The following is a 40,768-nucleotide window of genomic DNA, read 5'->3' as shown; positions in this document are numbered from 1 at the left end:
GTGTCGCCCCGCACCCAACCTCCGTGGTCAGTACAACTAGTGCGCGCTCGCTTTCTCGGAGTCGATTCCGGTCAGGGCCCGGACCTCCATCTGGGCGAACTTGGCGTCGTCGCGCTCGCCCGACAGCACCGTGCCCAGCCAGCCGAGGAAGAACGACACGGGGATCGACACCAGGCCGGGGTTGGCCAGCGGGAAGTAGTCGAAGTCGGCGTTCGGGAACATCGAGGTCGCCTTGCCCGAGACCGCGGGCGAGAACACGATCAGCGTCACGCAGACACCAAGCCCGCCATAGATGCTCCACAGCGCGCCCGAGGTGTTGAACTGTTTCCAGAACAGCGAGTACAGGATGGTCGGCAGGTTCGCCGACGCGGCCACGGCGAAGGCGAGCGCGACGAGGAACGCGATGTTCTGCCCGTTGGCCACGATGCCGCCGACGATGGCGACCGCGCCGATCACCACGGCGGTGATCCGGGCGACCCGCACCTCCTGGTCCTTGTCGTCGGCCGCGCCGCGTTTGATGACGTTGGCGTAGATGTCGTGCGCGAACGACGCGGACGCGGTGATCGTCAGCCCGGCGACGACGGCCAGGATCGTGGCGAACGCGACCGCGGCGATGAACCCGAGCAGAATCGGCCCGCCGAGGGCCTCGGCCAGCAGCGGCGCGGCGGAGTTGACCTTCCCTGGCGCGTTCTTGATCGCCTCCGGCCCGACGAGCGCGGCGGCACCGTAGCCGAGGACCAGGGTGAACAGGTAGAAGACGCCGATCAGGACGATCGCCCAGACCACCGAGCGGCGGGCTTCCTTCGCCGAGGGCACGGTGTAGAAGCGCATCAGGATGTGCGGTAGGCCCGCGGTGCCGAGGACGAGCGCGATCGCCAGCGACAGGAAGTCGAGCCTGCTGATCTCGGTCGCGCCGTACTGAAGGCCGGGGCTGAGCACCTTCTCCCCCGCGGCGGGGCTGTTGTCCACAGCGGCGCCGAGCAGGGTTGACAGGTTCATCCCGTACTTGGCGAGCACCCACACCGTCATCACGGCCGCGCCCGAGATCAGCAGCACGGCTTTGATGATCTGCACCCAGGTGGTGCCTTTCATGCCGCCGATGAGCACGTAGAGGATCATCAGCGCGCCCACGATAGCGATGACGACGGCCTGGCCGACCTTGCTCTCGATGCCGAGCAGCAGGGCTACCAGACCGCCCGCGCCTGCCATCTGCGCGAGCAGGTAGAAGAACGAGACCGCCAGCGTCGAGGTCGCCGCCGCCGCGCGCACCGGGCGCTGGCGCATCCGGTAGCTCAGGACGTCGCCCATCGTGTACTTGCCGGTGTTGCGCAGCAGTTCCGCGACCAGCAGCAGCGCCACCAGCCAGGCGACGAGGAACCCGATCGAGTAGAGGAAGCCGTCGTAGCCGTAGAGCGCGATCGCGCCCGCGATGCCGAGGAAGGACGCGGCGGAGAGGTAGTCGCCGGAGATGGCGATGCCGTTCTGCGGGCCGGTGAAGGCGCGGCCCGCGGCGTAGTAGTCCGACGCGGTGCGGGTGTTCTTGCTCGCGCGGAACACCACCACGAGCGTGACGGCGACGAACGCGGCGAAGATCCCGCCGTTGAGCAGCGCGTTGGAGTTCATCGGCGGTCACCTTCCAGCCGCTCGCGGAGTTCGTCGGCGAGCGGGTCGAGCTTTCGGTCGGCGTGGCGCACGTAGAGGAACGTGATCAGGAACGTCGAGGCGAACTGGAGCAGGCCGAAGACCAGGCCGATGTTGATGTTGCCGACGACCTTCGTCGCCATGAAGCCGTGCGCGTAGTCCGCGAGGACCACGTAGAGCAGGTACCAGCCGAGGAACGCGAGGGTCATCGGGAAGACGAATCGGCGGAGCCTGCGCTTGAGTTCGACGAACTCCGGGCTGTCCTGAATGTGTATCCAGTCGGTGTCTTCTGAACTGGTCACCGGTGACCCTCCGCACGTGATCGACTCCGTAGCGGGCACACAGTCCCACGGCAGCACGCGCGCGACTACCCGCATGACCAGGGTATGACTCGAAAGGGTGAACTTCCCACCACCCAAACGGGTTTACAGTGATTTAGGAGCGAGTCAGCGCCGGTGCCTGCCGTTGGCCAGCCGGGCGCGGTCCTCGGCTGCCCCGAAGCGCGCGATGTCGCGGTCGCGGATGAATCCGAGACGGTCCGGGGCGTGCATGCGCATCCGGATGCGGTTGGCGTCGAGCGGCAGCTGGCTCTGCGTCGCCTTGCTCATGATCAGCACCGCGAGGAACGCCGCGGGCACCGTCACCAATGCGGGTTGCTGGAAGAACGCGGGCGCCCAGCCGCCGGTGTACCCGCTGACGATGTTGGCGACGAGCGCGGCGAGCACCAATCCGCCCCCGAGGAGCATCCCGGCCGCCGCGCCTACCCACGTGATCTTGCGCCACCAGATGCCCAGCAACAGCAGCGGACAGAATGTCGACGCGGCGAGCGCGAACGACAAGCCGACTGACAGTGTGATATCGGTCGGGCGAAGCGACCACGCGATCACGAACGGCACGGCCACAGCGATGAAAGTCGCGAACCGGAAGTCACGGACCTTGCCCTTGAACACGTCGGTCGACAGCACTCCGGCGACGCTCACCACGAGGCCGGACGACGTCGACAGGAACGCCGCGAACGCGCCCGCGGCCGTGACCGCGCCCAGGATCTCGCCGAGCAGGCCCGGCGCGATCTTCATCGGCAGGGCGAGCACCGCCGCGTCCGTCTTGCCCGTGACCAGCAGCTCCGGCACATACAGCCGCGACAGCGCGCCCAGCATGATCGGGAACAGGTAGAACAGCCCGAGCAGCATGAGCACGTGCAGCGTCGTGCGACGCGCGGCGCGACCGTCGGGGTTCGTGTAGAAGCGCACCAGGACGTGCGGCAGCCCCATCGTTCCGAGGAACAGGGCCACGATCAGCGAGTACGTGGTGAACAGGTCGCCCGCCCCGGACACCGGCCGCAGCCAGGACAGGTTGTCCGGCGGCGCGCCCTGCACCACCGGAACCGGTGACCCGGCGGTGAAACGCAGCTCGGTGCCCTCGCCGACGGTGTGCTGCCCGGCGCCCCAGTAGACCCGCCCGCCGAGGGCGCCGTCGACCCGGCCGCCGGTCGCGGTGAGCGTGACCGGCTCGGTGACCGTGAGGACCACGGGCGTCTCGACGGTGATCACCACGTCGGCCGGGAACCGCGGCGGCATCGGGTCGGTCAGCCCGGTCACCCCGGCGCCGCGCACGCCGCCGTCGCCGAAGAACAGCGCCACCATCACGAAGGTGGGGGCGGCGATCGCGAAGAGCTTGAGCCAGTACTGGAACGCCTGCACGACGGTGATCGCGCGCATGCCGCCGCCGAAGACGTTCACGAAGACGACGCCCGACACCACCGCCGCGCCGACCCACACCGGGGCGCCGGGCAGGACCTGGTGGATCGTCAGACCCGCGCCCTGCAGCTGCGGGACCAGGTACAGGATGCCGATGAAGATCACGAAGACGGCGGCCAGCTTGCGCATCCCGGCCGACCCGAGCCGGGCCTCGCAGAAGTCCGGCAGCGTGTACGCCCCCGACCGGCGCAGCGGCGCGGCGACGAACAGCATCAGCAGCAGGTAGCCCGCGGTGAAGCCGATCGGATACCAGAGCGCGTCGGCGCCGTCCTTGAGCACCAGACCCGCGATGCCGAGGAACGACGCCGCCGACAGGTACTCACCGGAGATCGCCGCCGCGTTGCGCCGGGAGCGCACGGTGCGGCGGGCGACGAGGAAGTCCTGGGTGGTGTTGGCCAGGCGGGAACTGCGGAAGCCGATGGAGAACGTGGCGAGACCGACGAGCAGGATCCCGGCCATCGCCCAGGCGTTCAGTTCCAAGTCGACCGGTCTCTGTCGTGTCCGGGAGCGCTACTTCTCGACCATGTCGACGAAGTCGCGCTCATGCCGTTCGGCTAGCACGTTGTACCAATACCCGATGCCGAACAGCAGTGGGAAGGGCGCGATTCCGAGCAGCACCCACGGCAGGGCGACGCCCGCGACGCTCACCTGCGACATCGTGGGGATGAGGAAGAAGAGCAGCGGCAGGCTTCCGAACAGCAGCATCACGAGCAGCGCGAGCGCGACGGCGGTGCGGAACTGGGTGCGGATGAAGCCGCGGACGACTTCCTCGGCCCAGCTCGTCTGCTCTTCGAGTTCGGTGACCGTGCGCAGAACCGTAACCGGGGCGCGCGAGTCCGCGAGGACGACCCGCTTGCGGCGGGGCCGGGGAGTCGGGAGGTCGCCGTCGGAGGGACCGGTGGCCGCGTGCTTGCTCACGGCCCGGCGCCCCGCACGAGGCGGTCTTTGAGTTCACGGGTGTGGCGGCGGCTGACCGGGAGGATCTTCTCCTCGTGGCCGATCACGACGGAGTAGCCGGAGCCGCCCATGCGCAGCTCGGTGATCAGCGCCAGCGGCACCAAATAGGAGCGGTGGATGCGGACGAAGCCCGCCTTCTCCCAGCGTTCCTCCAGCTGCGCCAGCGGGATGCGCACCAGGTGGGAGCCGTCGGAGGTGTAGAGCCGCGCGTAGTCGCCCTGCGCCTCGACCCAGCGCACGGTGGCCCGGGAGACGAGCTTCGTGGTGCCCGCGAGTTCCACGGGGATCACCTCGTCGTCGCGGGTCTCGGGGACCGCGGCCGAGGAGCCGTTCGCGCTGTTCTGGTGGATCTTGGCCAGCACCCGCTCCATGGCCTTGTTCATCCGTGGCTGCTCGGCGGGCTTGAGCAGGTAGTCGACCGCGCCGAGTTCGAACGCGGCGACGGCCTCGTGGCTGTGCGCGGTGACGAAGACGAGGACGGGCGCGGGTTTGAAGCCTGCGAGCAGCTTCGCCAGCTCCATGCCGGTGAGGCCGGGCATGTCGAGGTCGGCGAACACGGCGTCGACCACCGGCATCCCGGCTTCCTTGCGCGCGGCCAACTCCGTGTCGTCGCCCGCGAGCACCTGCAGCGCCTCGGTGGCGTCGAACGCCTTGAGGATGCGCCGCACATGCCGGTTGCCCTCGAGGCGCTCCTCGAGCATGGCCATGCCGTCCTGCTCGTCGTCGACGGCCAGGACGACGAGCCCTGAGGTGTTGTTTGTAGTACTCACTGTGAGCAGCATCTTGCCCACCGCGTCGGGCACCTGTCCATGGTCAATCCACAGGCCAGTCCACCGGGTGAATTTCGGTGACCGAGCGTCGATTCAGTGGGCATTTACAACCCGAAGCGTGACCAAATCGCCCGCGTTTCCATCGCTTCCATCGCGGCGAGTACCCGATCGGACGTTGACATCGTCGAGCCGGCCATACCCAGCCGAGCGAGCAGCGGACGCTTCGGCTCGGCGACGGAGATCTCCGCGTCCGGGTACCGCTCGGTGATGACCGCCCGCAGCGAGCCCACACCGTCGACCAGCCCGAGCTCCAGCGCCTTGCCGCCGGTCCACACCTCACCGGAGAACAGGTCTTCCTCAGCGCCGGTCAGCTTGTCGCCGCGCCGCTCTTTGACCCAGCCGACGAACTGGTCGTGCAGCTGCGACTGCAGGCTCTTGAGCCACACCACGTCTTCGGGGTTCTCCGGCTGGAACGGGTCGAGCCGCACCTTGCGCGTCCCCGCCGTGTGCACCCGCCGCTCCACCCCGAACCGCTCCAGCAGCCCGGCCAGGCCGAAACCCGCCGACACGACGCCGATCGACCCGACCAGCGACGACCGGTGGGCGAAGATCTCGTCGCCCGCGCAGGCCAGCCAGTAGCCGCCGGACGCGGCCACGTCCTCGCAGAAGGCGAGCACGGGAACGCTCTTCTTGTCCGCGAGCTCCCGGATCCGCTCGGCCACCAGGGCGGACTGGGTGGGCGCGCCACCCGGCGAGTTGATCGCCAGTGCCACAGCGGAGAGCCGGTCGTGGTCGAAGGCCCTGGTCAGCGCCGACTCGACGGTGTTGATGTTGATGGTGCCGCGGGCCAGCGGAGACGGCGTGGGGGTGATGACCCCGTGGAGCTTGATCACGGAGACGACCGGCGAACGGTCACCTCGGTCGCCGATGCGCGGAAGTTTCGCTGCCAGCCTGTCGGTCACACTCATAGGCCCAAGATACGTTCGGAAAGCTGAGGCCGTCCTAACGGCGTCGACGCCGCCTCGACCGACGCGGCTGACCGCGCTCGTCCAGGGCCGCCATCCGCAGGGTGAGCCGTCCGCGGTCTGGGGGCTCAGGCAGCCTGTGAGCGATTTTCAGGCCCACGAAAACGCCTGCCACGCCCGCGCCCAGGACGAACAGCAGGAGGACGAAGATCAGGCCGTCGTTGTTGTTGACCGGGTGGTCCAGGGGCACGACGGTCCAGTCGGCGGACCTTCCGGTCCGCTCGATCCGCTCGATGACCGGCACCTGGCCCTCAAGATCACGTGTGGAGGTCACCCGCGTCCGGACGGCTTCGGCAGTTTCGTCCGCCGGCACCTTGCGTTCCCAGCGGATTTCGGCCTCGCAGTGGTGGATGAGCCACAGGCGAAGCGGAGTCCGTTCACAGGAGATGATCTGTGCCACGCCGACATCGCGGGTCCTGTCACTCGGCGAGAAGCCGAGCACGTGCGACACCGACACCATCAACCAGGCGCTGAGAAGGAGAAAGACCACCGGGACCACGCCGATCGGCCAGGCGACGACCCGCCGCTCACCCATCGCGCCGCACGCACCGTCGGTCAGGCACCGGGATGAAGGGTCGGGACAGGCGGGACCGCGGCCACCGGAAGCGGCTGGGGCGGACCGCCCGGGCCGTCCATCTCCTCGGAGTCCTCGCTGAAGTCCGGCAGATCCGGCCGCACCCCCGGGAAGTACTTCGGCACCCGCAGGGTGATCTTCATCCCCGCGTTCGGCGCCGTCTCCACCATCAGCGCGTACTCGTCGCCGAATACCTGGCGCATCCGCTGGTTGATGTTGCCGACGCCGACGTGTGAGCCGGTCTTGTGCGCGTCCCTGAGGTCCTCGAAGAGCCGGTCGGCGTCCATGCCCACGCCGTCGTCCTCGATGACGATCAGCGCCTCCGAGCCGTTGTCGTGGGCGAACACGCTGACCGTTCCACCGCCGGGCTTCTTCGCGATGCCGTGCCGCACCGCGTTCTCCACGAGCGGTTGCAGCACCAGGAACGGCACCACCACCGACTGCACCTCCGGCGCGATCCGCAGGCGGACGTTGAGCCGTTCCTTGTAGCGGGCGCACTCGATGGTCAGGTACCGGTCGATGTTGCTCAGCTCGTCGGCCAGGGTCGCGAACAGGCCGGACGAGCGGAACGAGTACCGGGTGAAGTCCGCGAAGTCCTGCAGCAGCTCACGCGCGTGCTCCGGGTCGGTGCGGATCAGCGACGAGATGGTGTTGAGCGTGTTGTAGATGAAGTGCGGCGAGATCTGCGCGCGCAGCGCCCGGATCTCGGCTCGGGCCAGCTGCTGCTTCGACTCGTCGAGCTTGGCCAGTTCCAGCTGGATGCAGAGGAACGTGGCGACCTCGTCGGCGGCGCGGATCAACCGCTTGCTGTCGACGCCCCCGACGACGATCAGGGCGCCCTCGACCTGGCCGTCGATGATCAGCGGCACGATCACCGCGGTGCGCATCGGGCAGCTGCCGCGGTGGCGGCACTGCAGGTTCTCGTGCTGGATGTGGGCGCGCTGGCTGCGCCGGACGGCCTCGACCGTCGGCTCGGCCAGGTCCACGTAGTGCTCGTTGGCGGCGCCGTCCCAGGACAGCAGCCTGCCCTCGGCGTCGGAGATGCCGATGGCGACGCACTTGAGCATCTCGAGCAGGTGTTTGGTCGCCTCGTCGGCGGCCTGTTCGGTGAGGCCGTTGCGCAGCTCGGGCGCCGCCTTCGACAGCCGCTGGACCGCGTCCAGGACGGCGTCGTGCACGGAGCCGGACTTGCGGGGTCGGCACAAGACCACGAACAGGCCGAGCACGAGAAGCGTCGCGAGCACACCGACGAACGCGCGCTCGGTCAGCAGCTGGGCCACCGGTCAATGCTCCCTGTTCCACCGAAGGTGTGGCAAGGCTACTTGAGCAGTCGAGACATCCTGCGATCAGCGAGCGGCTTGCCGCCGGTCTGGCAGGTCGCGCAGTACTGGAACGACTTGTCGGCGAACGACACTTCTCGGACCGTATCCCCACAGACCGGGCACGGCAGGCCGGTCCTGGCGTGAACCCGCAGGCCAGAGCGCTTCTCACCCTTGAGCCGGGCGGCGTCCTGGCCGACCGAGCGGTCGACGGCGTCGGTCAGCACCGAGCGCATCGCCGCGTACAGCGTGTCGACCGCGTCGTCGTCGAGCCGGGCGGGCGTGGCGAACGGCGACAGCTTGGCCACGTGCATGATCTCGTCGGAGTAGGCGTTGCCGATGCCCGCGATCACCCGCTGGCTGGTCAGGACCGTCTTCAGCCGCTCACCGCGGTCCGACAGCAACTCGGCGAACTCGTCGCGGGTCAGCGCCATGGCGTCCGGGCCGAGCGTCGAGATCTGCTCGATCGACGCCGGGTCCTCGACAATCCACACCGCGAGGCCCTTCTTCGTGCCCGCCTCGGTGAGGTCGAACCCGGGCCCCTGCCCTGGCGGTCCGAGGTGCACGCGCAGCGCCAGCGGGCCCTTGCCGGGACGCGGCGGCGCGGCCGACATGGTGTCCGCCCAGCGCATCCACCCCGCGCGGGCGAGGTGGGTGACCAGGTGCAGCCCGTCGCAGTCGAGATCGAGGTACTTGCCATGGCGCCCCGCCGCGGTGACCTCTCGGCCGTGCAGCGCGGTCCATGGCGGGCTCACGGTCTTGAGCACGCTCAGGGACGCCACGTCGACGCGGGCGACCGTGCGGCCGACCGCGTGCTCGCGCAGATGGTGGGCTAGGGCCTCGACCTCGGGCAGTTCCGGCACGGCACCAGTCTTGCCGGTAACCGCGGTCCTGTCATGCCTGAGGCTTGAGGACGCCCTCGTAGCTGGGCTGGGTGTCCTGGGTGATGCTCTTGGCCACCTTGGCGATCTCGCCGCGGGCGGTGAAGTAGCCGCGGACCGTCCCGATCCACTTCTCCACTGGCTCACCGTCGCCGTCGTCGCCGGTCTCGGCGACGAGCTTCCACGGCCTGCGCAGCGCCCAGCGGACCGGGAAGAACAGCGCGATCATGAGCAGCAGCAGGATCACCCAGCCGGGCACGACGACATCGCCCGGCATCCAGGAGACCAGCACGATCCCGAGCACGGCGATTAAGATGATCATCACGATCCCCGGCACGTACCCCGCGGCGACATCGTGCTCGAAGTCGTCCTCAGTTGCCGGGGTACGCCATTCCAGCGTGCCGTGCACCGTCCACAGCCTGCCGTTCACGTCGCGAACCTGGCGCGTCATGTCCTGCCTCTCGGCGTTGGTAACCGGGCCACCACATTCAGTCACTACACCGAGAGACACGTTACCGCGTCATCAGTGGACTCAACGGGTGAATCGATCCCGCGAGGAATCACCTGACCGAATTGTCCCACCGGGCCAGGCGATGATCAACTGGCGGTGATCATCGACGGCTTGGGATCGGCCGTCGTCGACGTCGGCTCGGGCTTGGTCGAGACCGGCTCCTGCGGAGGCTTGGTCTCCGCGGGCTGGGTCTCCGCGGGCTGGGTCTCCTCCGGCGTGGTCTGCTCCGGCGCGGTCCCGTCGCCCGGGGGCGGCGAGGTCATGATCGCCGCGCGCGGGTCGCCCGTGGCCGTCGGTGTCCGGTAGACGGTGTACTCCGTCGTCTTGGTCACCACGGTCGTCTGCTCGGCGGCGTTGACCCTCGTCGTGGTTGTGCGCTCGTTGACGATGTCGTACTGGTCGTAGACCGCCCACTTGCGCTCGAAGGTCGACCGCTCGTAGACGACCGGCTGGCTCTCGTCATAGGGCTCCGAGGCCATCTTCGGCTCGATGCCTTCTTCCGCGGCCGGTTGCGGCTCGTCGGTCCGCAGCACGGCGGGCGCGTCCGGGTTCTGCGTGGCGGCCGCCCCCGCGTTGACGGGCTGCCGCTCCTGGATCGCGGCCTGCCTGGGCGTGCCCGGCTCGTGCGTCGCGGCCTTGGTCGAGTCCTTGGCGGGCTGCTGCGGGGGCTTCGGCGCCGCCGTGGCGTCGCGCGTATCGGTGATGACGACGTCGGGCAGTGGGCGCCCGTCGAGGTCGTCGAAGGCGGAGTTTGTGGTGCTCGAACCGCCCATGGCGACCATGACGAAGCCGAAGGCCCCGACCGCGGCTGCCGACGACGCGGCCAGTGCGACCTGCACCTTGGCGTTGGCCAGCAGGCCCTTGACCGTCCAGCCCGCGGCGGAGGAGGCCGCGGTGCCCATCTGCTGCCAGAGCGCCACCCCGGCGACCGGGGCGGCGAGGACGGCGGCGTGCGCGCGCAGGCCGGAGCAGACGTCCTGCAACTCGGCGAACATCGCCGTGCAGGACGGGCAGGTGGCCAGGTGGGCGCGGACCTTGCGGCGCTCGACGCCCTTGATCGTGCCCGCGGTGTACGCGCCGAGCTTCTCCAGGACCGACCGGCACCCGGTCGAGCCGCGGTCGATCGCGAGGTGGGCCTGCAGGTAGGCGGCGCGCAGACCCTGGCGGGCCCGGCGGGCGAGGGCGGCGGTGGCGTTGGGGCTCAGGCCGAAGTTGACGGCGACGACCGCCGGGCGGGCGCCCTCGACCTCGACCTCCCACAGCACGCTGCGCCAGCGCTCCGGAAGGCTGGTGAACGCGCGGGTGATCAGGTTGCGCTCGGTGGACTGGTTGGTCCGGTCCGGGTCGGCGCCGACGCGGTGGTTGAGCTCCTCGTCGGAGATCGGCACGTCGCGCCTGCGGCCGTTCCACTCCCAGGCGACTCGGCGGGCGACGATCAGCAGGTAGCCGCGCACGTTCTCGGTGGGGCCGGACCCGCGGCGGATCGCCTGCAGCACCCGGAAGAAGGCCTCGGCGGTGAGGTCCTCGGCTTCGGCGCGGTCGGCGGCGAGGCCGAGCGCGAGCCTGCGGACGGCGTCGCAGTGGCGGGAGAACAGCTCCCCGAACGCGGCGTCCTCACCGGCACGCAGGCGCTGCAAGAGGGCTTGGTCCTCGGCATGGGCGTGGTCTTGGGACAAGTCCAGGTCCTCGACTTGGTCGCGACGCCCGCCGATCGCAGGCCGGTGAATCCCGGTCATCCGGCCCGGTACCTCCTCCTGGCCGCCGTGACAATGTGTCCAAAGATGCCACATGACGCTGTCTTACGGTCGATAAACGTGAATAACGTTAATGGGAACCCTTCAGTCGGCGTCGGCCAAATGGGTCAATCGTGACCACCGAATGCGGGGACGCGTCTGCGGCTCATCCCGGGGTTCATCCGGGTCCCATCCGGGACTCGGATGGGACCGACCCACCCGTCCACAGCCACCCAGCGATCCGATATAGTGGTCCAGCACCACGCGGACGTGGCGCAGCTGGTAGCGCATCACCTTGCCAAGGTGAGGGTCGCGAGTTCGAATCTCGTCGTCCGCTCGTAGCCGAAGAGGCCCGTATCCCCAGGATGCGGGCCTCTTCGCTGTCTCCGCGACTACAGGGCGTTGGGTGCGAACGGGTCGTGCTCGGACAGCAGCTTCTCCACCCGCGCGCGCTCGACCCTACGGGCGACGGTGGTGTCCTCCTGGCGGTCGCGGACGACCTTGGCCAGGGTGAAAGCCGAGGTCACGGTGTAGAGGGCGCCCACGGCGAGGAACGCGCGCACCCACGGGTCCACCGGGAGCACGGCGATCCCGATGGTCAGGGCGACCAGGGCGATGGCGAACGAGACGGCGGCCTGGGCGAAGAACGCGGCTGTCGTCGGGGAGCTCGGGGTCTTGGCGTCGGCGGTCATGTCCACAAGATCGCGTGTGAGTGACCCCCGGCACATCGGTAGTACTACTCGACTTCGCCAAAGGCGGCCCGCACCGCGGCTTCGAGCCGGGGCAGCAGCGCGCGGTCCAGGTCCGCCGTCAGCAGCCGGGCGAGGGCGATGACCTCGCGGGCGGCGGGCGTCGCCGGGTCCGGAAGCGGCAGCCGCGCGACGTACTGGGTGATCCAGCGACGCCTGCCCGCGTAGAGCCGATTGCCGCAGACCTCGTCGTAGAACCGGGTGCCGAACCCGGAGTTGGCGACGCCGACCACCAGGTGCGCCACGTCCTCACCGAGTTCCGGCACGGCGATCCAGTAGCAGTCACCGTTGACCACCGAGCCGGAACGGTCGATGGCGAACCGGGGCTCGGGGCTGATGTCCGGGAACACGATCTTGGGCTCGCGCCAGAGCGCGGGCCGCTGCGGCACCCAGATCTCGAACCACTCCCGGCCCGCGTCGATCAGGTACCGGCGGGCCTGCAGCCGCTCGCGGTGGCCGCGCAGGTACGCGGCGGCGCGCGGATAGTCCTCCAGCCGGATGACCTGGCGCCTGGGCTGGTCGAGGTAGGGATAGAGGACGCGCCGCCGGGCCGCGCGCGGCGGTGTCCACGCGCTGAGGTCCTCGTGGGTCAGCAGCGGGCGCAGCAGGTCGGGCTCGACGTCGGCCCAGTCCTCACGGATGAAGACCGGGTCGGCCGTGGTCTTGATGCCCACCCGGACCCGGGCGAGGTCGCCGAGGGTGTGCCAGGTGCGGTCGGCGACGCGGGTCAGCCGCCGCTCACGCTCCGGCGTGCTCAGCCGCCAGGGATGGCCGCCACCGTGCGCGAGGGTGCCGACGTCCACTTGGAACGAACGGGCGCCGACGCTGAGCCGGGACGCGGTGTCCTTGGTCAGCGCGGTGAACAGGTCGCCGTCGGGGGACGCCACGTCGGACTCGTAGACGCTGGCGAACCAGGCCGCCCCGGCGGGCGGGCCCTTGACCGCCACGACGACGGCGGGCAGCACGGCCGCCTCGAACAGCCGGGTGTCGCCCAGGTCGAACACCTCCCGGACGTCGAGTTCGCCGGTCAGCAACTCGCGGACGTTGGCGCCCGCCTTGGTGGTGAGGAAGCGGTTCGAGCAGAGCAGGCCGAGCACGCCGCCATCGGCGAGCAGCCGGGGAACCGACGCGACGAACGGGTGCGTGAGGTCGATGCGGCCGCGCAGCCCGAACCGCGCCGACAGCTCGGCCGCCGCCGCGCCGAGGACCTGGGTGCGGACGTAGGGCGGGTTGGTGATCACCACGTCGAACGACCCGGCGGGCAGCGCGGCGCCCTCGACGGTGAAGTCCCCCGGCTCGATCACCGCGTCGGGCAGCCGGGCCCGGGCGGCGTCGACCGCGTCCGGGTCGAGGTCGAAGCCGACGAGTTCGGCGTCGGGGACGAGCTTGGCGAACGCGGCCAACAGCTCACCGTCGCCGCAGGCCGGGTCGAGCACCCGGAGCGCCCGCTCACCGGTCTGCCGGGCGACCCGTTCGGCGAGGAAGGAGGCGAGCGCGACCGGCGTGTAGTGGACGCCGTGCCGTTTGCGCAGGTCAGCCATCCTCGGCCGCCGCCGTGAGAACGCCGGCGCGCACGGCCTTCACCAGGTCGGCGTGGTCGGCCTCGGTCTGGTCGGCGTAGTCCACGGCGTAGGCGGCGAACGCCTTGTCCAGGTCGCCGCCGAGGTAGCCGGCGAGCAGCCGGGGATCGATCGAGCGGGTGTGCGCCCGGGCGAGCAGGGCGCCTGCGAAGCGGCCGTAGTCGTCGAGGTGGTCGCCGTCGAGGGTGGTGGCGTCGATCTCGCCCTTGCGGTTGCGGAACTGGCGGACGATGTAGTCGCGGCCGTGCACGGACGTCCAGCCCAGCAGCATGTCCGACTCGGCCTGCACCATCCGCGCGCCGTGCACGATCCGCTCGCCCTCGTGCTTGGCCGGGCCGATGCCCAGGTGCGCGCCCAAGGCTGAGGGGCGGGCCTCTTTCACTTGCAGGACAAGGGCTTCGTCACCGTTGCCGTGCAGCAGGACGAGATAGTTGCGCAGCCCGACACTGCCGGTCCCGACCACCCGGAAGGCCACATCGGACACCGCGTAGCGCGAGATCAAGTTCCGCCGCGACTCCCGCAGCGTGTCCACATAGGACTCCAACGCGTCGGTCACGGCCGCCGCGGTCTCGTCATCCACGTTGGTCATCACCGGCGGCTCGGTGACGAACCGCCACCGCTCGTCGGCGCCCCGCTGAGTCCACCGCGCGGCCACCTTGGCACTGGTGTTCTTCCGCGCCTTCTTGGCGGCCTTGGCGAAGTCGTCGAGCAGTTCCTCGGCCTTGACGTGGTTCAGCACGGACTCGTCACCCAGCGCCGTCCAGGATTCGAGGAACGGCTGCTTGGCCAGGTGATCGATGGTCAGCCGGTAGGACCTCACCACGTCCTCGGCAGCGTCCAGACATCCCTTCTCGGACACCCCGCCCTCCCGCCCGGCGAGGACCAGACTGGTGGCCAGGCGCTTGAGGTCCCACTCCCACGGCCCGGGCAGGGTCTCGTCGAAGTCGTTGATGTCCATGACGATCTGCCCGTCGGACGTCCCATAGAGCCCAAAGTTCGCCGCATGAGCGTCCCCACACAGCTGCGCCACCAACCCACTGCGCGCGCCGGCGGCGAGGTCGCCCGCCATCAGCCCGGCACTGCCCCGAAAGAAGGCGAAGGGCGACGCCATCATCCGCCCGACCCGCAGCGGCACGAGGTCGGCCAACCGCCCGTCGTTGCTCGCCTCGACAAACCCGGCGACGCTCGGTCGCGTGTCCGCGAGCACGACCTCACGGTGCGCCCGAGGTGGACAGCCGTCCCGCAGCGCCCGCCCTTGGGCGAACACCACCTCAGGCTCCACCCAACGGCCGAACGATCTCTCATCCATGCCGCCATCATGCGCCCTGAGAGGGGCTCTGGGGCGGGTCCGCGATGGAGTCCCGGTGTCACGTGCCGAACTCGGCCTCAGATCGCCCTTGATTCCAGCGGGAATGAACCCATCGGTGCCCACCCGCAGCCGACCGCGCCCGAGCCGCGTCACCCGGTCGGGCGAAGGCGTGCCGGGCGAACCGAGCGTAGGCAGGGGCTGCCGCGAGCGGCCGGGGATCTAGCTCTCGGTGGTTTCCACGCCGGTGCCGATCGGGCAGCTCACGCCCGTGCCGCCGATGCCGCAGTAGCCGTTCGGGACCTTGTGGAGGTACTGCTGGTGGTAGTCCTCCGCGTAGTAGAAGTCGGTGAGTTCGGCGATCTCCGTGGTGACCGGGCCGTAACCGCTCGCGCGGAGGGCCTGGTCGTACTCGTGGGCCGTCGCCTCCGCCGTGGATTTCTGCTGGTCGTCGGTGTAGTAGATCGCCGAGCGGTACTGCGTCCCCACGTCGTTGCCCTGGCGCATGCCCTGGGTGGGGTCGTGGCCTTCCCAGAAGGTGCGCAGCAGGGTCGCGTAGGTGATCTGGGTGGGGTCGAAGACGACGAGGACCACCTCGGCGTGGCCGGTCCGGCCGGAGCACACCTCCTCGTACGTCGGGTTGGGCGTGCTGCCGCCCGCGTATCCGACCGCCGTGGAGTAGACCTGTGGGAGCTGCCAGAACAGTCGTTCCGCCCCCCAGAAGCAGCCCATGCCGAAGACCGCGCGCTGCGCTCCGGCCGGGAACGGCGGCACGATCCGCCGGTCGGGCAGGGCCGCGTGGGCCGGGCTGACCACGATGGGCGCGTCTCGGCCGGGAAGCGCGGTTTCCGAGTGTTCCCGTCTGAAGAGTGGCATTCCTCCACTGTACGTAGCCCCGTCCTCCAGCACAGCCTCGTCACACGTTGGGCGAAAACCAGGCGAACCCGCCACACGATCCCGCAGGATGTGCGAGTGGCCGCGTCGACTGGCAGGGAGCGTCCCGATGGACTGGCACGAAGAAATCCGAAGACTCGACACGGCGCTGAGCCGTGGCGAGATCTCCGCCGCGGAACACCGCAAACGACGTGACGAGGTCCTCGCCGAGGCTTCCGGCGGCATGAACGGCCCGAGGTTGCTCCACCAGCCCGGGCAGGCGCCCGCGCCCCCGGTTCCCCAGCCCACCGCGCCCGAGCGCACCTCCACCGAGCACACCGTGGTCATCGACGCCGCGCGGGCCGCGGGCAACCCCCAGCCCCCGCCGCGTTCGGACCGTTCGTGGTCGGGCCCCATCGATGGCGCCGACGTCTTCTCCGTGCAGCCGAAGTCCGGCGCCGGACGCGGGGTGCGGACCTCGGCGCTGGTCCTGGTCGTCCTCGCGGTCGTGGGCGCGGGACTCTGGTGGTTCCTCCTCGGTAACGACCGCGCCTCCTCCGCTCCTCCCGCCGCCCCGCCCGCGCCGACCGCCGCGGCGCCGTGGAGCACCGACCGACTGCCCAACCCGACCGACGTCCTTTTCTCCACGACCGCGGTTCTCACCGCTCAGCAGGCCCTGGATAACGGGTTCGTCCGCGCGGACGACGTCGAGGCGATGAAGGCCGCGGGTGTCGAGAAGGTGTATTTCCGGGCCGTCACCGAGAACGGTCTCGTTTACCACTTGTTCGCTTTCCAGACCGCGGGCAAGGCAAGCGGCGGTGACCTCGCGGCGAAACTTCTCCAGGGCGCCGAGACCGATGTCGACGGACTCCCGGACCGGGTGAACGCGGCCAGGGCCGAGGCCCCGGGGGCGTTGGTTCTGGAGGCGACGTACGGCACCGAGGGGGGTGCCGTGCGGATCGTCGTGGCGCGGCAGGGCGAGATCGACGAGCCGCTGATGACCACGGAACTGCGCGACGCGGTCCGGGTCACCGTGGGTTCCATAGGAGTGCGGTGACAAAGACAGGCTTATTCGCGGGGAAAGGGCACGCGCCAACGGGCGCGACACCCTCGCGGTGCACAATGTGGCCATTCGTGGCTGACCGCCGACCAGCACTCCGGCGCGGGGTTTGGTTTGTCGAGGAAGGGGACAAGATTGTCCTGGCAGGATGAACTCCGCACGCTCGACGAGGAGCTCGCCGCAGGGCGGATCTCAGCGGACGACTATCGAGTTCGGCGGGATCAAGCGCTCGCCGCGGCCGTGTCTCCCGGGACCCCGGGTCAAGATCAGCGACCGGCCGAAGCCACCCAGTTCGTGACCCCGGTGAGCCCGCCCGCTGAGCACGCCGACCGCACCCAGGCGGTGAGCCACCAGCAGCCCGCCCAGGACCGCACGCAGGTCGTGGGCAACCAGGCGCCCAACCCGGAGGACACGCAGATCGTGTCGTCGCAGGACCGGACGCAGGCCGTGCAGTGGCACGCAACCCGCCCCGGCGACGCCGAGCGCACACAGGTCGTGCCAGGAGTGCCGCCGCAGCAGCACGGCGGCGGCTACGCCCCTCCGATGGGTCACCAGCAGCAGCACCAGCACGGTGGCTTCGGGCAGTACGACGACTCGATCTCCCCGCCGTGGGCAGGTTCCGACTTCCCGCCGCTGGCGGCGACCGGCAACCCGGACTGGATCCGGCAGGGCCCGGAGGTCTTCGAGACCGAGGGCAAGTCCACCGGCGGCAAGATCGCGCTCATCGCGCTCGCCGTCGTGCTGGTCCTCGGGCTGGGTGTGGGCGCGTACTTCCTGTTCTTCAACAAGAAGAATGAAGCCCCGGGGCCGGGCCCCTCGACGTCGACGGCGGCGCCGACGACCACGCAGCGGCCCAAGGACGACCTGGAGATCGCCGATCTCCCCGGTTCGCCCGAGGTCGCGCCGGAGATCACCTCGTTCAGCGACGTCGAGACGGCGAAGCTGCTGACCGAGGGCGAGCTGAAGGCGTACCAGACCGCGACGGGCACGAAGGCGCGGCTCGCGGTGTCGAAGCTGTCGGAGGGCTCGCAGGCGCTCGTCCTCACGGTCCTGACCGGTTCGCCGGATCTGGGTGCGACCGCGGTGGAAGCCTTGGTGCAGTTGCAGACCACGTACGGCATGCAGCCCTACACCGGCACCGCGCCGACTGGGGTCAAGGTGACCCAGATCGACGCCTCCGGCACCTCCCCGGCGACCATCCGCGGGCACTACATGCACAAGAAGACGCTGGTTCGGGTGCAGGTGTACGCGCCGACCATGGCCGAGGCGGCGAAGAAGTTCGACGACATCATGACGACCCAGCTCGAGGAGCTGCCCGCTGATGGGTGATCCTCGCCCGCGGCGGGTCGTCGGCTGCACGGTGGTCGCGAAGTTCGCGCTGCCCGCGGCCGAGGTACTGGCTCAGTCCTACCTTGAGCACCACCGCGACCACGGGTTCGTCATCGTCGTCACCGACGATGACGAACCCGTGCTCCGGGTGGGTCCGGCGGGCTGCCGGGCCCTCGGTGCTCGTGGCCTCCTCGCCGACGAGGCCGAGTATTTCCGGATGGCGACGGCGTACCCGGCGGACGAACTCGTCGACGCGGTCAAGCCGTTCGCGTTGCGCGCGCTGCTCGCCGACCACGACGCCGTGGTCTGTCTGGACGCGATGACCAAGGTGTTCGCGCCGTTCGCGGAAGCCGCGGATCTCGCGCTCGACCACGGAATCGTGCTCACACCGCACTTCCTGGCGCCGTTCCCCGCCGACGGCCGCGAGCCGGGCCACGAGGTGGCCGAGCCGCTCGGGGCGTTCGACACGCGGTTCGTCGCGGTCGGCAGGGAAGCGCGGCCATTCCTGGACTTCTGGGCGGATCGGGCCCGATTGGGCTCGGCCCCGGCCAAGCCGGGCCGGGTCAGCCGCAATCAGGCGTCCCTCGATCTCGTGCCCGCGCTGTTCCGCCACGCGGTCATCCGCGATCCCGGTTTCGCCGTGGCGTACTGGAATCTGCACGACCGCAAGGTGGCCGCCGACGGAAACGTCCTCACCGCCGACGGCAAACCGGTGCGGTTCCTGCATTTCGACGGCTACCGCACCCAGTCGCCATGGCTGCTCACCACCCGCTGCCCAAATCGGCCGCGCACCCTGCTCTCGGAACACCCGGTCCTGCGCGGGGTGTGCGACGACTACCGCGACGCCCTGATCGCCGCGGGCCACGCCGAGGGCCTCCAGGACGAATACCGCTTCGACACGTTCGGTTTCGGCACCGAGATCACCCCGGCCATGCGGAGCCTCTTCCGCCATGAGTGGACCCGGTTCGCCCGACGCGAACTGGCGCCCACTCCGTTCGCCACGACGAAACCCGAGCTGCCGCCGCACCCGTTCGGCGACGACGCGGGCGACGGGTACCGCCGCTGGCTGAGTTCGCCCGCCACCCCGGCGGAGCGCGCTGCGGGCTTCAACCGGCTGACGACCTGGGTCTGGGGCAAGCGCAAAGACCTCCAGGTGGCCTTCCCGCAGCCCTTCTCCGCGAGTGCCGAAGGGTTCCGCGGCTGGTGCCGCGACCACGGCACGCGGGAGGCGCGGCTGCCGGAGTGGGCGCTGCCCGGTGAGCCCGCGCCGCGGGTCGCGCCGGTGGACGAATTCGGCGTGAACATCGCGGGCTACCTCACCGCCGAACTCGGCTTGGGCGAGATGGGGCGCATCGTGCTCAAGGCCGTGGAGGCGGCGGAGATCCCGGTGGTATCGGTCGTCGAGGAGGAATCGCTCAACGGCAACGTCCGGACCGGTCTCGACCACCCGGAGACGGCGGGCGAGCCGCGGTTCCCGGTGAGCATCCTGGCCGTGAACGCCGACTACACCCAGCTGATCCTGGACAACCATCCCGACGCGGGCCGCGACCGGTACGTGATCGGCCTGTGGGCCTGGGAACTCGAAGACTTCCCGGCGACCCTGCACGGGGCCTTCGGTCTGGTCGACGAGATCTGGACGGTCAGCGACTTCTGCCGGACCTCGATCTCGCGGCACACCTCGGTGCCGGTGCGGACGATTCCGGTTCCGGTCATCGCCCCGGCCACGACCCACCGGCCGCGGCGCGATCCCGGCGACCCGGTCCAGTTCCTGTTCGTGTTCGACTTCAACAGCACCGGGCAGCGCAAGAACCCGTGGGGCGCTGTGACCGCGTTCCGGCGGGCGTTCCCGTCGCGCTCCGATGTGCGCCTGGTCATCAAGGCGACCAACGGGCATCTGCACGCGGGCGCCGTGGAGCGGCTGCGCGACGTGATCGGGGCCGACGACCGCGTCGAGCTGATGGAGCGCTACCTCAGCGTCGCCGAACTCGACGCGCTCTACGCCGAGAGCGACGCCTATGTGTCCCTGCACCGCAGCGAAGGGTTCGGGCTCACCGTCGCCGAAGCCATGGCGCGCGGCATGGCGGTGATCGCCACGGATTACTCCAGCACCACCGAGTTCCTCGACGAGAACGTCGCCTGGCCCGTCCCGTACCGGATGACCGACGTCGGACCCGGTTGGCTGCCCTATCACGCGGACGGCCGCTGGGCCGATCCCGATCTGGACGCCGCGGCGGCGGCGATGCGGCACATCGCCGAAGACCCCGCTGAGGCCCGGCGTCGCGGGGAGGCCGCGCGCGAGCACATCCTGCGCACCCGGTCCATGGACACCGCGGCCCAGTGGATGCGTGAGCGGATCACCGCGGCGCACGAGGCGTGGCGGCGCGGCGAGCGCGAAACCGTCGCCCCCACCAGGTCCGACGCGGGCGGTCCGCTGGCGCGTGCCCACCGAATCCTGCACTCGTCCCCGGACGCGGGCGCGCCGTCGCGGCTGCCGCTCGCCCCCGCGATGCGCAAAGTCGTCCTGCGGGCGATGACGCACTACGACGCCCACCAGCGCAAGGTCGTCGGCGCGGTCCTGGACGCCGTGGGTGAGGCGGTCAGAGATCTGAACGCCCGATTCACCCGGACGACGACCGCGCACGCCAAACGGATGGAGACCATCGAGTCCGAGTCCGCGAAACGGATCGACGCGCTCGCCGCCCGGCTCGACCGGATCGAGCGCTCGGTCAGGCGAAGCGAGGACTCGTGACCGGCGAGCCACGCGACTGGAGCCTGCCCGCGCTGCACGAGGCCTGGCTGCCCCGCGAGCATCCGCTGCACCGGCCGCGCCACGGCGGAAAACAGGTGGGCGCGCTGATCTGCGCCGCCATCTTCTTCGCGACGCCGCTGCTCTCGCTCGGCGTCGGGGCCCGCCCGGCGGAGATCGAGAACCGCCCGCTGGCGCAGTTCCCGAGCCCGCTCGCCGGGTGGAGCTTCTTCACCAGCATGCCCGCGTGGGCCACCGACCACCTGGTGTTCCGCGACGACGCCATCGCCATCTCCGACGGCGTCAGCCGGGGTGTGTTCGGCGAACCGCCGGTCCTGGGCAAGCGCGGCGGCTCGGACAACCCGCTCGACACCGGGCAGGTGCCGCGCAACGACTTCGACACCAGCACCATCCCGCGGGTGGTCGAGGGCAAAGAGGGCTGGCTCTACCTCGGCGAAGAGGTCGTCGCACGGTGCAAGCAAAGCCTTCCCATGCACGAGACCCTCGCGCAGGTGCGCAAACTGAAGGACGGGATCGAGGCGAGCGGACGCGAGTTCGTGCTGGCCATCGCCCCCGACAAACTCACCATTTCGCCCGAGTACCTGCCCGAGCGCTACCCGGGCAAGGACTGCGTCCAGCGGACCACCGACGAGTTCTGGAACCTCTACCGCAACGAGGACTACGTCCTGGACCTGCGGGAACCGTTGCGGAGAAAGGAAACCGAACTCGGCTCGCCCGTGTACCCGTCGATCGACGCGCACTGGGGTGACGAAGGCGGCCTGCTGATGACGCAGGCGATCGCCGAACACCTGCGGCCGGGCATCAGCAAGAACTGGCTGGTCACACCCGGTCAGCCCTGGCGCGCACCCGCCGACCTTCCGCCGCTCATCGGCCGGTCCGGCGATATCGATGGCCGCTACTACCTGGTGAAGCCCGACGGAATCCGCGACCGGGCGCGTGACATCCCGCAGGACTTCAACACCCCGCTGCATCTGGCGACGACTTCCGGTCCCGGAACTTTCGGACGCAAGGTCGGCATGCTCGGCGACTCGTTCACAATTCGGTCGAAGCGCTATCTGGGTGCCGTTTTCGGCGATATCACCCTTTTGCACTACGGCACGCTGCACAATAAGGGCAGGCAGCAGGCGGTGGAGATGTTGGCCGATTCCGACGTCGTCGTGTTCGAGATCGCCGAACGCGTCCTGACAACCGGCAACGTCGTGGTGTTCACCCCCGAGGTGGCCGACCAGATCGTGAGCGAACTCTCGGCCCGGCCGAAGCGCTGACCGGCTGCGGGCGGCGCGCCGACAACCTTCTAGACTCCTGACGACTGGCGGGAAGACACCGCCCGGACCCTCTGGACGACACGATGTCGGAAGCACGCTTCGCCGAGGCACTGTCCCGGCTTGACGAGAACAAGCAGCTGCGGCTGCCGCTTAAGCGTGGCGACATTCTCGGCAGGCTCGCGTTGCGTTTCCTGTGGCGGCGCGGCATCAAATGGCAGGTCGAATCCAACCTCGCCATTCGCGACGCGTTGGGAACTGTCCGGGAAATCGCGCACGAGCAGCGGTCGGCACTCGCCGGGGTATCCGCGGCGGTCACGGAGATCGGCGACGCGGGCGCGGCGAGCCGGGACGGGCTGCGGGCCGAGATCGAGGACCTGCGCCGCAACGACCAGAACATGATGGCCGGCCTGAACCAGCGGCTCTACGCCGCGATCGGCAGCGTCCGTTCGGAGATCGGTGATCTTCGGCTCCAGGTGGCCGACAAGCAGGAGCACGCGGGCCAGGTCGAGGCCCGGCTCGGCGCCATCGAGAGCGACCTCGCCGCGCTGGTCGCGACCGCGCGCGAGTCGGCGCTGCGGCACGCGCGGCTCGACTCGTTCCTGGACGCGGCCCGCACGGACCCGGCGAAGGCCGAGTCGCTGCCCGGCAGGCCCGATTTCCTCGAACTCTCGGTGGCGGCGCTGCTCGACGGCCCGGCCGACCTGGCGAGGGCGCGGCGTGCGGAGTACCTCCCGGTGGTCCGTGACGCCCGCGGCCAGGACGCCGGGGCGGCGGTGTTCGACGTGGCTCCGGGTCGCGGCGAGTGGCTCGAAGTGCTGCGGGGCGAGGGAATTCCCTTCGTCGCGGCGTCGACTAACCCGGTCGTGGTCGACCACTGCGCCGAACTGGGCCTCACGGTCCGCCCGGAACCCGCGCTCGACGCGCTCGCCGCGAGCCCGCGGCGCTCCCTCGCCGCGGTCACCGCTTTCCGCTACGCGGAACGGCAGGCACCGGAGGACCTCGCCAGGTTCGTCGAGGCGGCGGCCCTGGCGCTGCGGCCCGGTGGTGTCCTCCTGGTCGAGACACCGTTGGTGGGAGCCGACTTCCACGTCGACCCCTTCGCGATCCGGCCGGTGCATCCCACTTTCGCCCGCTATCTGGCCGAGTCCGCGGGATTCGCGAAGGTCGAGATCCGCGAGGTCCCGGCCACCGCGCGCGCCGGGGCCGAGCACTTCTGCCTCATCGCATGGACGTGACGTCGACCGGGCGGCACGTCATGTGGTCGCCCCTGCCGCCGGCGCGCAGCGGCATCGCGGACTACACCTACGAGTTGCTCACCGCTCTCGCGAACGAGATCGATGTCGACGCGGTCGCGGACAGCGCGGCGGCGCGGGTCCCATCTGGTGTCCGGCTGCTCAGCCCGCACGACGCCCGGTCAGTTGACGCGCTTCCCTTGTACCACATGGGAAATCATGCGCCCGCCCACGAATGGATCTACGAAGAGGCCCTGGCGCGGCCGGGTGTCGTGATCCTGCACGACACCTCCCTGATGGACTTCCACGCGCAGTTGTTCGGCGGGGTCCACACCGAGCGGTTCCGCGACGAGGTCCGCCACGCCCATGGTCCGATCTGGGGCACACCGGACGATCCCGCGCTGATCGACGGGTGGCCCGCGATCGACGTCGACGGGGTCCGCACCCTCGACCGCGCGACGCTGACCATGGAGCGCCGACTGATCGAGCGCAGCCGCGGCGTCATCGTGCACGACGACTTCGCGGCGCGGTGGCTCGGCGAGCGCTGCCCGGACGTCCCGGTGGCCGTGGTGCCGTCCGGCGCTCCGGTACTGACCGACGACACCCGGCGGTCGGCGACCCGCGCGAAGCTCGGCTGGCGCGACGACGACGTGGTCTTCGGCGTGTTCGGCGGCTTCAACCGGATCAAGCGCGCGCTCGTCGCGGTCCTGGCGTTCGCCCAGATCCGTCGGCGCTGGCCGCAGGCGCGGCTGCTCATCTGCGGGCACGCCGACGACCGGGCCGTGCTCGCCGACGTCGAGGCCACGATCGCCCAACTCGGTGTCCACAACTCCGTCCACATCGCGAAGAGCCCGGCTATGGACGAGTTCGAGGACTTCCTCGTCTGCACGGACACGGTCATCAACCTCAGGTGGCCGACCGCGGGTGAGACGAGCGCGGTGATGATGCGGGCGTTCGGCGCGGGCAGGCCCGTGATCACCAGCGACCTGCCGCAGCACCGGCACCTCGACGAGACGTTCTGCACCCGTGTGCCCACCGAGCCCGCCGCCGAAGCCGCGGCGCTGCTGACGGTCATGGAACGCGCGATGCTCGACCCCGAGGGCACCCGGGCCGCGGGCGTCGCCGCCCAGCGGTACGTCGAGTCGTCGGCGTCCTGGCCCGTCGTGGCCAGCCGCTACCGCGAAGCTCTCGACACGATGCGCGCCCACCGTCGCGACACCGCGCCCGCCCGCGTCGGCGTGAACGTGTTCGCCGACGCCCGCGCGACCACCGGCCTTGCCGAGTCGGCGCGCAGGCATTCGCTGGCGCTGGTCGAGGCGGGCGTCCCGATGACCTTCACCGAGTTCAACACCCGGGCGCCCAACAGGTCACTGCAGATCTCGCGGACACTCGCAGACCTGCGCAGCGGCAAGGACTACCCAATCGATCTGTGGTTTGTGAACCTCAACGAGTTCGCGCTGATCCCGCCCAGCGCGCTCGACCGGTACACGATCGGCCTGTGGGCCTGGGAACTGCCGGAGGTGGTGCCCCAGACGCTCACCCAGCTCCCCCGGCTCGACGAGCTCTGGGTGCTGTCGTCCTTTGTCGGCGAGGCTTTCCGCACGGTGACCGATATCCCGATCACCGTCGTCCCGTGCGTCGTCCCCGAGATCACGGGCGTCACCGCCGACCGGGCGAGGTTCGGCCTTCCCGACGACGGCATCACCGTCCTGTTCACCTTCAGCGCGTCGTCGAGTGACGCGCGGAAGAACCCGTGGGCGGTCGTCGAGGCCTACCGGCAGGCTTTCGCGCCGGAGGAACGCGGCACGAAGGCGCACCTGGTCGTCAAAGTCGTGGACCTGGAGGTGTTCCCCGAACTCGGCGCCGCGTTGACCGAGGCGGTGCACAGTGTCGGTGGCACGATCATCAGCGAGCACCTGACCCGCCACGAGATGGACACCCTCCTGGCCACCTGCGACGTATACGTCTCGCTGCACCGCTCAGAAGGCTTCGGCCTCGGCATGGCGGAGGCGATGTCGCTGGGCAAGGCGGTCGTGGCGACCGGATTCGGCGGCAACACCGACTTCATGCCGCCCGGCTCCGCCGCGGTCGTCGGGTACCGGCCGAGGATCATCAGCGAGCGTGACCACCGGTTCGGCGCGGCGTTCGGCGACTGGTACCAGGCCGGGCAGCTGTGGGCGGACCCCGATGTCGGCCAGGCCGCGCGCTGGCTGCGCAGGCTGGCCACGAACGAGCCGCTGCGCCAGGAGATGGGTGCCCGGGCGGCGCGTGCCATCCAGGAGATCTGCGGCATGGAGGCCGTGGGCGCGCTGATGGCCCGCCGGCTGGCGGAGATCAGCCCTCAGACGTAGGCCGACATCACCACATGCGGCACCGAGTAGTCGACCCGGTCGTCCTCGGTCTTCAGGGTGAAGTGGTCGATGTCCTCGACCCGGGAGAATCCGGCGGCGAACAGCATCTGCCGCAGCGCGACCGCGCTGACGGTCCAGTAGGCCCAGTAGTCGCCGTCGTCGGCGTGCGTCCCGACGAAGTGGCAGACCGGCTCCGCGGCTTCGGCGCTGTCCGGGGTGGCCGCGGTCGAGATGACCAGCCGGGTGCCCGTGACCGCGCGCAGCGCGCGGAGCGCTCCGACCGGGTCCGGCAGGTGCAGCAGCAGCGACCCGCAGATGACCAGGTCGAAGGTGCCGAACGTCGGGTCCAGGTCGTAGATGTTCTTGGAGACGTACGTCAGATCCAGGGCCATCGTCTGGCTGATCTCCGCGAGCAGACAGTCATCGGCCCAGATGTCGATCGCCGTCACCTCGGCCCCGCGCCGGTGGGCCTCCAGGGCGAAGTACCCGCTGGAGGTGCCCACGTCGAGCACCGTCATGCCGTCGAGCCGGTCGGCGATCCGGTAGTGCGACACGTACTTGCGCATGTCGTAGTCACCGTTGATCACCAGCTCCGGCGTCAACTCCAGTCGGTGGTAGGAACCGCCCGCGGCGTTGACCCGGTCGACCGTCTGCTTGGCACGCTGGAGGTTTTGTGCGTCGGTAGTCGTCGTCACGCACCGGATCGTAACGGTTTCAGCGCGTGGTCGTCGGGTGAGCGGGGGTGGTCCCGGCCAGCAGGTTCTCCAGCTCGGAGATCCGGCTTTCCAACGCGGCCGAGTAGCGGTGGGACTTCACCAGGTCGGCCCGCAGCGCGCTGATCGCCGCCTCCAGCGACTCGCGGTGCTCCGCGTCGCGCGCCGCCGTCTCGTCGCTTTCGCGCAGCGACTCCTCAAGCCTGCGGATGTACCCCGACTCCGCCGCCCGCACGGCACCGATGCTTTCGAGGGCTGTCGCCTGCCGGTGGGCCGCGTAGGTCTGGTACTTGTCGAAGACGTTCGCGGGCACCGACAGCTTGTCGAGAGCTTCAGCGTCGTCGGCCTGCGCGTAGAACCGGTTGAGGCCGTCGAACAGCGTGCAGCGGTAGCCTGCGGCGAGCAGCGTCGGTTCCCAGGCCTGGTGCGCGGGGGTGGGCGACCCGGGCGCCGTGGCCTCCACGACCAGCACCCGCGGGCGGTGCCGAGTCCAGTCACCGCCGTCGATCACGTCCTGCTCCGCGCCTTCGACGTCGACTTTGAGGAAGTCGACCGGCCCCGGGTACTCATCGAGGATGTCGGCCAGCGTGCGCACGTCGACCTGGATCTCGTCGACCCGCCACGAGCGGTCGTCGCGGTAGTGCCCGGCGAGGTCCTGGTCGAGGGTGGACCAGCCCCACTCCTCGTCCACGACGTGGAGAGTGGCCGTCCCCTTGCACGCGCCGACCGCGACGCCCAGTGTCACGTCCTGCGGCCGGGCGGCGCGCAGGGCCGCGCCCATCGCCGGGATGGGCTCGATGTTGATCCCACGCCAGCCCAGGTCGTAGAAGACCTTGGTGACCGAGGCCTCGACGGGGTCGCCCGCCCCGATGTCCACGTAGCGCCCGGACGCCTGGCCCCCGAAGAGTCGGGCGAGGACCACATCCTCGGCGTTCTGCGCGTAGGAGATCACGGGACCTTCAGACCTGCCTTAGCCGCCTCGATCTGCAGGTCGTTCTCGACCATCATCGCCACGAGCTGTTCGAAGTCGACCTCGGGCTTCCAGCCGAGCTTCTCGTGCGCCTTGGTCGCGTCGCCGACCAGCAGGTCGACCTCGGCGGGGCGGAAGAAGCGCGGGTCCTGGGTGACGAAGCCCTCCCAGTCGTCCAGACCGACGTGGCAGAAGGCGGCGTTGACGAAGTCGCGGACGCTGTGGGTGTGGCCGGTGGCGACGACGTAGTCGTCCGGCTCGTCCTGCTGCAGCATCAGCCACATCGCCTTGACGTAGTCGCCGGCGAATCCCCAGTCACGGCGCGGGTCCATGTCGCCGAGGACCAAGGTCTCCTGCAGACCGAGCTTGATCCGCGCGACGGCGTTGGTGACCTTCCTGGTCACGAACTCGATGCCGCGGCGGGGGCTCTCGTGGTTGAAGAGGATGCCGGAGCAGGCGTAGAGGCCGTAGCTGTCGCGGTAGTTGACCGTGATGTCGTGCCCGAACACCTTGGCGCAGCCGTAGGGCGAGCGCGGGTAGAACGGCGTGGTCTCCACCTGCGGCGATTCGCGGACCTTGCCGAACATCTCGGAGCTTGAGGCCTGGTAGAAGCGAATCGGGTTGTTGACGCTGCCGCCGACCATCCGGATGGCTTCGAGGAGCCGGAGCACGCCGAGACCGGTGACGTTGGCGGTCAGCTCGGCCTGCTTGAAGCTGAGCGCGACGAAGGAGATGGCGCCCAGGTTGTAGACCTCGTCGGGCTGCACCTGCTCCAGGGCGGCCACCAGGCTGGAAAGGTCCTGCAGGTCCGCCGCGACGAACTCGACGAACGGCAGTTCGGCCTGAACCATGTCGCTGCGCGGGTTGTTCTGCCCCTTGAGCAGGCCGAACACCTCGTAGCCCTGGCTGTGGAGGAGCTCGGCAAGGTATCTGCCGTCCTGACCGGTGATACCGGTGATCAACGCACGTCGCATTGCCCAAGAATAGTGAACGCCCCCAGCTCACATACCCCGGATGGCGCATGTCGGGGCCTGGGACCCCCACCGGGATGTAACCCGGATGGGTGGCAGGTGGGCGTGTCGAGCCGGGCCTCGTCGCACGGGCGGGTGCGGGGAGGAACATCGGTCGAATCACAAGCCCTTGGAGGCGATGATGTGGTTTCAGATCCTCGCGTTGGTGACCGTCGCGATCGTGTTCGTGGTGAGACTGGTCGTGGCGCTGACCGATAGGCCGACCCGGCGCTGATCAGCGGAGTTCTCGTACAGATCCAGGCGAATCGCCTCACAGCTCGGCTGCCATCCGGTCGACCAGCCGGACTGACTCGTCGTGGTTCAGCGCCAACGAAGCCACCTGGTCGAAGACTTGCAAAGCCGTGCGCACCTCGCGCTCCTTCTCGATTTCGACGAATCCGGCGATGTGCTCGACATAGGCGAGATCGGGATCAGGGCCCGAAAAGCTGAGCACCGTGAACGAGCCGCCGAGGCCGGAATGGGCACCGGCGTTGGGCGGGATGACCTGAAACGTCACATTGTCGAGCTCCGAGATCATCACGATGTGTGCCAATTGCTCTTTCATGCAGGGCAACTGACGGCGTAGAGCGGTGTGATCGATGATCGCGTGCAGTCGGAGGGGGTCGTCGGCGATGAGCCGCCGCTGGCGGCGCTTGCGGATCTCCACGCCACGGCCAATGGAGCCTTCGGTATGACGGGCGGGATCAGCGGCACCGGTGAATAGCGCCCGCACATACTCCTCCGTCTGGAGGAGACCATGCACCAACCCTAGTTGGAACGAACGGATCTCCGAAGCCTGAGCTTCGAGGGGCACGTAGCTGCGGTCGGGAATTCCATAGCAGTGCCACCAGCCCTTCTCCCGGGCGCGCTCCCACATCGCCACGTAGGGCGCCCAGTCCGTCGACACCAGCCCATACACATCCAGCATCGCCTGTAGTTCGTGGAAGCTCGGCACCTGCCCGGTCTCGATCCTGCTCATCTTCCGGTTCGTGAACCGCAGCCGGTCCCCCGCCTCCTGCTGCGTCATCCGCGCCCGCTCGCGCAACTCCCGCAGGGCGCGTGCCAGGACTCTGACCCGCAGGTTGGGCTCCGCCATCCATCACTCCTGTCGCACGCACCATCACCCAGTGTGCCGACGGAGTCCGACATTCCGGAATCCGGCGCGCGGTCTCCTGTGGACCACCGTCCGCCATGCCTACCTGGAACTACCTGCACCACCTTGAGTACCGGCGCGAACTTTCCAAGTACGAACGTGTGCTCCTGTACATCGAGACCGCCGAGGACCACGGTTTCTGCTTCCACAAGAAGGGCATGAGCCGCACCCAATGGCACGAGCACTACACCCGCCTGTGCGCCGCCGACTTTCTTGATCGAAAAGCCGCCGACCCTGGTATTTGGCTGGTCACGACCGTGCGCGTGCTTCCCGACAAGCGGACGCCCTTGTGCACCGTGCGCTTTCGCTGGACCCCCGAACGGATCATTGACAAAAACTGATCCCGGCTATTGCGCAAAGGTGAGCATCCCGACGTCCGGGAGGTTTCGCATTGCCTCTAGCCCCGCTATCTACTTGTCAGTAGCATCGCTTCGCATGGATGCATCGGAGCAGCTCGCGGCCCGCAAGGTCCGCTTCGTCGATGTCCTGCGCGCCTTGCCGAAACTCGCGCCGGATGGACTCAGGATGGCGCGTGGAGCGGTCGGACTGGTCACGCTCAAGCCGACCACTAAAGACTCGATCGGCCACATCTTCCAGCGCGCCGCCGCCGAGCACCCCGAGCGCCCGTTCCTCCGCTTCGAGGACACCGAGATCACCTACGACCAGGCGAACCTGCTGGTCAACCAGTACGCGTCGGTGTACGCCGCGCACGGGGTGGGCCCAGGTTCGACGGTCGCGGTGATGGCCGGGAACCGGCCGGAGACGCTGCTCGCCGCGCTCGCGGGCGTGAAGCTCGGGGCCGCCGTCGGCATGATCAACACCAACCAGCGTGGCGACGTGCTCGACCACAGTGTGCGTCTGCTCAACGCCACGGTCCTGGTCGCGGGGCGCGATTACCGCGAGGCGCTCGACGAGGTCACCACGCCGAAGATCCTTGATCTGGAAACGCTCGCGAACGGCGCGACCTCCACCGCGAATCCCGCGGTCACCGCGACGCTCACCGCGTCCATCACGGCCTTCTACATCTTCACCTCGGGCACCACCGGTATGCCCAAGGCGAGCTCGATGTCACATTTCCGGTGGCTCAAGAGCATGGCCGGAATCGGCGGACTCGGCGTGCGCCTGCGAGCCGACGACACGCTTTACTGTTGTCTCCCGCTCTATCACAACAATGCGTTGACGGTTTCCCTCTCCTCCGTCCTCTCCGCGGGCGCGACGCTCGCCCTTGGGCGCTCGTTCTCCGCGTCCCGCTTCTGGGACGACGTCGTGCGCACCCGTTCGACGGCGTTCTGCTACATCGGCGAGTTGTGCCGCTACCTGCTCAACCAGCCGCCGCGCGCGATCGAGCGCGAGCACAAGGTCCGCGTCGTCGTCGGCAACGGTCTTCGACCCGAGATCTGGCACGAGTTCACCGAGCGCTTCGGCATCAAGCGGGTCGCCGAGTTCTACGGCGCCAGCGAGTGCAACCTGGCCTTCATCAACGCGCTGAACATCGACCAGACCGCGGGGACGTGCCCGCTGCCGTTCGCGGTCGTCGAGTACGACCCCGACACCGGCAAGCCGAAGCGGGTCGGCAAGGGGCTGCGCAAGGTCAAGTCCGGCGAGGTGGGCCTGCTCCTCACCAAGGTCACCAACCGCGCGCCGTTCGACGGCTACACCGACGCCGACGCCTCCGAGCGCAAGCTCGTGCGCAACGCCTTCAAGAAGGACGACTGCTGGTTCGACACCGGCGACCTGGTCCGGATGCAGGGCTTCAAGCACGTCGCGTTCGTCGACCGGCTCGGTGACACCTTCCGGTGGAAGGGCGAGAACGTCGCCACGACCGAGGTCGAGGGCGCCATCGGCGAGCGGCCGGACGTCGAGCAGGCCGTGGTCTACGGCGTGGCCGTGCCGGGGACCGACGGCAAGGCCGGGATGGCCGCGGTGAAGCTGCGCGACGGCGCGCGGTTCGACGGCCAGGTGCTGGGCAAGCACCTCGCCGAGCGGCTCCCGACCTACGCGATCCCACTGTTCGTGCGGGTGATCAACGAGGTCGAGCAGACCTCGACGTTCAAGTCGCGAAAGGTGGACCTGCGCGACGAGGGCTACGCGTCCTCGGTGACCGATCCCCTGTTCGTCTTCACCGGCGACCAGTACGTGCCCTGGTATCCGTCCTATCCGGACGAGGTGGCGGCGGGCAGAATTCGGGTATGACCCGAATTGCCGCTCTGCTGCGCGGAGTGAACGTCGGCGGCAACAAGAAGATCGCCATGGCCGACTTTCGCACCGTGCTGTCCGATCTGGGCTATGAAGAGGTCCGGACGCTGCTGCAGAGCGGCAATGCCGTCTTCACCGCCAAGGACAACGCAGCCAAGGCCGAGAAGCGGATCGAGAAAGCGCTTGCCGACCTGGGTCTCACCACGCGCTGTCTGGCGCGCACCGCCGCCGAGATCCAGGCCGTGATCGACGCGCACCCGCTGGTCGACGTGGCCGACAACGGGTCGCGGATGCTCGTGGTGTTCCTCTCGCAAGACTTGGATCCGGCGCTCGCCGGCGAGCTTGTCGCGCTGGCGCCGGACCACATCCGAATCGGCTCGCGGGTCGTCTACCAGTGGTGCCCGGACGGCATTCTGCAGGCGCCGGAGCTCGTCCCGCTCGTCGCGAAACGGTCGAAAATCGCCGCCACCGCTCGCAACTGGAACACCGTCGTAAAGATCGGCGCGGCCCTCTGAGCCCCGCGCGAAACGCCCGAATGTCGAACTCAGTGTCCTGAACGTGGAACTCACTTGCCGGAACGGGGAACTCGCTGTTCTGAACGGGGGACTCACGTTCGAACACTTGTGCACATTGTGGACAAGTGCTGTGGATAACTTAGCGGCGGGTGGGTGGGCAGATCTTGTCGACGGCTTCGAGGTCTTCCGGGGTGGGTTGCCAGTGCAGGGCGTTCGAGTTCGCCGTGATCTGGTTGGGGGTGGTCGCGCCCGCGATGACCGAGCCGACGGCGGGTTGGGCGGCCAGCCAGCCGATGGCGAGGGTGGCCATGGTGATGCCGCGCGAAGAGGCCAAGGCGCGGAGTTTCTCGATCTTGTGCCAGGGGGCGTCGTCGATGAGGCGTTGGCGGTTGGCGAGGCGGGAACCGGCCGGTGGGGGCTGGTCGCGGGTGTATTTGCCGGTCAGCAGGCCGTTGGCCAGCGGGAAGTACGGCAGCAGGCTCAGGCCGAAGCGTTCGCACGCGGGTAAGAGCTCGCGCTCGGCGTCGCGTTCGAGCAGCGAGTAGTGGTTCTGGGCGGTCACCGGGCTGACGACGTTGTTGGTCTTCGCGATCCAGGCGGCGTCGGCGAGCTGCCACGCGGCGAGGTTGCACACCCCGGCGTAGCGCACGTGCCCGTCGCGGACGAGGTCGTCCAAGGCGGACAGGGTCTCGGCGATCGGTGTGCCGGTATCGGGCCGGTGCAGCTGGTACAGGTCGATCCAGTCGGTGTTGAGCCGCCGCAGCGACGCCTCCACGGCCCGCCGGATGTACCCGCGCGAACCGCGGGCGCCGAAGTCCGGCCCGCTTCCGCCCTGCATGTCCATACCGAACTTCGTCGCGATCACCGCGTGGTCGCGTCGACCCGCGAGAGCCTGGCCGAGCAGCTCCTCGCTGCGACCGCGCGGGGCGCCGTAGACGTCGGCGATGTCGAACAGCGAGACCCCCGCGTCGAGCGCCGCGTGGACCAGGGCGCGCGCGCCCGCGATCGACTCGGTCGGGGTGCCCGGCCTGCCCAGGTTGTTGCACCCAAGTCCGACCGCTCCCACCACCAACCCGGACTCGCCCAGGTGCCGCAGCTCCACCCTGCAGACAGTAGGGCGGCGGAGGCCATGTGATCTAGATGTCAAGCCGTATCCGATATCGCTGTCCTGCCAGGCGGTAAGGCAGGCTATGACCATGAGCACTGCACCCGAGGACGATCCGGGGGCGGTGTCCGCCCCCGGGTGGACCGCCGCCGATATCCCCGACCTGGTCGGCCGCACCGCCATCGTGACCGGTGGCAACAGCGGCCTGGGCTTCCAGACCAGCCGTGAGCTGGCCCGACATGGCGCCCACGTCATCCTGACGGCCCGCGACGCCGACAAGGGCGCCGAGGCTGTCGACACCATCCGCACCGAGTTGCCCGAGGCGAGCATCGAGACCCGCCTCCTCGACCTTGCCGACCTCGACACGGTGACCGCTTTCGCCGACACCGTCGACCAGGTCGACATCCTCATCAACAACGCGGGCGTGATGATGCCGCCGCGTTCCGAGAGCGCCCAGGGTTACGAGCTGCAGTTCGCCGTCAACCACCTGGGCCACTTCGCACTCACCGGTCGGCTGCTCGACAAGCTGAAGTCGGGGCGCGACCCGCGGGTCGTGACTGTCAGCTCGTACCTGCATAAGCGCGGCCGAATCCACTTCGACGACCTGCACGGTGAACACAAGTACTCGCGCACCGGCTATTACTCGCAGTCGAAGCTCGCCAACGTGGTGTTCGGCCTGGAGTTCCACCGCAGGCTGCGGGCCAACGGGTTCACCGTGGCCAGCGTGCTGGCGCATCCCGGCTATTCGGCGACGAACCTGCAGACCTCCGGTCCGACCGGCATCGCGAAGCTTGCCCTGAAGGTGTCCAACAAGTTCATCGCCCAGGAAGCCGAGATGGGCGCGTTGCCGCAGCTGTACGCGGCGACCCACCCGGACATCGAGAGCGGGCAGTTCGTCGGGCCCAACGGGCGCCGGGAGCAGAAGGGCTACCCCACTCTGGTGGAGCCGCTCGAGGCCGCCCGCGACCGCGAACTGGCCAAGCGGCTCTGGGACGTCAGTGAAGAGCTCACCGGGACCGATTTCGGTCTCGCCCGATAACCCGCAGGACACGTCCTGGCCCCGGTTCCACTGGGATGTCGCGCACATCCAAGTGGGGCCGGGGCTGAACGGGCGTTAACCTTCCCGGCGGTAGCCGTGCGGGGTGCACGGTCGGGCGTGAAGGGATATCGGGATGCAGATCGACGGCACCGCGGCCATCGTCACCGGAGGAGCGTCCGGCCTCGGTGGGGCCACCGCGCACGCGCTCGCCGCACAGGGCGCGAGTGTCTTCGCACTCGATCTGCCCGCCGCCATCGAGACCGCGCCGCAGGTCGACGGCATCACCTACGTCCCCACCGACGTGACCGACCCCGAGCAGGTCCAGGCCGCCGTCGACGCCGCCGTCGCGTCCGGCAAGCCGCTGCGCGTCGTGGTCAACTGCGCCGGGATCGGGCCGTCGGCCCGCATCCTGTCCAAAAAGGGCCCGCACGACCTCAACCTGTTCCGCAAGGTCATCGAGGTCAACCTGATCGGCACCTTCAACGTGGTCACCCTCGCCGCCGCCGCCATCGCGCAGACCGACGCCCTCGACCACAACCAGCGGGGCGTCATTATCAACACCGCCTCGATCGCCGCGTTCGACGGCCAGATCGGGCAGGCCGCCTACTCCGCGTCCAAGGGCGGTGTCGTCGGGCTGAACCTGCCCGCCGCGCGCGACCTGGCGACGTCGGGCATCCGGGTTCTGACCATCGCCCCCGGCATCATCGACACCCCGATGCTCGCGACCGTCTCCGACGAGTTCCGCGCGGCGCTCGCCGAGGGCGTGCCCTTCCCGAAGCGCCTCGGCAAGCCCGAGGAGTACGCGAAGCTGGCCCTGTCGATCATCGACCAGGACTACCTCAACGGCGAGGTGATCCGTCTCGACGGCTCGCTGCGCATGGCGCCGAGGTAGGACTCCACTTCGTCGAGGTGGCTCCGCACGGTCGGCATGAACGTGCGGAGCGCCTTGTTGAAGTCGTCGGCCTCATCGGCGGAGGCGGTGGTGAACATCAGCATCTCGGTGAGTTCAAGCCTGCGGTTGACCGAGCTGACCTGGCCGCGCCACTGGTGCAGCAGCGAGATCAGCTCCGTGTCGCGGCGCAGGCTCAGCGCGCCTGAGGTGAAGGCCGAGTCGACCGCGGAGTGCAGCAGCCGGGAGTAGAGCTTGCGGCCGCCCGGAGCGCCCTCGCTGAACTCGTCGCCTGCCAGGACTTCCCGGTTGCGGGCCAGTTCCGACACGATGGACTCGATCGCCTGCTGCCGCCGTTCGCGTTGCGCCGCCCATCGTTCGGCGAAGATGCCGGTGATGCCCGCGAGCAGCGCCAACGTGTTGACCGCGGGCTCGAACCGTTGCCCCGGCTCGGAAATCGCGAACCAGGTCACGCCGAGCACCAGCGCCACCGCGAGCGCGCCGAAGGTGACGATCGTGATCGCGATGCGGGTCATTTAGTTGGCCCAGATCTCGTCCGCCCGGGTCCGGCGCTGCGTGGGCACCGGTTCGCCGCCCTGGGCGCGGCCGAGCAGGACCAGCTCCATGCCGAACCCGGGTGAGGCCCGCTGGGTCCGGAAGTCGGAGTGGGTGGCCGCGACCCGGCGCAGACCGCACCGGGTCAGGATCTCGTCGAGGGCCTTGCGGGCGTACTTCCTGGTGACCTGCAACAGGATGGTGTCGTTGTCGGGGAACAGCACCCGGGTGCGGTCCGGCAGGGTCATCTGGATGTCGCCGCCGGTGCGGTTCTGGTAGATGACCTTCACCTTGAGCGCGCGACCCGCTTCGACGGAACCGCGGAACAGCACGGACTCCATGTCGATCGTCAGGTCGGAGTTGTGCAGCAGCGCGCTGGTGACGAACTCCTTGTACGCCCGGCTCCGCGCGTACTCCTCCACCACCTGCCGGGCGAGGTCATCCGTCAGGTCGTCGGTGGTCGCGACCTCCAACAGGAAGCGGTCCTGCGGGCGCAGCAGCGAGGTGAGGCTGGACAGGATCTCGGCGTCGTCGTCGAAGTTGGCCATGGTGTTGCCGAGCAGCGAGTACAGGATCGGCTCGTCGCCCACGATCGTCCGCAGCAGCTTGCCGAGTTCGCGCAGGTTCTCGATGATCGCGAAGTCGAGGTGGACCGGGATGATCTGGTGGCCCGCCATGCCCAGGCCGCGGGTGGACTCGTTGGTGCCCAGCCGCAGCATCTCCGAGCTGATGTCGACCGGGAAATAGAACATGTCCGGGTTCTCGACGAGCAGCGACTCCAGGACCTGGCGATCCTTGTGGCCGGTGCCCGCGCCGAGGCACACGTAGTGGAACGGCGAGCCGCCGACCTTGCCGCTGATCCGGCGCCAGCGCCGGGTGAACGACTCCAAGCTCTGCTTCATGACCTGGTAGAACGGGTCGGAACAGGCGTGCGCCCAGGCGATCGTGGGCCCGATCCCCCAGTACTGGTAGCCCGAGGTGATCTGCTTGCCCTCGCCGTTGGGCGACGGCTTGCCGCGCAGGTCCGAGGTCAGCGAGGCGAGTTTGCTCGACTGGTCCTCACCGACGAGCACAAGCGACCACGCGAAGTCCGACTCCTCGATTGCCTTGGCCAAGTCGCCCGGCAGCGGCCTCTCACCAGCGGTCACGTTCGGCCCCTCCCCGCAGTCTTCACTAGCGCGCTGTATAGCTTTGGGTAGCCTACTGACTACTAGTGACCGCGTTGGAGCCATTCGTCAAGATCAGGGGACTCCTGGCCGATCGACGTCGAGTCGCCGTGGCCGGTGTGCACGATCGTCTGCGGCGGGAGTTCGAAGAGTCGCTCGGTGATCGAGTCGATGATCGTCGGGAAGTCGCTGAGCGAGCGGCCGGTCGCGCCCGGTCCGCCGCGGAACAGGGTGTCGCCGGTGAAGACGGCGTCGAGCTCGGGCGCGTAGACGGAGATGCCGCCCGGCGTGTGGCCCGGGGTGTGCAGGATGTGCAGCTCGATGCCCGCGACCTCGATGACCTCGCCGTCGAACAGCGACTCGAAGTCGTCGTCGGGGTAGAGGTGGCGCCACAGCTCCTCGTCGGCGGGGTGCAGCATGACCAGCGCGTCGGTCACCTTGGCCAGGTCCTCGGCGACGTTGATGTGGTCGTCGTGGGCGTGCGTGCAGATGATGGCCTTGACCCGGCGGTCATCGACCGCGGCGAGGATCTCGTCGGCGTCGTGGGCGGCGTCGATGATCACCACCTCGTTCTCGTCGCCGACGATCCAGACGTTGTTGTCGACCTCGTGGGTCTCGCCGTCGTGGTTGAACGTGCCGGAGGTGACGACGTAGTCGATGCGGGCGCTCATCAGAACACCACCACCGAGCGAAGCACGTCGCCGTGGTGCATGCGGTCGAACGCGTCCTCGACGCCGTCGAGCGCGATGGTCTCGGAGACGAACGCGTCGAGGTCCAGCCTGCCCTGGCGGTAGAGGTCGACCAGGTACGGGAAGTCGCGCGAGGGCAGGCAGTCGCCGTACCAGCTCGACTTGAGCGAGCCACCGCGGGAGAAGAAGTCGATCAGCGGCATCTCGATCTTCATGTCCGGGGTCGGCACGCCGACCAGCACGACCGTGCCCGCGAGGTCGCGCGCGTAGAACGCCTGCTTCCACGTCTCCGGGCGACCGACCGCGTCGATGACGACGTCCGCGCCGAAGCCGCCGGTGAGCTCCTTGATCGCCTCGACCGGATCGCCGGACTTGGCGTTGACCGTGTGCGTGGCGCCGATTCCCTTGGCCCACTCCAGTTTCCGGTCGTCGACGTCGACCGCGATGATCGTCGTCGCGCCCGCGAGCTTCGAGCCCGCGATGGCCGCGTCGCCGACACCGCCGCAGCCGATGACCGCGACCGTGTCGCCGCGCGAGACGCCGCCGGTGTTGAGCGCGGCGCCCAACCCGGCCATCACACCGCAGCCGAGCAGGCCGACGGCGGTCGGACTCGCGGAAGGGTCAACCTTGGTGCACTGTCCACTGTGGACGAGCGTCTTCTCCGCGAAGGCGCCGATGCCCAACGCCGGGGACAGCGCCGTGCCGTCCTCCAGGGTCATCGGCTGGGCGGCGTTGTGCGTGTCGAAGCAGTACCAGGGCTTGCCCTTGAGGCAGGCGCGGCACCGGCCGCAGACCGCGCGCCAGTTCAGGATGACGAAGTCGCCGGGCTCGATGTCTGTGACGCCATCACCGACGGTCTCCACGATGCCCGCGGCCTCATGGCCGAGCAGGAATGGGAACTCGTCGTTGATGCCGCCCTCGCGGTAGTGCAGGTCCGTGTGGCAGACGCCGCAGGACAGCACTTTCACCACCGCTTCGCCCGGGCCCGGGTCGGGGATCACGATCGTCTCGACGGAGACCGGCCGGCCCTTCGCTCTTGCGACGACACCGCGAACCTGCTGGGCCATTGGAACTCCTAGAGGTCTCCGACGAACGGGATCTTGTTGACTTCCGGTGATGACATCCAGCCGCGCAGCACCGCCGTGGCGCGCACGTCGTCCTCGTTGTATTCCAGGAGCCGGGTGCGCTGCACGGTATCCGGTTCGTCGCCGTCCATCCCGACCGCCGCCCGGTACCAGCGCATCGAGTTCTCGCCGCTGGCCTCGGCGTCGCGCCAGGTGAAGCCCGCCGCGGGCGCGATCGTCTTGAGTCCCTTGCCGTGCGAGCACAGGAAGTGCTCGCGGACGCTGCCGAAGAGGTCGACCCACTCGTCGGACTCGATGAACGTCAGGACCTCGCGCCGGGTGGGGATGCCGGGCTTGCCCGCGAAACGCTTCGCCGACGCCAGCAGCCACCGGTTCTCGGCCAACTCGTTGTAGCAGTAGGCGCGGAACGTGAGGCCGCGCGCGACCGTCGCCTCGCGCACCGACGCGAACCACTGCCAGAACTCGGCGAACGACCGGGCCTCGTCGTCGGTGGGCAGCGGGTCCCAGGTGACGAAGGCGCGGTAGCCGTGCTCGATGCCGATATCGGCACCCGAGAGGAGCGCGCCCCACAGGTAGGCGCCCGCGTCGCCGAAGCTCTCCATGTCGACGTCGACCTCGACGTCGGCGCGGGGCACGTGCACGGACTCGTTGCGGCGCACGACGGTGAGGTCGGCCAGCCAGGCGCGGGCCAGCCCGACCGCGTCCGGCAGCGGCATCCCGACCAGCGGCGCCACGTCGGCGTCGTCGATATCCAGCGCGGCGAGTGCGTCGACCGTGGTGACACCGGCGGCGCGGAGGAAGCCTGCGTCCTCGCCGCGCACCACGAGACTCACATCGCGGGTGTCGAGCAGGTTCTGGCCGCACGTCGGCCACCACGGACAGCTACGGCACTCGACGATGCGCGACGGCTGGGCGAGCGGTTCGCCGCCAGTCGCGGCCGCGGTCGCCACGGCGACGCGGTCGGCGAAGCGGACCTCGTACTCGGCGAGCGCGGTGCGCCCGCCAGGCCAGGTCGGGGCGGTCAGGTCGTGCCAGACGACGACGTCGCCGTCGAGGCCGATGACACCCGCGAGCGCGTGCCGGTCGTCGGCGTACCCGGCGGCGCTGAGCAGCCGCAGCGTGTGCGCGAGCCGCAGCTGGTCGCGCGGCTGGGGACGGACCTTGCGGGTCTGGTCGGGTTCGCCGCCGATGTTCGTGATCTCGCTGATGGGCGACGTGCGGGCGCCGGTGCCGGGGTCGCTCACCTTGTGCCGGACCACGAGGACCGGGACGTACCCGTGTTCGGTGCGCACGAGCAGGTCGATCGCGCCGCGCCTGCCGCCATCGGGGTCACGTGGGAGCTGGGCCGACCAGATGAACCGCGCTCCGGCTTCGAGTGCGACGGCCGTGGCGGCCTCACGTTCGACGCCGCGGCCCGCGGGGATCTCGACCCAGTCGTCGCCGAACTTCGCCGCGAGCTGGTCGGCGATCTCCCGGCGGTGCGCCGCCGCGTCGGCTTTGCGCAGCTCAGCGGTGGGGTCGGGGGCGCCGCGGGGCGAGTCCCGGGCGGCCGGATCGTGTTCCAGGTGAACACGGCGCCTGCAGCGGCTCACCACGCCGGCGTCGAGTAGCACCGTTGTAGTCACGCAACGAAGCTTAGTTGTCGCAGCGCGCCTCCCCGGAATTCTGGGTCCCGGTCGCCTTCCAGGTGATGGTGCGGACGGGTGGGCGACCGTGGTCGAGATTCGTCACGGTCCCCTTAGGTGCGGTCCGGCGGGCGGTCGCCGGACCGCCCGCCGGACCTGGTGGTGCGTTAGATGGGGAGGAGGGGGCCGCGGAAGGCGACGGTGCCCAGTTCGAGCTTCAGGCCGGCGATACCGCCGTACTGCTGTGCGTAGGCGAGTTCGTGCGACAGGTCGCCGACGCCGTTGCTGCCCGCGATCGGGGCGATCGCCAGGGTCGACAGGGTGCCGAGCGCCTTGCCGGTCGAGTCGAGGAACGCGCTGCCCGAGTCACCCGGGATG

37 protein-coding genes and 1 tRNA gene (1 of these 38 cut by a window edge) are annotated in these 40,768 nt (G+C 69.3%); 12 read left to right on the top strand and 26 right to left on the bottom strand.

Annotated elements, in window-relative coordinates:
• Positions 1-36 precede the first annotated feature (36 nt).
• The 11 genes from GPZ80_RS19195 to GPZ80_RS19145 form a co-directional block, all read right to left on the bottom strand.
• On the bottom strand, positions 37-1,623 hold the full coding sequence (locus tag GPZ80_RS19195; RefSeq protein WP_187221911.1) for a monocarboxylic acid transporter: 1,587 nt from the start codon (positions 1,621-1,623) through the stop codon (positions 37-39).
• Positions 1,620-2,018 carry a DUF485 domain-containing protein gene (locus tag GPZ80_RS19190; RefSeq protein WP_187221909.1) on the bottom strand — a complete coding sequence of 133 codons (399 nt, stop codon included), beginning with the start codon at positions 2,016-2,018 and terminating at the stop codon, positions 1,620-1,622. Before GPZ80_RS19190 ends, GPZ80_RS19195 begins: the two co-directional genes overlap by 4 nt.
• 69 nt (positions 2,019-2,087) lie before the next feature.
• Positions 2,088-3,878, bottom strand: coding sequence for a sodium/solute symporter (locus GPZ80_RS19185; protein WP_187221907.1), 1,791 nt, complete (start codon positions 3,876-3,878; stop codon positions 2,088-2,090).
• A 30-nt stretch (positions 3,879-3,908) separates the two neighbouring features.
• The gene (locus GPZ80_RS19180) at positions 3,909-4,316 is read right to left on the bottom strand and encodes a hypothetical protein (protein ID WP_187221905.1); all 408 of its coding nucleotides are present in this window, start codon (positions 4,314-4,316) and stop codon (positions 3,909-3,911) included.
• On the bottom strand, positions 4,313-5,137 hold the full coding sequence (locus GPZ80_RS19175; protein ID WP_091383721.1) for a LytR/AlgR family response regulator transcription factor: 825 nt from the start codon (positions 5,135-5,137) through the stop codon (positions 4,313-4,315). Before GPZ80_RS19175 ends, GPZ80_RS19180 begins: the two co-directional genes overlap by 4 nt.
• A 92-nt stretch (positions 5,138-5,229) precedes the next feature.
• Complete coding sequence (locus GPZ80_RS19170) at positions 5,230-6,093, bottom strand: S49 family peptidase (protein ID WP_187221903.1); 864 nt, start codon at positions 6,091-6,093, stop codon at positions 5,230-5,232.
• A 34-nt stretch (positions 6,094-6,127) separates the two neighbouring features.
• Positions 6,128-6,649, bottom strand: a complete 522-nt coding sequence (locus GPZ80_RS19165; protein WP_187221902.1) for a hypothetical protein — start codon at positions 6,647-6,649, stop codon at positions 6,128-6,130.
• Positions 6,650-6,705: 56 nt separating this feature from the next.
• On the bottom strand, positions 6,706-8,004 hold the full coding sequence (locus tag GPZ80_RS19160; RefSeq protein WP_187221900.1) for a GAF domain-containing sensor histidine kinase: 1,299 nt from the start codon (positions 8,002-8,004) through the stop codon (positions 6,706-6,708).
• A 38-nt stretch (positions 8,005-8,042) separates the two neighbouring features.
• A complete protein-coding gene (locus GPZ80_RS19155) occupies positions 8,043-8,906 on the bottom strand; it encodes an Fpg/Nei family DNA glycosylase (protein ID WP_187221898.1) in 864 nt (287 codons plus the stop codon).
• Between the two features lie 31 nt (positions 8,907-8,937).
• Entirely contained in the window at positions 8,938-9,375 is a 438-nt protein-coding gene (locus GPZ80_RS19150) for a DUF983 domain-containing protein (RefSeq protein ID WP_187221895.1), read from the bottom strand.
• Between the two features lie 146 nt (positions 9,376-9,521).
• The gene (locus GPZ80_RS19145; RefSeq protein ID WP_187221894.1) at positions 9,522-11,171 is read right to left on the bottom strand and encodes a sigma-70 family RNA polymerase sigma factor; all 1,650 of its coding nucleotides are present in this window, start codon (positions 11,169-11,171) and stop codon (positions 9,522-9,524) included.
• A 261-nt stretch (positions 11,172-11,432) separates the two neighbouring features.
• Here GPZ80_RS19145 and GPZ80_RS19140 point away from each other — a divergent pair.
• Positions 11,433-11,505 (top strand) — tRNA-Gly (locus tag GPZ80_RS19140).
• Positions 11,506-11,560: 55 nt separating this feature from the next.
• Here GPZ80_RS19140 and GPZ80_RS19135 read toward each other — a convergent pair.
• The 4 genes from GPZ80_RS19135 to msrA all read right to left on the bottom strand — a co-directional run bounded on the left by GPZ80_RS19135 (position 11,561) and on the right by msrA (position 15,679).
• Positions 11,561-11,860, bottom strand: coding sequence for a YiaA/YiaB family inner membrane protein (locus GPZ80_RS19135; protein ID WP_187221891.1), 300 nt, complete (start codon positions 11,858-11,860; stop codon positions 11,561-11,563).
• A gap of 44 nt (positions 11,861-11,904) precedes the next feature.
• The gene (locus GPZ80_RS19130) at positions 11,905-13,458 is read right to left on the bottom strand and encodes an N-6 DNA methylase family protein (RefSeq protein WP_187221889.1); all 1,554 of its coding nucleotides are present in this window, start codon (positions 13,456-13,458) and stop codon (positions 11,905-11,907) included.
• Positions 13,451-14,806 (bottom strand): DUF2252 domain-containing protein, encoded by a 1,356-nt coding sequence (locus GPZ80_RS19125; protein ID WP_187221888.1) that lies wholly within the window; start codon positions 14,804-14,806, stop codon positions 13,451-13,453. The genes GPZ80_RS19130 and GPZ80_RS19125 overlap by 8 nt, the downstream gene beginning before the upstream one ends.
• A 219-nt stretch (positions 14,807-15,025) precedes the next feature.
• On the bottom strand, positions 15,026-15,679 hold the full coding sequence (gene msrA, locus GPZ80_RS19120) for a peptide-methionine (S)-S-oxide reductase MsrA (protein WP_187221886.1): 654 nt from the start codon (positions 15,677-15,679) through the stop codon (positions 15,026-15,028).
• Positions 15,680-15,806: 127 nt separating this feature from the next.
• Between msrA and GPZ80_RS19115 the strand changes: the two genes are divergently transcribed.
• The 6 genes from GPZ80_RS19115 to GPZ80_RS19090 all read left to right on the top strand — a co-directional run bounded on the left by GPZ80_RS19115 (position 15,807) and on the right by GPZ80_RS19090 (position 25,680).
• Positions 15,807-16,733: a hypothetical protein gene (locus GPZ80_RS19115; RefSeq protein ID WP_187221884.1), complete on the top strand. Its 927-nt coding sequence runs from the start codon at positions 15,807-15,809 to the stop codon at positions 16,731-16,733.
• A 138-nt stretch (positions 16,734-16,871) separates the two neighbouring features.
• Positions 16,872-18,065, top strand: a complete 1,194-nt coding sequence (locus tag GPZ80_RS19110; RefSeq protein WP_187221882.1) for a flagellar basal body protein FliL — start codon at positions 16,872-16,874, stop codon at positions 18,063-18,065.
• Entirely contained in the window at positions 18,058-20,814 is a 2,757-nt protein-coding gene (locus GPZ80_RS19105; RefSeq protein ID WP_187221880.1) for a glycosyltransferase, read from the top strand. Before GPZ80_RS19110 ends, GPZ80_RS19105 begins: the two co-directional genes overlap by 8 nt.
• Complete coding sequence (locus GPZ80_RS19100; RefSeq protein ID WP_187221878.1) at positions 20,811-22,097, top strand: alginate O-acetyltransferase AlgX-related protein; 1,287 nt, start codon at positions 20,811-20,813, stop codon at positions 22,095-22,097. The genes GPZ80_RS19105 and GPZ80_RS19100 overlap by 4 nt, the downstream gene beginning before the upstream one ends.
• 83 nt (positions 22,098-22,180) lie before the next feature.
• Positions 22,181-23,332, top strand: coding sequence for a methyltransferase domain-containing protein (locus GPZ80_RS19095; RefSeq protein ID WP_187221876.1), 1,152 nt, complete (start codon positions 22,181-22,183; stop codon positions 23,330-23,332).
• Positions 23,323-25,680 (top strand): glycosyltransferase family 4 protein, encoded by a 2,358-nt coding sequence (locus GPZ80_RS19090; protein WP_187221874.1) that lies wholly within the window; start codon positions 23,323-23,325, stop codon positions 25,678-25,680. Before GPZ80_RS19095 ends, GPZ80_RS19090 begins: the two co-directional genes overlap by 10 nt.
• Here GPZ80_RS19090 and GPZ80_RS19085 read toward each other — a convergent pair.
• The 4 genes from GPZ80_RS19085 to GPZ80_RS19070 all read right to left on the bottom strand — a co-directional run bounded on the left by GPZ80_RS19085 (position 25,671) and on the right by GPZ80_RS19070 (position 29,469).
• Positions 25,671-26,375 (bottom strand): class I SAM-dependent methyltransferase, encoded by a 705-nt coding sequence (locus GPZ80_RS19085; RefSeq protein WP_187221872.1) that lies wholly within the window; start codon positions 26,373-26,375, stop codon positions 25,671-25,673. The two genes, GPZ80_RS19090 and GPZ80_RS19085, sit on opposite strands and share 10 nt — an antisense overlap.
• Positions 26,376-26,394: 19 nt before the next feature.
• Positions 26,395-27,345, bottom strand: coding sequence for an FkbM family methyltransferase (locus GPZ80_RS19080; protein WP_187221870.1), 951 nt, complete (start codon positions 27,343-27,345; stop codon positions 26,395-26,397).
• The gene (gmd, locus tag GPZ80_RS19075; RefSeq protein ID WP_166657920.1) at positions 27,342-28,337 is read right to left on the bottom strand and encodes a GDP-mannose 4,6-dehydratase; all 996 of its coding nucleotides are present in this window, start codon (positions 28,335-28,337) and stop codon (positions 27,342-27,344) included. Before gmd ends, GPZ80_RS19080 begins: the two co-directional genes overlap by 4 nt.
• 307 nt (positions 28,338-28,644) lie before the next feature.
• Positions 28,645-29,469, bottom strand: coding sequence for a helix-turn-helix domain-containing protein (locus tag GPZ80_RS19070; RefSeq protein ID WP_187221868.1), 825 nt, complete (start codon positions 29,467-29,469; stop codon positions 28,645-28,647).
• A gap of 95 nt (positions 29,470-29,564) precedes the next feature.
• Between GPZ80_RS19070 and GPZ80_RS19065 the strand changes: the two genes are divergently transcribed.
• The 3 genes from GPZ80_RS19065 to GPZ80_RS19055 all read left to right on the top strand — a co-directional run bounded on the left by GPZ80_RS19065 (position 29,565) and on the right by GPZ80_RS19055 (position 32,237).
• On the top strand, positions 29,565-29,867 hold the full coding sequence (locus tag GPZ80_RS19065; protein ID WP_187221867.1) for a hypothetical protein: 303 nt from the start codon (positions 29,565-29,567) through the stop codon (positions 29,865-29,867).
• Positions 29,868-29,961: 94 nt separating this feature from the next.
• Positions 29,962-31,719 (top strand): long-chain-acyl-CoA synthetase, encoded by a 1,758-nt coding sequence (locus GPZ80_RS19060; protein WP_187221865.1) that lies wholly within the window; start codon positions 29,962-29,964, stop codon positions 31,717-31,719.
• Positions 31,716-32,237, top strand: coding sequence for a DUF1697 domain-containing protein (locus tag GPZ80_RS19055; protein WP_187221863.1), 522 nt, complete (start codon positions 31,716-31,718; stop codon positions 32,235-32,237). The genes GPZ80_RS19060 and GPZ80_RS19055 overlap by 4 nt, the downstream gene beginning before the upstream one ends.
• A 139-nt stretch (positions 32,238-32,376) precedes the next feature.
• Here GPZ80_RS19055 and GPZ80_RS19050 read toward each other — a convergent pair whose 3' ends face one another.
• Positions 32,377-33,339: an aldo/keto reductase gene (locus GPZ80_RS19050; protein ID WP_187221861.1), complete on the bottom strand. Its 963-nt coding sequence runs from the start codon at positions 33,337-33,339 to the stop codon at positions 32,377-32,379.
• A gap of 94 nt (positions 33,340-33,433) precedes the next feature.
• Between GPZ80_RS19050 and GPZ80_RS19045 the strand changes: the two genes are divergently transcribed.
• Positions 33,434-34,381, top strand: coding sequence for an oxidoreductase (locus tag GPZ80_RS19045; RefSeq protein WP_187221860.1), 948 nt, complete (start codon positions 33,434-33,436; stop codon positions 34,379-34,381).
• Between the two features lie 133 nt (positions 34,382-34,514).
• Entirely contained in the window at positions 34,515-35,273 is a 759-nt protein-coding gene (locus GPZ80_RS19040; protein WP_187221858.1) for an SDR family NAD(P)-dependent oxidoreductase, read from the top strand.
• Here the strand turns inward: GPZ80_RS19040 and GPZ80_RS19035 are convergent.
• From GPZ80_RS19035 to GPZ80_RS19010, 6 genes are all read right to left on the bottom strand, one after another.
• The gene (locus GPZ80_RS19035) at positions 35,216-35,806 is read right to left on the bottom strand and encodes a hypothetical protein (protein ID WP_187221857.1); all 591 of its coding nucleotides are present in this window, start codon (positions 35,804-35,806) and stop codon (positions 35,216-35,218) included. The two genes, GPZ80_RS19040 and GPZ80_RS19035, sit on opposite strands and share 58 nt — an antisense overlap.
• Positions 35,807-36,973 (bottom strand): L-histidine N(alpha)-methyltransferase, encoded by a 1,167-nt coding sequence (locus GPZ80_RS19030; protein ID WP_187221855.1) that lies wholly within the window; start codon positions 36,971-36,973, stop codon positions 35,807-35,809. It abuts the gene before it with no gap.
• A 62-nt stretch (positions 36,974-37,035) separates the two neighbouring features.
• A complete protein-coding gene (locus GPZ80_RS19025; RefSeq protein ID WP_187221853.1) occupies positions 37,036-37,662 on the bottom strand; it encodes an MBL fold metallo-hydrolase in 627 nt (208 codons plus the stop codon).
• Positions 37,662-38,747, bottom strand: coding sequence for an S-(hydroxymethyl)mycothiol dehydrogenase (locus GPZ80_RS19020; protein ID WP_187221850.1), 1,086 nt, complete (start codon positions 38,745-38,747; stop codon positions 37,662-37,664). Before GPZ80_RS19020 ends, GPZ80_RS19025 begins: the two co-directional genes overlap by 1 nt.
• A gap of 8 nt (positions 38,748-38,755) precedes the next feature.
• Positions 38,756-40,390, bottom strand: a complete 1,635-nt coding sequence (locus GPZ80_RS19015) for a TM0106 family RecB-like putative nuclease (RefSeq protein ID WP_187221848.1) — start codon at positions 40,388-40,390, stop codon at positions 38,756-38,758.
• Between the two features lie 167 nt (positions 40,391-40,557).
• Positions 40,558-40,768, bottom strand: partial view of a serine protease gene (locus GPZ80_RS19010; RefSeq protein WP_246477236.1) — the 3' portion only. Its footprint extends 644 nt past the window's final position; the window shows 211 of its 855 coding nt (coding positions 645-855); its start codon lies off the right edge, out of view; its stop codon occupies positions 40,558-40,560.

The sequence above is a fragment of the Actinokineospora xionganensis genome (genome assembly GCF_014323725.1).
Lineage (GTDB): Bacteria > Actinomycetota > Actinomycetes > Mycobacteriales > Pseudonocardiaceae > Actinokineospora > Actinokineospora xionganensis.
This window is presented reverse-complemented; position numbering and strand designations above follow the sequence as displayed.

Excerpts from the sequence above, each read along its gene's own strand:
- GPZ80_RS19195 (WP_187221911.1), bottom strand. The coding sequence starts at position 1,623 with ATGAACTCCAACGCGCTGCTCAACGGCGGGATCTTCGCCGCGTTCGTC.
- GPZ80_RS19190 (WP_187221909.1), bottom strand. The coding sequence starts at position 2,018 with ATGCGGGTAGTCGCGCGCGTGCTGCCGTGGGACTGTGTGCCCGCTACG.
- GPZ80_RS19175 (WP_091383721.1), bottom strand. The coding sequence starts at position 5,137 with ATGCTGCTCACAGTGAGTACTACAAACAACACCTCAGGGCTCGTCGTC.
- GPZ80_RS19170 (WP_187221903.1), bottom strand. The coding sequence starts at position 6,093 with ATGAGTGTGACCGACAGGCTGGCAGCGAAACTTCCGCGCATCGGCGAC.
- GPZ80_RS19150 (WP_187221895.1), bottom strand. The coding sequence starts at position 9,375 with ATGACGCGCCAGGTTCGCGACGTGAACGGCAGGCTGTGGACGGTGCAC.
- GPZ80_RS19145 (WP_187221894.1), bottom strand. The coding sequence starts at position 11,171 with ATGACCGGGATTCACCGGCCTGCGATCGGCGGGCGTCGCGACCAAGTC.
- GPZ80_RS19135 (WP_187221891.1), bottom strand. The coding sequence starts at position 11,860 with ATGACCGCCGACGCCAAGACCCCGAGCTCCCCGACGACAGCCGCGTTC.
- GPZ80_RS19130 (WP_187221889.1), bottom strand. The coding sequence starts at position 13,458 with ATGGCTGACCTGCGCAAACGGCACGGCGTCCACTACACGCCGGTCGCG.
- GPZ80_RS19125 (WP_187221888.1), bottom strand. The coding sequence starts at position 14,806 with ATGGATGAGAGATCGTTCGGCCGTTGGGTGGAGCCTGAGGTGGTGTTC.
- msrA (WP_187221886.1), bottom strand. The coding sequence starts at position 15,679 with ATGCCACTCTTCAGACGGGAACACTCGGAAACCGCGCTTCCCGGCCGA.
- GPZ80_RS19115 (WP_187221884.1), top strand. The coding sequence starts at position 15,807 with ATGGACTGGCACGAAGAAATCCGAAGACTCGACACGGCGCTGAGCCGT.
- GPZ80_RS19105 (WP_187221880.1), top strand. The coding sequence starts at position 18,058 with ATGGGTGATCCTCGCCCGCGGCGGGTCGTCGGCTGCACGGTGGTCGCG.
- GPZ80_RS19095 (WP_187221876.1), top strand. The coding sequence starts at position 22,181 with ATGTCGGAAGCACGCTTCGCCGAGGCACTGTCCCGGCTTGACGAGAAC.
- GPZ80_RS19090 (WP_187221874.1), top strand. The coding sequence starts at position 23,323 with ATGGACGTGACGTCGACCGGGCGGCACGTCATGTGGTCGCCCCTGCCG.
- gmd (WP_166657920.1), bottom strand. The coding sequence starts at position 28,337 with ATGCGACGTGCGTTGATCACCGGTATCACCGGTCAGGACGGCAGATAC.
- GPZ80_RS19070 (WP_187221868.1), bottom strand. The coding sequence starts at position 29,469 with ATGGCGGAGCCCAACCTGCGGGTCAGAGTCCTGGCACGCGCCCTGCGG.
- GPZ80_RS19065 (WP_187221867.1), top strand. The coding sequence starts at position 29,565 with ATGCCTACCTGGAACTACCTGCACCACCTTGAGTACCGGCGCGAACTT.
- GPZ80_RS19060 (WP_187221865.1), top strand. The coding sequence starts at position 29,962 with ATGGATGCATCGGAGCAGCTCGCGGCCCGCAAGGTCCGCTTCGTCGAT.
- GPZ80_RS19055 (WP_187221863.1), top strand. The coding sequence starts at position 31,716 with ATGACCCGAATTGCCGCTCTGCTGCGCGGAGTGAACGTCGGCGGCAAC.
- GPZ80_RS19045 (WP_187221860.1), top strand. The coding sequence starts at position 33,434 with ATGAGCACTGCACCCGAGGACGATCCGGGGGCGGTGTCCGCCCCCGGG.
- GPZ80_RS19040 (WP_187221858.1), top strand. The coding sequence starts at position 34,515 with ATGCAGATCGACGGCACCGCGGCCATCGTCACCGGAGGAGCGTCCGGC.
- GPZ80_RS19035 (WP_187221857.1), bottom strand. The coding sequence starts at position 35,806 with ATGACCCGCATCGCGATCACGATCGTCACCTTCGGCGCGCTCGCGGTG.
- GPZ80_RS19025 (WP_187221853.1), bottom strand. The coding sequence starts at position 37,662 with ATGAGCGCCCGCATCGACTACGTCGTCACCTCCGGCACGTTCAACCAC.
- GPZ80_RS19020 (WP_187221850.1), bottom strand. The coding sequence starts at position 38,747 with ATGGCCCAGCAGGTTCGCGGTGTCGTCGCAAGAGCGAAGGGCCGGCCG.